This window comes from Nostoc sp. KVJ20 (genome assembly GCF_001712795.1).
GTDB lineage: Bacteria > Cyanobacteriota > Cyanobacteriia > Cyanobacteriales > Nostocaceae > Nostoc.
In genome coordinates, this window is sequence record NZ_KV757572.1 from 1 (window position 1) to 57,671 (window position 57,671).

A 57,671-nucleotide genomic window follows, 5' to 3' on the forward strand; every position below is an offset into this window, starting at 1 on the left:
CTCAAGGTAGTTTTTTTCCTGAGCCTTGGCCCACTTCCCCTCCACAACTTCATGTGTCTCAAATCACTCTCTCTACTGCCTGATTTTTAAACCCCTACCCTTGAAAGCTACTCCCTCTCCCCTACTCCCTCTGAAATCCTATTTGTTTACTTCTTATTCCAGAGACTTAAAAATGCTTGAGAGATGGCTGGGGTAATCTGACTTTGTAAGTGATTTAGTGCATCACGATGATTTTGATTGTTGTCATCATAATAAGTGAACAGATTCGTCAGCTTCACAATCTCAGGATTTTGATCATTTGTTCCTCTCCATTTGTTAGTAACTTTGTGTAAAACGTCCTTGGGTAGATTTTGTTGTAAGTTATTTAGGGCTGCAATGTAAGAAGTATTTTGAGGATTCTTTTTGAATTGAACCAACAAATCTATCAGCCTGAATTGGGGCTGTGGCTGCTGCGGCTTATTTGTTAGAGTAGGCTGCTGTAGAATTTGACGCTGTTCAATAGTAGCAATGCCATTTTCAGTTAAACCCTGAGATTTCTGAAATTTTCTGACTGCTGTATAAGTAGCTGGTCCATAAAAAGGCCTGTCTGGAGGAATTTCGGCATTGGTTGCAAAACCGTGAAACTTCAATCTATTCTGAAGCCCTTTGACTGTATCTTCCATGACAGTTCGAGTTTCCGAATCAGCGTTACCATTAACCACAAGTTTTTGTGAGTACTGTTTCTGAAACTTTTTAATCGCCTCTTCGGTAGGATCATCTGTCAAGGAGTTGTTATTCCGCTTCCAGGGAGCAAATTTAGTCAGATCCGGCTTAGGATCAATTTCAGGAGCTAAATATCCCAGTCCAATCAATATATGACGGATGACTTCAGGGCTACTAACGGCCATGCTTTTTGGTTCCTTTGCTACTAAACTACTATTTAATGTATCTTGTTTTACAAAAATTAAGTAAGTAGAAATAACTAAGTCTAACATTTCTTGTTTGCAAGGCGTTGTAAAAGTTAAGCAATGTGTGATGACAAACTGCAACTCTTTGAGACGTTCGGCGTAGGCTAGTACACACCGGGAATTAAAGAAAGTGCGATCGCGATCGCACTTTCTTTACCATTGATGATATAGGAATCCGCTTTGATTTCTGAACTGATTTGCGTAGGCAGGGAATAGGCAATAGGCAATAGGCAACAGGAAAGAAGGCTTCTTGGTTGTACTGAGTTTTTTCAGAAATCAAATATGAGTCCTATAGTCATTAGTCATTGGTCATTAGTAACAATCACCACTGACTTCGATTTTCTCACGGTAATTACAAAAAATTAGCGATCGCGGGAGCATTTTGTCAGACAAGTGATGTTTTCGTAGCTGCGAGATGAGTTAATTTTAATTAAGAAACTGATTAATTTATCACAATATATCCACATAGTTATTTTTACTTATTTATTTTAATAGCTCTATTACTAAAAAAATATAATAGATAACTAATTTTAATCAAAAAATCATCCTAAAAAAATTGCCCAGAGAAATAAATTATGATGTTACAAAAAACTGAGTATTGGGAATACTTAATTATTATAGCCATTGAGAATAGACTATTGGAATGAGGTCAGCATATATGACAATAGAACTAGATTGGACAGTTGTAATCGAAGGATATCAAGTTGTTGAGCAACTTTACTTCAGTTCTAAGACTATTGTCTATCGGGGTATTCGAGATATAGACTTGCAACCTGTGATCATCAAATACCTGAAACGTGATTACCCATCCTTTAGTGAACTATTGCAGTTCCGCAATCAGTATACAATCACCAAAAATCTTGACTTACCTGGTGTTGTTCAACCCTACAGTCTAGAAACCTATCGCAATAGCTATGTACTAGTGATGCCAGATTTTGGAGGCATTTCACTTGGGCAATATACTAAGATACAGCCACTAAAATTAAGTGAATTTCTAACGATCGCTATTCATCTAGCTGACATTCTCAACGGACTCTATCAGCACCGGGTAATCCACAAAGATATCAAGCCGGCCAATATCGTCATTCATCCAGAGACAAAACAAGTTAAGCTGATTGACTTCAGCATCGCTTCTCTGCTGCCCAAAGAAACCCAGGAAATTAAAAATCTTCAGGTCTTGGAGGGTACTCTTGCTTATCTTTCTCCTGAACAAACAGGACGAATGAATCGGGGTATCGACTATCGCAGTGATTTTTATTCCTTGGGGGTGACTTTTTTTGAATTACTCACGGGTCAATTGCCCTTCCAATCCAATGATCCGATGGAACTGATTCATTGTCACATTGCTAAACAACCAGAAAAATTAGGAGGCAGGAGGCAGGGGGCAGGAGGCAGGAGGGAAAAAGAAATTCCGCAGATGATTTCAGATATTGTGATGAAATTGATGGCGAAAAATGCTGAAGACCGCTATCAGAGTGCATTAGGGCTGAAATATGATTTAGAAATTTGTTTGGCTCAACTCAAGGAAACGGGTAGAATTGAAAGTTTCCCAATTGCCCAACGGGATGTGTGCGATCGCTTCCTCATTCCAGAAAAACTTTATGGTCGTGAAACCGAAGTAGCTACACTACTGCAAGCCTTTGACCGCATTAGTAGTGGTACTAGAGAAATCATGTTAGTAGTGGGTTTTTCTGGTATCGGCAAAACAGCGATCGTTAATGAAGTCCATAAGCCGATTGTCCGGCAGAGAGGTTACTTTATCAAAGGTAAATTCGACCAGTTTGGGCGGAATATTCCTTTTTCAGCCTTTGTCCTAGCATTACGGGACTTGATGGCGCAACTACTTACCGAAACAGATACCCAACTAGAACAATGGCAGACGAAAATTCTCTCTGCTTTGGGTGAAAACGGGCAGGTGATTATTGAAGTCATTCCCGAACTCGAACGGATTATTGGTAAGCAACCTCCTACACCTGAACTCTCAGGGAGTGCAGCTCAAAATCGCTTCAATCTGCTGTTCCAAAAGTTTATTCAGGTACTCACAACCCCAGAGCATCCCTTGGTGATTTTTCTGGATGATTTGCAATGGGCGGATTCGGCATCACTGGCTTTAATGCAACTACTGATGAGTGAGGCAGAAACGGGCTATCTGTTGCTCATTGGTGCTTACCGAGATAATGAAGTCTCCCCTGCTCATCCCCTAATGATGGTATTGAACGATATTGGCAAAACTGGAGCGGTAATTAATACTATCAACCTAACTCCCCTCAAGCCATCCGACCTCAATCATTTGATTGCCGATACCCTTAGTTGTCCCCCAACACTAGCAGCACCCTTGACGGAATTGGTATATCGGAAAACTACGGGCAATCCCTTTTTCGTCACCCAGTTACTCAAGGCATTGTATGAAGAAGGATGGATTACCTTTGATATTGAGAAGGGCTATTGGCAAGGGGATATTGCTCAAATTCAAGAATTGACGCTCACCAATGATGTTGTCGAGTTTATGGCGCATCAAATCCAGAAGTTGCCTACTTCTACCCAATGTGTTTTAAAACTAGCTGCTTGTATTGGTAACTCTTTTGACCTGGCAACTTTGGCCATTGTCTATGAAAAATCCCCAGATGAAACCGCCGTAGACTTGTGGAGAGGGCTGCAAGAGGGATTGATTTTACCAACCAGTGAAATTTATAAGTTTTTCCAGAAGTCGGGGACTGGGGATTGGGGATTAGGGACTGGGGACTGGGAGAATTTGATTGCGGGTCTAAATCCTGCACCAAATTTTGAGGAATTTATACCCAGTCCCGGAGCGTCTTGTCGCCAGACATCGCCTAGATCAGGTGAATCATGCCAATTACCCAATTACAAATTTTTGCACGATCGCGTCCAACAAGCCGCCTATTCTCTCATCCCAGAGGAGCAAAAACAAGCAACTCACCTAAAAATTGGGCAACTACTGCTGAAGAATACAACTTTGGCACAGCAAGACGAAAAGCTTTTTGAAATTGTCAACCAATTTAATATTGGCAAAAATCTGATTAGTGAGCGATCGCAGCAGACTGAACTTGCTCAACTAAATCTGCAAGCTGGAAAGAAAGCAAGAGCCGCAACTGCATATACAGCAGCATTTGAGTATGTCACCACCGGCATTGCTTTACTGACACAGGAACGGTGGCAAACACAATATCAGCTAACTCTGGCTCTTTATGAAACTGCTGCCGAAACTGCTTATTTGAGTGGCAATCTAGAACAGATGCCACAATTTGCGGCAGTTATTTTAGAAAATGCCAGCACTCTGTTAGATACAGTCAAAGTCTATGAAATCAGAATTCAAGCAGCTCAAGCCCAACATCAATTTCTAGCGGCAGTGCAAATTGCCCTGGAGATTTTGGAGTGTCTCGGAGTCAGTTTTCCTCAGCAACCGAGTGAATCGGATATTGCCCAAGCGTGTGCGGCGACTAACTCAATCTTGGCTGGTAGGCAGCCGTTAGATTTAATTACTTTACCCCAGATGACGGAGCCGGACAAGATAGCCGCCATCCGGATTCTTGCAAATGTCTCTTCTTCTGCTTATGTTGTCGCGCCATCTCTTTTACCATTTATTATTCTTGAGCAGGTGAATTTATCGGTTCAATATGGCAATATCTCATACTCAGCAAATGGCTATGCCTACTACGGACTAATGCTATGTGGGGTAATTGGAGATATTGAGTGTGGCTATCAGTTTGCACAACTGGCGTACTTGTTGCTCGAACGGTTGAATGCCAAAGAAATGAAAGCCAGAACCTATGTCGGAGTTCAGTGTAGTGTGTGGCATTGGAAGCAGCCACTCCAAAACACCTTAGCATTTCTCAGAGAAGGCTATCAAAGTGGACTGGAAACAGGAGATTTAGAATCGGCTACCATTTGTGCATTCGTTTACGTCATGCACTCTTGGTTTGTTGGCAAAGAACTGAATGATCTCAGCCGAGAGAGTGTTGCCTTCCGTGATCAACTCACTCATCTTAAACAGGAAGGTCTTCTCAGCCATTTAACTATTTTTCAGCAAGGGATTTTGAATTTAATTGGCGATGCTCCAAAAGCATGGGAACTGATTGGTAATGCTTTTGATCAAGAGAAAATGTTGCCAATTCTCCAGCGCTCAGGCGATCAAACAGCACTGTGCTATTTCTACGTCAGCAAACTAATCCTCTGCTATACATTTGGTAAGTTTGAGCTAGCAGTTGAAGCTGCGATCGCAATCAAAAATTACTTGGGTGGTGCTACAGGATTATTCCTAGTTCCAGTTTTCCACACATACCACTCTCTGGCACATTTGGCTATCTATGCTGAAGTTTCTCCAGCAGAACAACAATCCATTCAGCAACAGGTAATTGCCAACCAGGAAAAGATCAAAAAATGGGCTGACCATATTCCAGCAAATCACCTGCACAAGTATTATTTAGTGGAAGCGGAATGTCATCGCGTTTTGGGCAATAAAGTTGAAGCGGTTGAATATTATGATTTTGCCATTGCTTTAGCTCAGGAAAATCAATACCTCAATGAAGAAGCTCTAGCCAACGAACTTGCAGCCCGATTTTACTTGGGATGGGGCAAAGAGCGAATTGCTCAGGATTATTTACTCAATGCCTACTATGCATACTCTCGTTGGGGAGCAAAAGCCAAGGTTGAGGATTTAGAACGAGACTATCCGCATCTTTTAGCTCCCATTCTGCAACAAGAGAAAATACAGATGATGGCTGATGTCACAATTAGCCCAGATGATAATGGCACTTTCAACTTAAATTATGTCAACTCCACGACATCTGCTAGTAGTGGTGTGTCAGTTGCACTGGATTTAGCAACACTCCTCAAAGCTTCCCACACACTCTCTAGTGAAATTCAGCTAGAAAAACTGCTTTCGACATTGCTGAATGTAGTAATTGAAAATGCTGGAGCAGATAAATGTGTATTGCTATTACTCGAAAAGCAAAGGTTGCTGATTGAGGCAATTACTACAGTTGGCCAATCATCAACAGTAATGCAATCGCTGCCTCTAGAAGACTCACAGGATCTACCGATTTCACTAATTAATAATGTTAAACGCACCTGGCAACCCTCGACTATTATCAATGCAACTACCCATCCTTTATTAATGGGTGATGCTTACATCATTCGTGAACAACCCAAAAGTTTGTTGTGTACACCGATTATTCATCAAGGCAAACTGTTGGGAATTTTGTATTTGGAGAATAGACTAACCACTGGGGTATTTACAAGCGATCGCGTCGAAATCCTGAATCTGCTCTGTACTCAAGCTGCGATCGCTCTGGAAAATGCCCGCCTTTATCAGAAGGCGCAGACTTATGCTCAACAAGTGGAGCGATCGCTCGCCCAACAGAAGACTTTGTTTAATGTTGTCACCCAGATGCGAGAATCTTTAGACATGGATGCAATATTTTGTGCTGTAACCCAGAATATTCGTCCCATTCTGAACGCCGATCGGGTGGGAATCTATCAGTTTCATTTTGAATCGGGGTACGAATACGGCGAATTTATTGCCGAAGATGTACTACCTGCATTTCCTTCTGCCTTGGCGATCAAAATTCAAGATCATTGCTTCGGCGAAAACTACGCAACTTTATATAAACAGGGACGTTTCTGTGCAATGGCAGACATCGAAGCAGATGAAGTACTAGAGTGCCATCGGGTAATTTTAGAGCAATTCAGTATCAGAGCCTTGCTGGTTGTGCCAATTATGCAAGACAACGAACTTTGGGGACTGCTTTGTATTCACCAATGCGATCAACCTCGTCACTGGCAAACTTCCGAGATTCAATTTGCCCAACAAATTGCCGCCCAAATGGGGGTTGCACTCCAACAGACAGATTTACTAATCAAAACTCGCCAACAGGCAACCCAACTAGAACAGACACTCCAGCATCTCCAAGAAACCCAACTTCAGCTAGTTCAAAATGAAAAGATGTCAGCACTGGGGAACCTCGTTGCCGGAGTTGCCCATGAAATTAATAATCCCGTTGGCTTTATTGCTGGGAACCTGAAACCCGCCCAAGATTATGTGCAAGACTTATTTGGGCTAATTAACTTATATCAAGAAAAGTTACCCAATCCAGGACAGGATTTGGAAGACGAAATCGAGGCAATTGATTTGGAGTATATACGGGAAGACTTGCCGAAATTAATCGACTCGATGCAACTAGGAGTCAATCGCATCCATGAGATTAGTACTAGCCTCCGCACCTTCTCCAGGTCTGATAAGGATTACAAAGTTCCTTTCAACTTACATGATGGCATAGACAGCACCATCTTAATTCTCAAACATCGCCTAAAACCTCATGAACATTACCCCGGAATTGAGGTGGTGAGGGACTATGGCAATTTACCTCAAGTGGAATGCTTTGCAGGCCAGCTAAACCAGGTATTTATGAATCTGCTAGCCAATGCGATCGATGCATTAGAAGAGTCTCATCGGCAGCGCCATTTAGCAAATATTCAAGCAACCCCCCATCAGATTTTAATTCAAACTCGTCTCTCTGAAGATGGAGAACAAGTTGCGATTCGGATTGCCGACAATGGTATCGGCATGACTGAAGAAGTGAAGCAACGGGTATTTGATTACCTGTTCACCACTAAATCCGTGGGTAAAGGAACAGGGTTAGGATTAGCGATCGCTCAACAAATTGTCGTAGAGCGACATGGGGGAAGGCTCAAGGTGGATTCTGTTCTAGGACAAGGAACAGAGTTTACAATAATCCTTCCTGTTACGGATGAAACTCACTGAGAGTTAAACCCTAAATTATCATCAAGTCAAAAAAGCAAACTCCGATTTAATATTCCAGCGCTTACCGTCGTGAAGCAACAGTGTTAATTTGTCGGCAGTAAACTCAAAATGCAATTGACGCTTTTCAAATTCTGGCCAAGCAGCTTTAAAGTTCTGCTTTGTTAAATCCCGAAACGCAACCGTTATATGGGGCGTAAAAGGGCGCGTTTTAGAAACCTGGTCAACAATTCCCAAGTTGCTTTCTGTATAAGCCATTAAATTAGCTTGCAAAGTCAAAAGGTCTTGACTTCTGACTACATTAATGTATACGACACGAGGCACAAAGGCATCAAACCCCCTGAGTGTAATTGCTAGTGGCTGTTGTCCACGAGCAAACTCCTTCAAGGATGCTTCTAGTAGTGGTAAATTAGCATCTGCCCATTCAAAGGGCGGTTGCAGAGTAATATGAGGCGGAGATTTTAGCGCTCCACTACTAGAATAGCGATCGGCAAAGTCCTGCTTAATCTGGTTGACGTAGTCTTGAATGTCCTGGGATGGTAGGAGGGCAATGAAAAAACGGCTCATTCAATTTTAGATTTTTGATTATGAGAGGATGCAAGTATATGCTTCTCTTTGTAAAGAAGCAAGCCACGTAAAAACGACACTTCTATGAAATTCAGTGCGTTTGTTACTTATTTGCTACTCAAAAGTACCATCTTTAATCAGATTTTTAGCGATCGCACTACTCAAATGCGACTCATTTAGTATTATCCAAATTGTAGGGGCACAATATATTGTGCCCCTATAGGTGCAGTCTATTGAATTGAAAACTATCTTGAAAGTGGGTTCATATTTGGATTACACTTCCACTCAGTTGACCGGGCCCAACTATGCTTGAATGATGAAATCGGAAGCAGTCAGAGTAGGCGCACCACTAAGTTTTGCAAATTGACCACCACTGCCTAAACCAGCAGCGCTACCATTTTGATTGTATAGTAAATTTCCAGTCAGAGGATCGTAGACAATCACAGCATTACTAACCGCCCCTAGACTGGTGACTTGAAAATCACTAGTCTTACTAAAACCCGTTCCCACAACAGAGGTAATGGCATTAAAGGTGGTCTTATCCAGAACAATCTTGTCACCTTGAGAGCGGTTGAAGTCAGTGATAGTATCAATACCCACAGTAGCGCTAGTAAAGGCAGCATTGGTGTTGTAAACGAAAGAATCAGCACCTAGACCACCGACAAGAGTATCATTGCCTTGTCCACCAATGAGAAGATCATTCCCAGTACCGCCTCGCAGCAGGTCATCACCACTTTTCCCGTCGATGATGTCATTACCTCCTTGACCATTAATCACATCGTTAGAGTTGTCAAAACCGACGATGTTATTGTTCAAATCATTGAGGAAGGTGACGGTGTTTCTGTTGAAAACGCTAGTTTGAGTGGAGTCGGCATTAATCACATCATAGTTGTCGGTAAAGTTAGCCTGTCCATCAAATAGGATATTACCGATGGCGGGTCTTGTTGCTAATGCAACTAAGTTCTCCAGGTTTTCTAACTTAAAGTTTTGCAGAGTGACTTTGGTATTAGCCACATCTTCAAAGGTGACTTCTAAATTGTTTGCATTTTGAGTTAATTGCAGATTTCTCGCAGTCAAACCAGCCCCAATAAATTGCAAGGTGTCTATTTTCGCAATCACCGCAGCTGAAGGATTTGAGTTAGTACCTACACCACCAAAGTCCGTGATGATGTCATTGCCATTGTTTAATCGGGTGATAAAGGTGTCATTGCCAGCGGTACCATTAATAATTTTAGGTTTAACAGTGCCACTAATAACAAAGTCAAAGGGGCTTTCGTCACTATCGTTGTTATTTAAACTGAGGCTACCACTATAAGTGCCTAGTGTAGTGGTGTTGAGTGCCACCACCATATTGGTGGAAGCATTAGCAGCCACACTCGTCGGAAGAGTACCAACCACACTAAATCCGTCAGGAAGTTTAAGATTACTCAGGCTGAGTGCAGCTGTACCGGTGTTCTTGATAGTAAAGGTTTTGGTGAGAGTGTTACCAACAGTGGTGTCGCCAAAGTTAATGGCTGTAGTGGTGCCATCTGCAATGTCAACAGTGCCATTGAGAACTTGAATTTCTGGGGCAGGAGCGGGTTTAACAGTACCACTAATCGCAAAGTCAAAGGGGCTTTCGTCACTATCGTTGTTGTTTAAACTGAGGCTGCCACTATAAGTGCCTGGTGTAGCGGTGTTGAGTGCCACCGATATGGTGGTGGAAGCATTGGCAGCCACACTCGTCGGAAGAGTACCAACCAAACTAAATCCGTCGGGAAGTTTAAGGTTACTCAGGCTGAGTGCAGCTGTACCGATGTTCTTGATAGTAAAGGTTTTGGTCAGGGTGTTACCAACAGTGGTGTCGCCAAAGTTAATGGCTGTAGTGGTGCCATCTGCAATGTCAACAGTGCCATTGAGAACTTGAATTTCCGGGGCAGTAATAGTGATGCGGGGAGCTTCGTATGCACCAATATCAATCAATGCAGTGCCATTACCATCCCCATCCAGAGGAATATTCCCAGTTATGGCATTGAAGACATTGGAACCAGCATCGATCGCAGGACTTCCAGCTTTGAGCGCAAAATTCTTTTTGGCCGCATCAACAAATTGAGGATCTTTACCCAAAATGTTCTGCAATCCCGTAGCTTTTAGATTATCTGAAGCTTGAAATAAATTCGAGTTATAAACAAGGTTGCGATCAAAGGTTATATTTTTGGCGAACTTAATGCTGTTCGCTTTTTGATTGTTGGTTGCGTACAAGATGTTGTTGTAGACACCTACTTTTTCTGAATAAGAAACACCAATCTCTCCATGCTCTTTAAGAACACGACCATTCTGGTAAACTGTGTTGTTGAGGACATCGACATTTGTAGCTTTAAAAATCTCAATGCCTGCGCCTCCATTGTTGTAACTTGTGTTATTTGCAATTAGTGCTTTACCAGTATAGGGTAAGCCGTCTTTAGTCTCCATAGTGGTATCAAGCATAATACCGTGCCCTTCAGTGATTTTGCCTACCACTACCCAAGGAACCAGACTTTGATTATCGTAAGCAATGTTGTCTCGAAAAATTATCCTGTAGTCAGTAGTATTGTTATCAAAGTTAAAACTGTTAAGTGCGGTGATTCCCTGATTACCAAAAGGCGAATACCAAGCGTTTCCAGACACAACATTTTTCTCAACAGTAATGTAATCGGCATCACGAAATGCAATGCCTCCACCTGCAAAGTTACGGACTGTATTCCCAGCAATGACAATGTGATGGGGATTAGTACCGCCCGCTCCCTGACTATCTTTCCATGCTGATACATAAATTCCATTAGCATAAGTCAAGGGGTTGTTAACGTTATCCTTCTGACTTAAGGCATATTCTAGAGTGATGTTTTCCCGATTGCCCTCTAGCTCAAGTCCTTCAATCCGCACGTAAGATGAACTAAATACATTAATGCCAGTTATAGTTGTTTTTATCTTAGGCGTATGTCCTGGATAGGCTTTGACGGTTGTCCAGTTGTCTGGCGAACCATTCATGTTAAAAATATTTCCTCCTTTCTCATAAGTGCCATTCATGACGTAGACTGTATCGCCTGTTTTCATCTCATAGAAGGCTTTACCCAAACTGCGAAATGCAGTATCTTCTTTCAAGCCATTATTTTTATCATTGCCTGTTCCAGAAACGTAGTATGTTTTGCCAGCCATTATCTTTACTCCGAATATTTTGTAAGGTGAATTGGTAATAAATTCTCAGCCACTTTCATCAGTTGCTAAGTAGTTATTTGAATGGGTTATCTATCTGGAATTTTCAAGACAGTCACAGTTAGTCCAATCGCGACTTGAAATCGCGTTGGTTCTAGAAACGCTGTTGTAAAATTGAAAATTTTTCTCCTGTCAACCGTTGATGGTTAAAACAGGGATATCGATACCATCAATCCAATCGTCAGGGTTTTGTTGAGGGTGATCGGACGATTAGCGGGTAGATGCTTCGCCTGTTTTGCTGGTTGTCAGACATAGTCTGATTAGCAAGGCTAGATGGAGTCGAATTGAATCGTATCTTCATCTGGAGCACAGATGTAATCGCTGCTCTTTGTGAGCCAGCTTGACCATCTGCTATATTCAATACAGCGATCATAATTTTGCATGGTAATTCCTCTGGACTTTATCCGTTGTCTGAGGTCAGGAGATTGCTAAATAGGCATGGTAAAATACACCCCTGACTAATAACTTCGGACTTAAAGTTACAGTGGTCAAAGTTAAATTTTGCTTGAAACTTTAGTAGGTTTACCCCTTAACTTAAGGGGATTAATCTAACAACTGAGTCGAACCTGTTTTTAAGCGGTGTAACTGATGTCTTGTTTTGAACTTAGTTAAAAGTAACCTTTACAAACAGCACTTGATATCAGTAAATGCTCGTAACATGGTAAGTTTTTTTACAACAAAAGACAAAAAACTATGGAAGTGTCGTGGTGAGTCCTGTTAATTTCCTGAGTGATATGGGAATAGAGAGTGCTTTGTGCGAGGATTTGATGAAGTTTCTCTACAAATTTGAGGACTGGGGATTAGAGATTGGGATTGGGGACTAGTAGCGCAAGGCGGAATTAAAAATTAAAAATTAAAAGTTAAAAATGAAGACAGCATAAGGGTTTTGTTGATTGAGAATGGGTGGCTTATTTCCGCCGTGCGGTACTAGTATTTTTTACTCAGCACTCTCTAGTCAGCACTATCAAGTCAGGTTGCCGTAACTGTTTATCGTTGCGATTGGGTAGGAGGGAATAGGGTTTTAGCCTAGAGAGCCAATCTTTGAGATAGTTTGGTTTGATGGTGTCAACTTACTTAATCTTCATAATATGAATACTGCAATAAACTCCAGAATACCTGTTGCTTTAACCATTGCTGGTTCAGATAGCGGTGGCGGTGCAGGAATTCAAGCCGATTTACGCACCTTTGCTTTTCACTGTGTCCACGGTACTAGCGCTATAACCTGTGTCACGGCACAAAACACTCTAGGAGTGAGGAGGGTTGATGCTATGCCAATGGAGGCTGTTGTAGCGCAAATTCAGGCAGTAGTTGAGGATATTGGCGTACAAGCTGCCAAAACGGGAATGTTGCTCAATCAGGAAATTATCTTTGCTGTTGCCCAGCAGGTAGAAGCTTTACAAATCAATAATCTAGTAGTTGATCCAGTAATGGTGTCACGTACAGGAGCACAATTGATTGATGATGATGCTGTGAAGACTCTGTGCCATACGCTGATTCCCAAGGCGGTTATAATCACGCCCAATCGCTATGAAGCTCAGATTTTAAGCGGTTTACAAATTAACTCCTTGGAAGATATGCAAGCTGCTGCTGAAATTATTCACAAGACTTTAAGAACGAAGGCTGTTTTAGTCAAGGGCGGAGGTATGAAAGGAGATTTACGTGGCGTTGATATCTGGTTTGATGGCGATAAGTTGGAAGTTTTGACTTGCCAGCAAGTAGAGACAAAAAATACCCACGGTACTGGTTGTACACTATCGGCTGCGATCGCTGCTAATCTGGCTAAGGGAAAAGACTTGTGGCAGGCGGTGCAATTAGCAAAGGAGTACGTAACTACTGCGCTCACTTACGCTCTAGATATTGGCGAAGGGCAAGGCCCTGTAGGACACTTCTTCCCATTGTTGGGGACTGGGGACTAGGGACTAGGGACTAGGGAAAAGTTTTCTTAATACCCCAATACCCAATACCCAATACCCAATACCCAATACCCAATCCCCAGTCCCCAATCCCCCAATAAAAAATCTTTGCCCTTTCGATATTTTTCTATTATTCTTGGGCATAGTTTCAGGGGTGACTATCTCTGTTAGCATCTCTGTACGATCTAATTACCTTGATTTTTAATACCAAGCCCCCGATGCGAACAACCATAGGTTCTGTTCACAGAAATTCGCCAACACCGACTACTCAAGCCTACCCTCCCTCTGTACCACTATCTGTATACAGGGAATTGTCAACAGAGTTGCAAGCAGCACAGGCGAGGCTAAATGCACTCACCACCCAAAATCAGCAACTAACACAAGAAAATCAACTATTACGCCAAGAAATTACCAAAGTCGTTGAGTCTTTTTCTCGCTTGCAAAATTTTGTGGATTCCCATGCTAAACCTAATTATCATCAAGCTACCCAAGCTGTTAGCGAAGTTAAAAATGCCGCTAAACAGCCTGTAACACAAGGGCGTCCACGTCAGCAGGTTTCTCGTTCACATCCACCCGTTGTGCCCAAAGCCGCACCCGAAAAAAGCCGCCGCCAAGACTTTTCTACACCTGTAATGGAAATGAATTTCCCGATACCAGAACAAGTTTTTATAGAAGAACAACAAGTAAGTTATTATTCCACTACTGAGCCAGATGCCAAGGGACTCAATGGTTGGTGGTTAATTATTACCATCTTGTTAATCATGCTTACTGCCTTTAGTGCTGGATATTTCGTTGTGCGTCCCTTGTTTGAACATCAGAAACGTTAGTTGACACTCCCACAGTCAGCAGCAGCAGTCTTTCGGGCTACTATGCAATTTATCTACAATCACTCTCTAAATATCCAAACAAATCTGCTAAATAGTGGAGTTGATTTATTTTTAGGTTATAAAAGCTACATAAAATGCTAAATTGACAGAAACTTCTTTATGTTAGAAGCTCAAAGATTATCCAAGTTATTGGCACTCTCTGGTCTAAAAATTATGGTGGTTAAAACTACACGAGGCTTTGGCGAATGCTCAGTCGAGCCGTCGCTTATATCTCATCCCTAAAGGGACTGAGTTTTACGCTTACCTAGTGTTTCTCTAAATCTTTGCTGGTTCTCATGTCCCAAATGCTCAAGCAAAGCATCTACATTTTAAAAAAGTGGCAATTATTACATATCTTTTAGGAAAAGCACTGCTAGTTACAGCTTCAGACAGCGGATCTGGTTAGATATATAAACGAAGCTAGTAGAAGTCAGGAGTAAAGAAGATGAAAAAAGTAGAAGCTATTATCCGCCCATTTAAGCTAGATGAGGTAAAAATTGCCTTAGTTAACGCTGGTATTGTCGGTATGACTGTTTCTGAAGTCCGGGGGTTCGGACGGCAGAAAGGCCAAACTGAACGGTATCGCGGTTCTGAGTACACCGTTGAGTTTCTACAAAAACTCAAAGTGGAAATCGTAGTTGATGACAATCAGGTTGATATGGTGGTGGACAAAATTATTGCTGCTGCCCGCACTGGTGAAATTGGCGATGGTAAAATTTTCATCTCGCCTGTTGAACAAGTGATTCGGATTCGTACCGGCGAAAAGAACACTGAAGCAGTTTAAAAAGTTAGGAGTAGAGACGCGATTAATCGCGTCTGTACAAGAGTTATGAGTTATGAGTCAGGACTAATGAATGAAGATTTAGCATAATTCATAAATCCTAACTCCTAACTCCTAACTTCTAGCTCCTAACTCCTAATTCTCTCTAGTTGCGGAAGTAAAGCTGTAAAAGCCTTCCCTCTATGGCTAATTGACCTTTTTAACTCTTTTGTCATTTCAGCAAAGGTCAATTGCAACTCTTGTACATAAAAAATTGGGTCGTAGCCGAAACCACTATCACCACGAGGTGCGTGGAGAATTTCGCCACAACAAACACCTTCAGATTGTAATACGATCGCACCATCAGGACGAGCGATCGCTACTGCACAAACAAATTGAGCTTGCCGATTTACCTCGTTGCCTAATTCGCTCAATATCCTAGCAATGCGTTCTGAGTCGGTTTTGGCGTAACGTGCAGAATACACTCCTGGTGCGCCATTCAGGGCATCTACTTGCAAGCCTGAATCATCAGCAATTGCCCAGTTTCCCGTAGCTTTAGCAATTTGTGACGCTTTCAGACAAGCGTTAGCGGCAAAAGTTTCGCCCGTCTCTTCAATTTCCAATTCTTCAGGTTTGAGGGTTAATTCCCAACCAGAATTTTCCAGATAAGCTTGCATTTCCCGCAACTTACCTGGATTTCCTGTGGCTACTACAAGTAATTTAGTCATTGGTCATTAGTCATTGGTAATTGGTCATTAGTCATTGGTCATTTACCAAGGACAAAGGACAAAAGACTAATGACTAATAATGAATTTTACTCCGCCCACTGTTTCGCCCAAGCAAGAGTTTGATGCACTTGCTCAATTGTCGAGGCTTCGCAGTATAGGCGTAAAACTGGTTCAGTCCCGCTGAAGCGAATCATTAACCAGCTTTTATCAGCTAGACGATACTTGTAGCCGTCAATTGTTTGGCAATCAATCACTGCTTTACCTGCAATTTCCGTCAAGGGTTGGGTTTGCAGTTGTTGCAAAAGACGCGATCGCACTTCCATACTTGCTAAGGGTAAATCAATGCGATCGTAAGCTGAAGTAAATCCTGTTTGTTTCTGCAAGTGGCGATAATACTCACCTAAATCCAAACCAGATTCTACAATCGCCTCTAGGACGTACAATGCTGACAGCAGTGCATCCCGTTCGGGAATATGGCTACCATAGCCGATTCCTCCCGATTCTTCGCCGCCCAGCAAAACTTCTGCTGCTAACATTCTGTCAGCAATATATTTATAACCAACTGCTGTCTCAAATACTGACAGATTATGTAGTGCCGCTACAAGCGGCATCAAGTCGGAACCACTAACAGTTTTGACTATTTCTCCAGTAAAACCGCGCCGCAGGGTTAAATGGTCGATTAATATCGGGATTAATACTTGGGAACTTAGGAAGTTGGCTTCTCCATCCACTGCTGCAATGCGATCGCAGTCTCCATCAAATACCAACCCCACTGTTAAACCTGATTTATCGGTTTCTCTGTGAGTCTTGATGACTTCAAATAGCTTTGAAAGGTATTTTGGTAAGGGTTCCGGCGCACCGCCACCAAATAGGGGATCGCGATCGCTGTTGATTTCTTTGACTTGATTGCCTAGTAGTCTCGCCAATCCGCTAGCAGCAGCGCCATGCATGACATCGGCAAATAATGTCAATTTACCAGATGCGATCGCTTCTCTAAGTTTGGCGATATCAACTTTACGTTCTAGTGCTTGGGTATAACTGGGCCAAGGATCGAATTTCTCTTGCTTACCTGGGGTAGCTGCTAGAGGTACTCCCACCAACAACTGATCTTCGATCTCTTTTGTGACTTCTGGCGGTACTGATCCACCAAAATAACCCTTGACTTTTAAACCTAAATATTTACCAGGATTGTGGCTGGCCGTAATTACTAGCGCCCCTAAAGCATTGAGTTCTTTTGCTGCCCAACTATAAGCTGGGGTTGGGGCATAAGTTTCGCTCAGTAGCACATCAAATCCGACAGATGTGACAGTATCGGCGACAGCACGAGCAAAGTCTTCTGCCATGAATCGGCGATCGTAACCGACAATTATTGTCCGGCTACCCACCGTAGAAAAATACGTATCATATAATACTTTCGCGGCAACTGGTGCGACCAGGGCTAGGCGTTCAAAGGTGAACTCGTCACCAATAATGCCCCGCCAGCCGTCTGTACCAAACTTGATTGAGTTAGCTACAACTGGCATCTAAGTATCCTAACTGTCTACTTGAGGATTCTAGCATTTATACAGTGTGCAGAGTAAAAAAAGAATCTAGTAAAAATATGTACTAATATTGGGCTGTTTCAACACAAAATTGAGCAAATTTGTGCAATGGAGTGCGTAGACGCGCAGCAACTTGTCATCAGACAGCGCCTTTTGGCTCACAATTAAAATCCGCCTTCGTAGACGTTTCATATAATATCTACGTAGCTTGGTTTGTGTAGGGGTGAATTCTAATCGCTAAGTATTTTAGTATTATCTAGATTTGAATGCATTAACTGCTCCACCTCGGCAGCTTTTTCGCTTAAATCAAGCTCTCTGTAGATTTGCAGACTTTCTGTTAAAAACTGGGTAGCAGTTACCTTAGTACCTGATTTATAATGCTGGGCGCGGCTCAGGTATATTTCGCCCAAGAGTTTACAAGATGAAGCTTCTAGTTTTCGGCGATTGTACTCCTGAAAAACTTGGAGGGACTCTTGAGCTAATTCTTCGGCTCGGTCAAGATTTTTTAAGACGCTGACTTCCAGATAGGCACGGGCGATATCAAGAGCTTCATCTGCTCGATTTACTGTCTGCACCAGTTCGGCAAGATATGTCAAGCCAGTATTATAATATTCTTCAAATTGGGCAATTTGTTCTTGCGGTAACGAGTCTTCAATAGACAACAGGCGTAGGTGTTCTGACCAGATTAAGCTAAAGATAATGTGGTCGTAAGCAAGATTTTCTTTATAGTCTCCTGTAGTATTTATTTGGATGGCTTGACGGATATTTTGTTCAGCTTGCGCCAGTAATTCAAAAGCTATTGCTCTATCTGAGGTATTTTTTGCTAACAAGCGTTGACTGTTACCAATTGCTCTATGACATTTAGCTACAGCCTCACCTAAATCTAGTTGCTGGTACAAGTTGTAACTGTGCTGAAAATACTCTAACGCCTGCTTATAATTATCCCAGGCTATATAAATTCGTCCTAGCCAATAATATGCATTAGCTATTTCGGGTTTGTTTTCTAGTGCTTGATGTAGCAAAAGATATTGTTCTTGACATTTAACTGCTTGCTCATATTTACCCCAATTAAGGTAGCAATAAGCTAACCAGTCCCATTGACTAGCCACATCTTTTACTTTATCTAATTGCTCGTAAAGGTCACGGCTTTGTTGGAAGTAGGCGATCGCTTGTTCATATTTCCCCCAAGCTTGATGAATCCAGCCTAGTTGAAAGTAGGCACTAGCTATACTTGGTTCGTCTTCTAAGCATTGATATTGTGCCAAGGACTTTTGCTGACACTCAAGTGCTTGTTCATATTTGCCCCATTCCCGATAACAATCAGCTAGCCAGTACCACAAGTTAGCAACATCCTTCTCTTTGCCTAATTGGTCATAGAGTTCTCGGCTTTGTTGGAAATAGGAGATCGCTTGTTCATATTTGCCCCATGCTTGATATATACGTCCTAGCTGATAATGAGCAAGAGCTATTCTGGTTTGGTCATCTAACTGATGGCAAATTGCCAAATCCTTTTCCTGACACTCTACGGCTTCCTGATATTTACCCCAATCACGATAGCAATCAGCTAGCCGATACCACTGGTTAGCTATATCTTTCTCTTTACCTAATTGCTCAAAGAGGTCACAGCTTTGTTGATAGTAGGCGATCGCTTGTTCATATTTCCCCCAAGCTTGATGAATCCAGCCTAGTTGAAAGTAGGCACTAGCTATACCTGGTTTGTCTTCTAACTTTTGACGTTGTGCCAAGCACTTTTGCTGACATTCAAATGCTTGTTCATATTTAACCCATTCTCGGTAGCATCCAGCCAAGTTGTACCACTGACTAGCTACATTTTTGTCTTGACCCAATTGCTCATAGAGGGCACGGCTTTGTTGGAAATAAGCGATCGCTTGTTCATACTTGCCCCATGCTTGATAGATACGACCTATTTGTCTGTAGGCATCTGCTACATTTGTTTGGTCATCCATTTGTTGACGGATTGCTAAATCTTTGAGTTCATATTCTAGTGCCGACTCATATTTGTCCCATTCTCGATAGCAACTAGCCAGCCAGTACCACTGGTTTGCTACATTCTTCTCTAAACCCAATTGCTCATAGAGTTCACGGCTTTGTTGATAGTGGGCGATCGCTCGTTCATATTTGCCCCAAGCTTGATAGATGCGACCTAGTTTATGGTGTGTCGAAGCTACACCTGATTTTTCTTCTAACTTTTGGCGTTTTACCAGGCACTTTTGCAGATACTCAACAGCTTGTTCATATTTGCTCCATTCGCCGTAGCAATCACCCAACCAATACCACAAGTCAGCCACATCTTTTTCTTTGCTCAATTGCTCATAGAGGTCACAGCTTTGCTGGTAGTGGGTGATAACTTGTTCATATTTACCCCAAGTTTGATAAATTCGTCCTAAACGCCAATAGACCAGAGCAATTCCAGGTTGGTCATCCAACTGCTGGCGGATTACCAATTCTTTTTGCTGAGAGTCTACAGCCTGCTGATATTTACCCCATTCTTGGTAGCAATTACCCAGCCAGTACCATTGGTTTGCTACACCCTTCCCTTGACCCAATTGCTCATAAAGATCACGGCTTTGTTGGTGGTAGGCGATCGCTTGTTCATACTTACCCCAAGTTTGATAAATTCGTGCTAACCGCCAGTAGGCGAGAGCTATTCCAGGTTGGTCATCCAACTGCTGGCTGATTACCAATTCGTTTTGCTGACACTCTAATGCCTGTTGACATTTGCCCCATTCTCGGTAGCAATCACTCAACCAGCACCACTGGTTTGCTACATTCTTGTCTTGACCTAATTGCTCATAGAGTTCACGGCTTTGTTGGTGGTAGGTGATCGCTTGTTCATATTTACCCCATACTTGATAGATGTGACCTAACCGCCAGTAGACAAGAGCTATTCTAGGTTGCTCGTCCAACTCTTGGCCAATTGCCAATTCTTTTTGCTCGCACTCTAATGCCTGTTCATATTTTCCCCATTCTCGGTAGCAATCACCTAACCAAGACCATTGGTTTGCTACATTTTCCTCTAAACCCAATTGCTCATAGAGATTGCGGCTTTGTTGGTGGTAGGCGATCGCTTGTTCATATTTTCCCCATTCTTGATAAGTTTTAGCTATATTCCACAAATCACTTGCTTCATCTTCAGGCTTGCAAAACTCTCTGTCTATAGCTAACGCCTGCTGGAAGCATTCTAGTGACTGCTCGTATTTGGTGTGTAAGCGATGACAAATACCGCGATTTCTCCAAAACAGTAGAAAAGCTGATGGATGAATATATAAGGCTAGTTTTTCAAAGCATTCCTGATAGTAGTCAATTGCTTGCTCAAATTTATCTTGTTCCTGATAACAAGTTGCAATTGACCAAGCTATATAAGCACTGTACCTGACATTTGGCTGAACATTGATTTCTTCTAGAAGCTCAACAGCTTTTGTATATTTATCTGTACGAATATAAGATATTGCGGTAAGTAAATTTAATGCTTTTTGAGAGTCTTGATCGCCATTATAATTTTCCAGACTATTTTCTAAAGCAGGTGTGATTTCTTCACCTAGTTCTTTAACCAATTCTCTAAGACGACAAAATAGAGTAGGCTCTAGCTGATTAACAATATCAATGGCATAACTAACTAATCCTGCTCCTGATTCACCACAAGCAACATAAAGAATAGTGGTCTGTGCTTTTACCCGTATCTCTTCAGTAAGTATTGAGTCATTAACAAATTCTTTTAGTCGTGCCAGAACTTCACCTTTCTGGTTAAACAGTTCAATTTGGCGTAACAGCCTTAACAGTTGTTTAGTTGTATCATCCTGAAAGTCTGTATCTAAACCAAGATAAGTAATAACTAATTTTTGAATTAGCTTTTTGCGACGACTACTATTGACCTCAACTTGAGTTAAAACCTCACCAGCAAATAATAAATCTTTCAACCGTAATTCCGACTGCTTACAGTTAGTAGTTGATTCTTCTTGCAAATCTGACCAGATGATAATTGCATCCTGCGAAGATACATTTTTTATTTTTAACTTCGCACCTTTAATTACAGGTTCATAAGCCTCAAGATTACTGAAAAGCTGCTCAACTAGCTTATTAACCTGTTTAGGAGAATAAATTCCGTAATAACCTAAAGCCAGTAAAATTGGCTCATTCCAACGCGGTTCATGCAAATGTTTACGGATAATTGCTAAAATATCGCTTACTTCATTGTCAGCAATATAACGTGCAGCAAAATACTCCTCAAACGTCAGGTGCATAAAGCCGTAGACTCCAGGCGCACGTTCCACAAATAGACCTGTGGTTTCCCGCACTTTTCGTAAAAACTCCTGCACGGCTTGGCGTACTGAGTCTGATTCTAAGTCAGTATCATTTAGTTCTGCTAGCTTTGCTGCTAACTGTTGTTCAACTTCTGCCTCAGTGACTAAACCAGAAGGCTTTTCCTCATGCATCCAGTAAGCCAGTGGTGCTAAAAATGCAACTACTTCATTTTGGTTCAGCAGCACTTTCGGAGCATCTGGCAACTTCTTCCCTAGCTGCCAATCTTCGGTCAAGGTTTGCACTGCCAATTCATAAAGTTTCACCCGGCGGTTAGGTAGGCGCTCACCATTGCGGTGAATCAGTGCCAAAATTGTCAACAGTAGAGGGTTCGCTGTCAAGCGCTTTACACCCTCATTGTCTTTAATTGCCTCTAAAATCTTCCTTGCTTGGTCATCTCCTGCTCTTTGCCATTGCGCCTCACTAGCTTCTGGCTGCTGCGCTCGTTCTATGGCTAAACACCAGCGTTGCAGGAATTTTTCTACCTGTTCGTCACCCATATCTTCGATAGTGAACTCAGCAAAACGGCTGCTCAGTTTCACATCGCGGTAACCAGCTATCCGACTGGTAATGACAAACTTATTATTAGAGAAAGCATTGACAAACTGATCAATTCTTTCCACAATCAGCCTGCGGCTTTCTTGTTCAAATACCTCATCTAGCCCATCCAGCAGTATCAAGCACTGCCCTTGGTACATTTTTTCTAATAGTAGCGCCGCCATCTCTGTTCCCGCTTCCACTTCATCTTGAAAGTAAGCTTCCCACTGACGGTAGAATTGGCGCAGATAGTCGAGCAGGCTTAACTGTGGTTCTTGTTGAAGTCGTTCTGCATAATCGGCAATACGAAAGAAAATTGGCAACAGAGCTTTACCCAATTCTTCTTGGGGTTCGCCACCAATTACTGTTTCATTGCCGTCACGTTTCGCCGTGGCAAAATGTAGCGCTAGATAACGCAGTAACGTTGTCTTTCCCGCCCCTGGAGCGCCGAGAATTACGCAGTATTGATTCTCCCGCACTGCATGAGATAAATCAATTCTTTGTGTTACTGTTTTAGTGCTAGTAGTGGATATTGAACTTAGTAAAACTGGTTCGTAATAAGAAGGTTCGTCTAAATCGTAGAGGCCAGAGATGCCCAACCTATGTTCAGCTTTGCGAAATGTAGTCATCTCTTGGTCTAGTTTCGACGTTTCTGTTATCTGCTGTCGCCTTACTGCTTGTAGTGAAACATAAATTTGATCCAGAAAAATATCCACTTGGCGCTGGACTTGCATCACGCCACTGATTTTGAGATAGGAATTTTCAGCTATCAACCACTCCAGATAAGGATAAAACAGAGGATTTACGGGTGGACGTGCCTCAAATTTCACCAACTTACCCCGCCAATCCCAGAAATCAGGCGCACGGTTACGAAACTCTTCTAAAAATTCTTCTTTATTCAGCCAAAAAATTATGACTAATTCCCGACCAAATAGCGAATCTCTCCCTAAATTCAACTGCTTCATCTCTTGTTTTAGGCGTGATGTTGGCAGTTGATCAATTCCAAACGCCATTATCAATTTGCGTTTAGTTTGAGAATTATGCAGCCCAGTTTCATCTAAACTGTAGAGAAAGTTATAGAGTGAGTTATCACTGTAAAAAAAGTTTTGAGGTTCATGAAAAGTATGATCCCCATCTGACAAAAGTAACTTTATTCCCTCGACTACCGGATGTTGTGGCCCACTCTCCGGTGCAATAGCAAAAATTGTCGTTGTTCCACTAGATAATTCTAAGAAACTAACTAATTTATTTAGCTCTGTTGCGTCATTTGCACTTAGAGAATAAGTGTTATCTTCGTTAGAAGCCATTTTTATTAATTAATAATTGCTGATTGCGAGAGAAAACAACTATTAAATTTTTGGAGAGTTAGCAGCTTGCCAACGTTGTAAGTCTTCTAATAAAATAGGGTTCACATCAAACCAGGATCTTTTACTGTGATTGTAATAGCCTAATACAAATTTATTTTGCAAAAGCTCATCACAAATCACAAACTGACCTTTGTTAGGCAAACTATGTGTATTAGTAGTTAAGCAACCTGTGCGGTGAACTTTATCTAGTTCCGGGAAATGGTAATCACTCAAATTATATTCTCTGCGAACTTCTTGCACAGCCTCTTTAGCAACATCTAAGTCTACATATATCAAATCTAGCCTTAAAGAAACTTCACAAGCTGTACGAGCCAGTCGCACCAAGTCACGCATCACACCGCCACTCTTTTCAGAAATTAGTTCTAGCGCATCTGGATTAAATAAACCCTTATAAGCAACACCCAAACTTGCTAAACGCTTATGAATTACACTATTAAGAATGTCTCTACCAAGTTGATTAGGGATTGTAGTAGGACATAAATTTTCATCACACTCAAATACTGGTGGATTCGTTAAATCTAAGCATTTTTGAAAGCTTTCCATTGGTTGACGAAAGCTTGGAGAATATCTGAGCGAAATCGGAATCGCATATATAATATGGCAACTTAGCTGAGTCAGCAGTGGACTAGCGAACATTTCCAAGGCTGTAACTTGATCGTGTCGGTCAAGACCATCTACAATCACCAGTAACTTCTGCTTGTTTCTTTTCTCAGCAGCTTCTATGATGGCGTTAACTCGCTCAATTATTTTACTAAGCTGCGGACGAATATTAAGAGTTGTAGTAACTTTGCGAGTTAAACCTTGTTTAAGAATTAGACCTAGTTTTTTGAGAATTTCTGGAAGTTCAAGACCCGTATTTTCAGCATCTTCATCTTGATAAACTACAGTTTTGAGACTTTCGAGTAAATCATTTAATAAATCGTCTTTTAAACCCCACTCTCGTTGAATAACTTTTTCAAAAATTTTAATTCCAATTAAGACTACAACTTCAGCATAGCCAATGTTGTACTGGTCGAGAGCAGTTACAGTATCAATCCAAATTACTGTATACTTACTGTTCAAATGTTGTTCTAATCGCCGCAATTCTGTAGTTTTGCCACCACCCCTGTGACCTGCTAATAAAAATTTAGCTGGGTCGTCTTCCATATCCAAGAAAGTGATTAAATTCTCTACAGGACTGTTGGCTCGCTGGACATAAAAATTTTTCAGTTCTTCAGGTGTAGTAAGTGGTTCCTCTGGCTTAAAAAGCTGATAAGCAGGCTTCCAAAAACTGGTATTACTCATGGTGACAAATTTTAGCTGATCTCAAACGGTGTTTTGACTTACACTCGTTTATCTCAGTATAACTGGGTAATTTCCTGCTGTAGATTCCTAGAATCGAAAAACTTTATACTATAGTCCGAAATAATACTCTATGCCACTTTGATTGCACACTAAAAATTGATGTGCGATCGCTCGGTTTTACATAACTTGATTAGCCGCGTAGATGCATTGACGTAAAGCAGCTTCCCGTTCGCGTAGCGTCTCCAAAGAATAAGGGTAGCGATCGTTGCTAAATATTGTGTCTGTACAAAGATATAAACATTAATAATCCTTAATAGTATTAACTATTAAGGATTGTTAACATGAGCAAAAACTGCTCACAAACCTGATTGTTCCTTAAAAATCATCGAGAAACTGACTAAGGCGACTGATTACGGGGTCAACCTCTTGAGGAGGGGTAGCAACAGTATAAGAAGTATTATTTACTACTTCTAATTGAGTTGGAGACGGAACGAACGAGCGATCGTTGACTATGAGCGCCAGTTGTGCAACTTGTTGAGAAAGTTGCAATAGATGATGTTCCATCGCCTCCAAACGATTAGATCCCTTGGCAAAAAAACGTTCCTCAAGTCCAGCCACTTGACGTTGCAGTTCACCGATTTGTTGATCAATCGGTGTTGTTACTGCCGTTTGTGGAGCAGGTTGTACAGATTCCGGTACACATAAAGATTGCCACAAGGCTTCTTTACAGAGATCGCTGAAAGTCTTGTCTGGTTGTTTTTCCAAATAACTTTCTACTTGCGCTAACAAGCTTTCATCAGCAAGCTCTGGGTTGAACGTGACGGATTTAACTACCTTTTTTGACCATTGGAACATCAGTTTTATGCCCTAGCAGCGCGATTGGAGGATAATTGTGCCTCTCCATAAATATACTGCCCCAAAGCATTCGCCTGACGGGAAGGTGCTGCTAAATGAGCATTAATCTTTGCTTCCTTGAGCAGACGTTGAACGTCGTCCCAGAAGAACTCACCACCCCCGCCAGTGAGAATCACATCGGTGACGCGTTCTGGCAACCAGGCTAGCACACGGCTACAGATTTCGCGAGAAAACATCTCTGTGAGGTTGGGAAGAAAATCGTCTAGGTTGGTGGGCTTGCTAGCGCCTTTAGGACGGTAAAAGCGTTCACCTCTGGGTTTGTTGACAGCGGAAATCAGGGCTAGAGATTGACTATCTGCTCCCTCGATTTCGGCAGACACCAATTCATAAAACTTATTCATCCCGAAGTCTTCGCTCTTAGAAGCACCTCTGGCAAAACGGAAGTTATCTACCATCAAAAGATCGACGGTTTGGTGTCCAATATCAACGATCGCCACCGATATTTTTGTAAAATCGGGACTACCAGGGCTTTTCTTCGGTTGAGCTTCAGACCACAGCAAGCTGCCGTAACCTTCTGGCATTACCCATACCTTATTGACGTTCAGCGACACAGATTCGCCTCGGAAGTTCAACACATGAGGGCCACCTACTTGGCTAATCAACTGTGCTTTTTCCTTTTCAAATTGCTCTAAGGAAAGAAAAGGCAGACCTAGTACGACTGAGATATCATCTCTGAGTTTGAAGTAGCCAGCACTTGCTAATACTTTTACTAGTGCAGCTTCTACTTTAGATTGGCCAACTCCTAGATTCGCTCCAAAATCGGCTGCTAGTTGACCAACAGCATATCCATTTCCTTGATACTCCAGCCACAAATCCATTAAGGGATCAGTGGCTCTGGCTTCAAAAACACCACCGCGTACTTGCTCTATTGACATCTGCTTGACGTTGGCAGGTACGAACACCACATTACCAGGTTCACGACTCACACAAGTTTTTGTGGAAGTTCTGCCTAAGTCAACACTGAGAATGGTTTTTCCCGGAACACCGCCTGTCTTGGGAGGATTATTATTAACAGCATTGATGGGAGTCGATGCTAACGGCTGCCTATTCATCGGTATAGCAGCGGCATTGATTGGGGTAGCGGCGGAAGGTTGGTCTGTCATGAAAGCTCCTAGTTCAAATTTAACTGTAAAAAGTTGTCATGCTCATCTTACAAAAATGCGAGCAACCAGAAATTCTAGGTTGCGTCAAGTGTAGCTAGAAATACGTCAAAAATGAATTCCGGCGATATCTCCGATAAGCTCATGCATTCGCACATCTAGTATTATTTGGCATAGTGTAGGCGAATTTTGGTCAGATGTAACCCCTGCTTTCACTGCTTTCAAACCAAAAGCGTCCGTGTTTTATCTTCTAGTACGTCTTAACTGGCGCTTGAATATCCAGAAAACAAATGCTAGAACCAAACCCCCAAGTACGATTTTGGATACAGGAGCAAGGTACTTGTCCACAAGTTCATACTGACTACCCAATATGTATCCTGAGTATGTTAGCAAACCCACCCAAGCAGCGCTACCGAATGTTGTGTAAACCAAAAATGGTAGCAAGGGCATATTGCTCATCCCTGCGGGAACAGAAATCAAGGTGCGGATTCCCGGTACAAGACGACCAATTAATACTGCTGTTCTACCTTGTCGATTAAACCACTCTTTGGCCTTGGTGATATCTTTACTAGATATACCCAACCATTTGCCATACTTGTCAGCCCAACGCTTCAAACGGATTTCGCCCAAAAACTTACCTGGATAGTACCAAATAAGTGCGCCCAATACAGAACCCAAAAGTCCTGCGAAAAACACACCAATGATATTTAGCTTTGCCCCTCCTGGTTGATATGGACTTGCTGTAAATCCAGCTAGTGGCATGATCAATTCTGAAGGAATGGGGGGAAACAGGTTCTCTAGGAACATCAGTAGGGCGATTCCCCAATAGCCAAAATAGTTGATAGTATTAGTTATCCATTCAAGCATTTAGTCAATTCCTGAAATTGCTGCATTATTAAAGTTGGCATCGCAACGGAGAAACAAAGCAAGACCGAATGGAAGGTAGGGGTATGTTTCATTAATTTCGAGGGTTATTAAAAGTTCGGAAGTAGCTCTAACCCTTGAAATTGAGCGATAAATCGCTCACTACGAACCTTACAAAATTAATGAAACCAACCACTAGTAGTTTGCCAACCCAAAGATGCTAGGTGAGGTCTGGGGAAAGGGGAAAGGGAAAAGGTTAAGGGATTTAAAACCTTTCCCCCTTCCCCTTTACCCTTTACCCCGCCAAGTTCACTTGGCGAACTACTAGGTTTTGTTTTCTAATTTTTTAGATCCCCCTTAGTCGCTTTTGTAATCAGGACTTGGGAGGATCTAAAGATTTGATGGCAAATTTAAAAACATATTTTAGATTTTTTTTGAGGTTGTGGCTGTGGGAGAGCAGGGAGAAAATTTTACCTTGTCCCCCTCATCCCCTCATCCCCTCATCCCCTCTTGGTCTAGGCTGTCGGTGTCAATGATTGTACCCTTGGTTCCGATTGCCAGTCTAATGGATTCCAAACTCGATCTTCCAGCGCCATCTGTTCAATTAAACTTGCCAGTCTTAGGGCTTTGAGAGCTTGTTCACCACCTACTGATGGTTGATTGCCACCATGCACACAGTTGACAAAATGTTCTAATTCTGCACTTAAGGGTTGAATGTTGCTGGTGTAGACTTTTTCAATCACACCATCTTGCCTATAAAGTACTTGTCGGTGGTCGGTGAGAGAATTGGCAGCCGTTTGTCGGTGAATCAAAATTTCATTCTTGAGAAAATCTGCCTCAGTAAATGAATTTTTGCAATGGGCGACAATCCGGCGAATTTTTCGGTGGGTAACTTTACTAGCAGTCAGAGTAGCAACAATACCATTGGCAAACCCCAAGGTGGCGGTTACATAATCTAGATAACCAGAGTCTAGGGAGCGAGTACCGCTAGCAGTCAATTTTGTTACTGGGGAAGCAGCTAATTCTAGAAGGAGGTCGATGTCATGGATCATTAAATCCAGCACAACTGAAACATCGTTTGCCCGGTCTGAGTAGGGACTCATTCTGTGGGCTTCTAGCGCCAGCAATTCCTCTGTTTTTAGCACTTGGCTCAGTTCTTTAAAAGCTGGGTTGAAACGCTCAATATGACCTACTTGCAGGATACACCCAGATTCAGCTGCGGCATTTACTAAAGATTCTGCCTCAGAAATACTGGCTGCGATGGGTTTTTCAATTAAAACATGAATTCCCGCTAACAGACAGTTGATACCCACGGCATAGTGCAGACGGGTGGGAACAGCTACACAAACTGCTTCCACAAGGGGTAGCAGGTCACAGTAATCTTCAAAAAAACGCACCTTGTACTTGCTGGCAGTTTCTAATCCTCGCTCGACATTGATATCTGCCACTCCGACTAGTTCAACATCTTTCATTGAACTCAGCACGCGAGTGTGGTGTTGTCCCATGTTACCCACTCCAATCACGCCTATGCGGATCGGTCGTGGCTGGTTGCGCTGTGTATATGGATTCGGTTCTGCCACTGACATGCTATTTTGCACTATTATTCTCTCCTCAACCACCAAATTTAGAGACGCTACGGCCGTTGGCGTTTATACTCGAAAGCCGGTTACGATCCGTCTAAAACCATCCAGATGGTAACATAGAGCCTATGTTTATGAAGAATTTCAAAGTTTGTGATCGGTTCCCGTAATCCAAATATCTTTTGTATAGATATTTCGGGTTTGCTTGGGATTTTGCACTTTCTACAAAGAATATATGTCTTTTTATTAAATTTAAAAAATTCAGTAAGACCTAAGTGTAAATTCTCCTTCGCATTGTTTCCTGGCATCTTGTTAAGGTTTGTTTGATTTGGCGATTTGAAATCCAAAAGTTGCAATTGAGATGAAAGCTGTAATTCTGTTATCTGGGGGATTGGACTCTTCCACAATTCTGTATAAAGCTAAGGCAGATGGCTGTGAATGTCATGCTATTTCCTTTGATTACCAGCAGCGACACCGACGAGAGTTACAGTCAGCCCTCACCGTTGGTCAAAAGGCTGCGATCGCAAAACATCAGGTAGTTAATTTTGATTTACGACAATGGGGTGGTTCAGCACTTACCGATGACGCCATTGATTTACCCCAGGAGCGATCGCTAGATGAAATGTCTCAAAATATTCCTGTCACTTATGTTCCGGCTCGTAATACCATCTTTTTAAGCTTTGCTCTGGGTTACGCCGAAGCGATCGCAGCAGAGCGTGTCTATATTGGTGTCAACGCCTTAGATTACTCAGGATATCCTGACTGTCGCCCCGATTATATCCAGGCAATGCAGGAAGTTTTTCGCCTGGGAACCAAACAGGGGCGTGAGGGACAACCAATTAATATTGTTGCACCCCTAATAAATTTGAAAAAAACTGAAATCATCCAACTGGGGAACCAATTGGGAGTTCCTTGGGAGCTAACTTGGTCTTGCTATGCCGGTGGTGATGTCGCCTGCGGCGTGTGTGATTCTTGTCGCTTGCGGCTAGCAGCTTTTGCCGAATTGGGACTTGTTGATCCAGTGGCCTATGCTTAATGTGGGCATTGGGCATTGGGCATTGGGCATTGGTTATTTTCCCTCTGCTCCCCCTGCTCCCCCTGCTTCCTCATCTCTCTCCTCCCCCTCCTCCTCCAGGCGTCGCAGTTGAATTTGATGCAGCCGTGGGCCAACAATTGATACCACAGTGAATTCGAGATTTTCATAACAGAAGGTTTCGCCTTTAACAGGAATTTTCTGTAACTGATACAGCAAAAAGCCTCCCAGTGTTTGGTATTCTCTTGTCACGGGTAAATCGAGATGCAAAACCTCGTTGAGGTCTTCGAGGTTAATTTGTGCCTGCACCAAAAATTTCTGCTCATCTAACATCTGAATCAGTAAATCGTCGCTGCTTTCAGGTTCGCCGGCGTCGCCAATGATTTCGGCAATGACATCTTTGATTGTCACTAGTCCCACAGTACCGCCAAATTCATTCACTACCATGACCATAGCTGGTTTCTCTTGCTGCATCATGGGCAAAAGTTCACTCAAGGGCGTGTGTTCTGGAACAAATCGGGCGGGACGCATCCAAGGTTGGATCTGTGTCTCTAAACTTAGGTTTCCTACAGCCAAAGGTTGTGCCAAATCTTTAAAATAAACAATGCCGCGAACATCGTCCAAAGATTCACCAATCACGGGATAGCGAGAGTAACCAGTAGAAGCCATTTCCTTGAGTAATGTCTGGAAGGTAGCATCTTTTGGCAGTGTGATAATACTGGTGCGGGGGATCATCACATCTTGGGCCATGACATCCCCAAACTCAAAGACATTATTGAGCAGTTCTCGCTCCGCACGCTGTAAACCAGTAGATCCCCATTCTGTAGAAATAATCAGTTGCAATTCTTCAGGGGTTACAGGTGGTCGCCAGCCTTGACCTGTGTATTGGATGCCAAAAATTCGTAATAAAAAACGAGTTGATTGGTTGAGAATCCAAATGAAGGGGCCAAAAAAACGCACGATCGCTTTTACCGAAGGCCCCAAAAACCTCGCTAGCTGTTCTGAGTACAGCATGGCTAAGGATTTAGGACATAGTTCTCCGATCACAATTTGCAAATAGGCAATTAAGAAAAAGGCAATGGGAATTGATAGGGAATGGGCCAGGAAGGTAGTCATCCCACTGGGTAAAGGCCAGGATTTAAACCATGCATTCACCAGCACGACAATCGTACTTTCGCCAATCCATCCCAGTGCCAAACTAGAGAGGGTAATGCCTAACTGAGTGGTAGATAGCAGTCGGTCAATACTGCGTTGTAGCATTTCGACTGCGATCGCTGGAATATCCCCAGCCTTAACTAGCTGGTGAATACGCGATCGCCGCACGCTCACCATCGAAAATTCCGCTGTCACAAAAAAGGCATTTATGGCAATCAGTAGTAGCACTGACAATAACCGTAGCGCCACATCTGTCCAAATTAAATTAGGAAAACCAATCACCACCAAAGCTCGTGTAAAACTCACGCCCTCCATTCTTGGATTTTGGATTTTGGATTTTGGATTTTGGATTTAGTTCTAGGTATCTAGGTAAATTGCTTAGTACCAAGTCCCCAATTTAAAATCTAAAATCTAAAATCTAAAATCTCCAGTTGCCCAATCTACCTTTCTACAGGAATATCCAATGCCTCTAGCTTCAATTGTTGAGCGGGATAGTCAGTAAGAGCAAGTGATATTTTTTTGACATCATCAAGTAAAGCTGTGGGAATGCTCACTGTACCTGAAAATGCTGGCCCATTTACAGGCAATTCTGTTGGTAAACCCTCTGTACTGGCACTCAGGGTTCGTCCTTTATCATCGCTAACATCTAGAAAACTATAAAGGAAGCGCACAGAATCCTTACCTTTGTTCTGCATTTTTACTTTCAGAAGCAAATCACCACCAGAGTAGCGGAAAGATTCTACAGTCATGGTTACACCCTCACTTTGGGCAGTAATCGGAAAACCTGGCTGGGGTTTTTCTTCAACCACTGCTGGGGGTTTTTCCTCTGGTTTCTGCTTGCTGCTATTGGTTTCTTCATCGTCTTCCTCTAGCTTTTCTGATTTAGCAGCCTTGGTCTTACCCTCAACTCGCGCCTTAACAATTTTCAGAATCTCTTCCTCTTTTAATAGCACTAGCCCTCCCTGTTGAGAGCTATTTGCCTTATTGCTGGCAAATTTGGTTGTGGGTCGCCCATCTGGTGTGGTAACGCCTTTAAGTGCCGAACTCCCTAGTTCAAACCCCAGAAGTGCGCTCACAGAACCTGCTCCCATCATCAGGATTAACAAAATCAAAGTAAGAAGTACAGTAGAATTTATTTTCATCGCTGACAAGCTATCACAATAGAATGCTGGTCTATTTAAGAATAGTGAAGCTTTTGACCTCAATCCTTAAAGGAACTTAATCAATATTAGTTTGCACTATATCTATGATCAAATTATGTAGTATAAAAATCTAGTAAACTATTGTCCAGTGTTCACACGTGGTAAATTTGTGGTATATTCATTGAATTGGCTAAACTCGGTATATGAGGTATTCTCCTCGTTGTAAAAATCAGCCAATTAAGGTTGACCTAAGAGTGAAAGCAATTTACTCATAGCAACTCAACACTACAAGCGCCTTTGGCCGATTGGGGAGGCAACGAACTCATAATTCGTCTTCAGGCTGGTTCGATTCCAGCAGGGCGCACTGACATCATCAAAAACTAGTAATAGACGGAATTAGGGGAGAGGTGACAGGTGACAGGTGATAGGGAATAATCTGTACCCTGTAAGCTGTACCCTATTCCCTTCTTCACTCCCCAATCTTACCGAGATGGTAAGGTTTCAAACCTGAATTCAGTTCCTACTCTGAGTTTGTTGCTATTCAAACGAGGAGACATCATCAGTGATGTGTCATAAGGATTTGGTAAATCAGGGGTGCGAATATAAGGATCGTTGCCAACTTGCTGAGTCAGGACATCATGATATAAAGTGTTAACCAACTCAGCATCGCGGGCAATTTCATTTTCTGGGAAAGAACCACCGAAACCAGAACCAGATCCTAGAAATGAGTCTAGCTGGCGTTTGAGGCTGCTATTTTCGTAGAAATTGCGATCGTGACGAAAATAAGCTCGTTCAAATACATCACTCGTAGTTTCAGCTTTCGGTGTTTCCGTTTGGGCAGATGCAACAGAGGGAAAAGCAATACCAGCAGCAAGCAGCACTAATAAACCACCAAGGGTTTTGAATTTTATACGCACGTTTCCGACTCCTCAATTTTTGTTTTGGGCGAATCTTAATTTATGCTTAAGTTCAGAACTCTGATGAGTTCAACCTTTGGTGTAGCACAACTTTTAATGTTTTGTAATGACGTATCCTACTGAAACTCTTACCCACTCAGATATTTGGGCAACCACTCCTGATTTGACCACCTTGCGCCACAAGCTACTAGATTTATTTTGTCAACTTGCTTATCAAGAGGGTGATTTTCTCCTTTCTTCTGGGTTACGTAGTTCTTATTATGTCAATAAGACACAGGTAACACTGCATCCTCAAGGGGCTTTGGCAGTTGGGCGTTTAGTGTTTCCTTTATTACCTTTAGATACACAGGCTGTAGGTGGTTTAACAATGGGGGCTGACCCAATTGTGACAGCAGTGAGTATAGTTTCTGTTTATGAAAACCGACCGATACCAGCGCTGATTATTCGCAAGGAAGCCAAGGGTTATGGGACGAAAGCTTATATAGAAGGTCCCAGTTTACCAGAGGGTGCAAAAGTAGTAGTTTTGGAAGATGTAGTTACAACTGGACAATCGGCTTTGAAAGCAGTTGAGCGTCTTAAAGATGCAGGTTATACCGTCAATCAAGTAATTTCACTAGTAGATCGACAACAAGGAGGAGGGGAATTGTACGAGTCAGCGGGGTTGAAGTTTGAAACTTTGTTTTCAATTCAAGAAGTTCAAGAACGCTACCGACAACTTGCGAATTCATAAGTGTCACTTGCCAAGTTGTTTGACAATTTGACAAATTTATGTAATTTAAATTATTACTCTTATTAAAGCCTTAATAAGGGTTTTATTATTTTAGGCTCAAAATAGCCTTTACTGCACTGGCGATCGCAAATATGTAAGTTACCTGATAAACGGTTGTTTAAGTCTCCATTTATCAGTAAGTACTGAAATTTTTATATGTATTTTAAGCCAGCAGCGGGATTTGAACTCGCGACCTTCCGATTACAAGTCGGATGCACTACCACTGTGCTATGCTGGCAGGTTTAGCGATTGCTCTTAAATAGCAACCACAATTTATTATTGTACCATAATCAATTTATTTGTCTAGGTGCGATCGCTAAAATTATTTCCCTCTGACTAGATTGGGCTATGAAATCCGAAAGTTTGGCAAAAGCTAACTCAAATCCTGGGCTGAACCCAAAAATATCTAGTCGGCTCTAAAACTGTATTTTCTTGGCACGGCTGAATAAAGGAACGGAAATATATAATTATTTTTTACAGATTACAAGCATGGCAGCATTGCTCGGACGAGATTTATTAAGTCTGGCGGACATCAGTCCTACGGAACTTCAAGAACTCCTGGAATTGGCAACTCAACTTAAATCGCAACAGTTGAAGTTGCATTGTAATAAGGTTTTGGGGTTGTTGTTCTCCAAAGCTTCAACTCGCACGCGGGTAAGTTTTACTGTGGCGATGTACCAACTGGGTGGACAGGTAATCGATCTCAACCCTAATGTCACTCAAGTTAGTCGCGGGGAACCTTTACAGGATACGGCGCGGGTGTTGGATCGATATCTGGATATTTTGGCAATTCGCACTTTTGCACAGCAAGATTTGGAAACTTTTGCTCATTATGCCAAGATTCCCGTGATTAATGCGCTTACTGATGCAGAACACCCCTGTCAGGTATTAGCTGATTTATTGACGATTCAAGAAAGCTTTAACACCCTTGCTGGGTTAACTTTAACCTACGTGGGTGATGGGAATAATGTAGCTAATTCTCTGATGTTGGGCTGTGCTTTGGTGGGGATGAATGTCAGAATTGCTACTCCTAGCGGATATGAGCCAGATTCTAAGATTGTAGAGCAAGCAAGAGCGATCGCTAACAACAAAACTGAAGTCCTCCTCACTCACGATCCAGAATTAGCTGCAAAGGGTTCTGCTGTACTTTACACTGATGTTTGGGCAAGTATGGGACAAGAAGCAGAAGCCGATAACCGGATGCCAATTTTCCAGCCTTACCAAATTTCGGAGCAGTTATTGAGCCTTGCTGACCCAGAGGCAATTGTTTTACACTGCTTACCAGCCCATCGCGGTGAAGAAATTACCGAGGTAGTTATTGAAGGTTCCCAATCACGAGTTTGGGAACAGGCAGAAAATCGCCTCCATGCCCAAAAGGCTTTGCTTGCGAGTATTTTAGGAGCAGAGTAGGGAATAGGGCACAGGGTATAGGGTATAGTTTTCTTGCTTGTAACCTGTACCCTCTAATCCTGTAACCTGTAATATTCTTATTTGTCAAAAGGTAAAAGAAAAGAAAATAATTTTGCTTTTGCCTTTCATATTTTTACTTTTCTCTTGTTATGGGGAGTTTTTTGTAGTACTAATGTTCTAGAGACATTTATAATTACTTCCCACAAAATTTATGGAACGTCTAACGGAAGCTCAACAAGAACTTTACGAATGGTTAGCAGAATACATCCGATCGCACCAGCATTCGCCTTCAATTAGGCAAATGATGCAAGCGATGAACTTGAAGTCACCAGCACCAATTCAAAGCCGCTTGGAACATTTACGCACTAAAGGATATATAGAATGGACTGAAGGACAAGCGCGAACAATTCGGATTTTGCGTCCTGTGAAACAAGGTGTACCAATTTTGGGCACGATCGCTGCTGGTGGTTTAATAGAACCGTTTACTGATGCTGTAGATCATTTAGACTTTTCTAATTTCGATTTACCTCCCCAAACTTACGCTTTGCGGGTAGCTGGCGATAGCATGATTGAAGATTTAATTACTGATGGCGATGTGGTATTTCTGCGTCCAGTAGCAGAACCAAATCATTTAAAAAATGGTACTATCGTCGCCGCCAGAGTTGATGGATTTGGTACAACATTAAAACGTTTTTATCGCCAAGGCGATCGCGTCACCCTCAAACCGGCAAATTCTAAGTACAATCCCATTGAAGTCAGTGCTATGCAAGTACAGGTGCAAGGTTCACTCATTGGTGTTTGGCGTGGTTACAACTGAATTGGGGAATGGGGCATGGGGCATGGGGCATGGGGGAGAAGAACTCTGAACTCCTCACTCAGAACTCCAATGCCCAACACCCAATGCCCAATGCCCACCCAATGCCCAATGCCCAATGCCCAATGCCCATTTGCTTAAAATATGTACCTGACGCAAAATTCAGTGCAACAACTGCCCACTTTCCGGTTGAAATTACCATTTGCAAGGGAAAGTAAGGGCAGTTATCACACGCAACCATTACCAGGATGCCCAAGAATGCCTCCGTCTCTGCAATTGCGGCAATATCAGCGCCAAGCGATCGCTAGCTGGTTTACCAACAATGGCAGAGGCACGCTGAAAATGGCTACTGGTAGTGGTAAAACGATTACCGCATTAGCGATCGCTTGTGAATTATATCAGCAGATTAATTTACAAGTTCTGGTGGTGGTGTGTCCCTACCGCCATCTTGTCACCCAATGGGCGCGAGAATGCGAAAAATTTAATTTGCAACCCATTTTAGCCTTTGAGAATTTACGCACTTGGCAAAGTCAGCTTTCTACCCAAATTTATAATCTGCGTTCTGGTTCTCAACGGTTTGTTACTGTCATTACTACGAACTCTACTTTAATTGGAGATGGGTTTCAGTCTCAACTCAAATATTTTCCCGCCAAAACTCTAATTATTGGAGATGAAGCCCATAATTTAGGCGCACCCAAGCTAGAAGAAAGTTTACCGCGTAGTGTTGGGTTGAGGCTGGCTTTATCTGCCACACCGGAGAGGTATTTTGATGATTTTGGCACGCAATCTCTATTTGATTATTTTGGCCCAGTTCTGCAACCAGAGTTTACTTTGAGGGATGCGATCGCTCAAGGTGCGTTAGTACATTACCTCTATTATCCGGTACTGGTAGAGTTAACTGAAGCCGAAAGTATTGCCTATTTAAAGTTAACTAAAAGAATTGGGCGATCGCTACTTTATCGCGATCGAGAAAATGGCGGAAATTTTGAAGACAATGAAGATTTAAAACCGTTGTTAATGCAAAGAGCAAGATTAATTGGTGCGGCGGAAAATAAATTAAATGCTTTGCGGGATTTAATGATTACTCGCCGCGAAACTACTCACACTCTTTTTTATTGTAGTGATGGTTCCCAAGATGCGGGACAACGTTCATCTCTACGCCAACTCAAAGCTGTTGCTAAAATTCTCGGAGTAGATTTAGGTTACAAGGTAAGCACTTATACGGCTCAAACAACTTTACAAGAAAGGGAAATATTGCGCCATCAATTTGAAAGTGGAGAGTTGCAAGGTTTAGTCGCAATTCGTTGTTTAGATGAAGGTGTTGATATTCCAGCAATTCAAACTGCGGTGATTTTATCAAGTTCTGGAAATCCTCGCCAATTTATCCAGCGACGGGGGCGAGTTTTACGTCCTCATCCGGGTAAGGAACGCGCCACTATATTTGACATGATTGTTTTGCCACCAGATTTAGATCTAGAAACTATCGAAGTTGAGCGCAATTTATTGAAAAAGGAATTGCGTCGCTTTGTAGAATTTGCTGATTTAGCTGATAATGCAGGTGTTGCAAGAATGAAGTTACTTGATTTACAAAAGCGCTATGGTTTATTAGATATTTGATGATGAACTATGTAGTTGTATTTTTTTGTAAAAATTTTCAAGTTTTGAAAAAACAAGCATTAAGTATGAAATAATTAAATTATGAATTAGATGATAATGGAACGTAACTGTCTTTAAAAATTTCACTTACATCCCATTATGATCTAGATTTTAATATTAACAATATCAGAATATCATTCAATAATAAAGTCTTTTTTCAAAGAAAAGTATAAATTTAAAAAAATAGTTTTTACAAAATTAAAGATAACGCTAACAGTGACTTTACGGTGGTAAATACAGCACTAGACAAAGTTAAAATATGGAAAATCTATATTTCCAAACCGAAGATGTCACAAGATGCGAATATCGATGATGTGCAGGAGCCAATAAACAGCGCTCCGCCGGAGGTGCGGCGAATTATTGAGCGGGTATGGAAGCTGGAAAAAGGCAGACTAGATAAGAAGATAAACAGCCATATAAACGATCATATTTTGGACATTATTAAGGAAGAGGTGCGATGAAGCTGACTTCAATCAAGCTATGCAACTTTCGCTCCTTTTATGGTACGACACCAGAGATGCTCCTCACTGCTGGAGATGTTCAGAACACAACGATTATTCATGGTAATAACGGCTCTGGAAAAACCAGTTTACTAAATGCCTTTACTTGGGTATTATATGAAAAATTTAGTGCAGCATTTGCATCAATAGAACAGTTAGTAAATAAGCGTGCGATCGCAGAAGCTCAAAAAGGTCAAGCTGTAGAATGTTGGGTAGAAATTGGCTGGGAACATGAAGGTAAACGCTATCGAGTTAAACGCGCCTGTCGGGGTTATAAAAACGAAGGTGATTTTGACGCTGGGAAAACTCAATTAACCATGTGGGTTGGTGCAGATGATGGTAAATGGAATATACCAATTCAGCAACCAGACGATATAATTAATCAAATTTTACCCGCTACTTTACATCAATATTTTTTCTTTGACGGCGAACGAATTGAAGAAATAGTCCGTTCTGATAAAAAAGCTGAAATTGCCGAAGCTACAAAAATTTTCTTGGGTGTGGAAGTAATCAACCGTTCCATCAGACATTTGGGAGATGCTAAAAAAACTCTAGAAAATGAGTTAAAAGCTATTGGTGATTCTGAAACCAAACAGCTATTACGACAGCAAGAAAAGATAGAACGCGAACGTGAACGCATTATCAAACGGCAAACTGAAATTAAAGAAGAGTTAGAATATCAACAAACTTTTAAAAAAGAGACAAGCAACCGTTTGCGAGAACTGAGTGCAGCTAAGGAATTACAAGAAAGATGGCAGGATTTAGAATCACAGAAAGCGGCAAATCAAGAAGAATATAAAAAAACGAAGGAAGCGCTGAAAAAAGTTATTTCCGCGCGGGGTTATACAGTTTTACTCTCAGAAACTACAGCACAATTTCGAGGAATTATAAATGATTTGAAGGCGCGAGGCGAGTTAACATCAGGAATTTCGCGGGAATTTGTCAGTGATTTACTCAATTCTCAACGCTGCATTTGTGGCGCAGAATTACACGCGGGTAATCATTCTCATAGGCATGTAAGTAATTGGTTAAATAAAGCCGGTTCCTCGGCGGTAGAAGAAACTGCAATTCGGATGATAGCTCAAGTAGACGAAATTGATAAGCAAGCTATAGGATTTTGGGAAGAGGTTGATAGAGAACAAAGTAGAATTAATCAGTTAAGGCAAAGCATATCTCAGATTGAAGGCGATTTAGACAATATTCAAGAACGCTTGCGAAAAGATGCTAATGAAGAAATTAGCAGTTTACAAAAACGTTTAGATGAAATTGAAAATAAAATTGATGAATTAAATCGAGAACAGGGTGCAAATCAGCAGCAAATTGCTCAACTCACAACTGAAATTGAAGGTTTAAACAAACAAATCGCCAAGCAAAAGCTGAATGAAGATAAGCAAACTTTAGCACAGCGACGAATTAACGCCACTCAAGATGCAATCGAACGGTTAACGGAAGTTAGAAATCGTCAAGAACAACAATTTCGTCTGCAACTAGAAAAGCGAGTACAAGAGATATTCACGGAAATTTCTGTAACTCCATACATTCCTAAAATTAGCGATAAATATGAACTGACATTAGTAGAAAATACTACAGGTGTGGAAGCGCCAGTTGCAGCTTCTACCGGGGAGAATCAAATTCTCAGTTTATCTTTTATAGCCAGCATCATTGACAAAGTGCGGGAATGGAGTGAGAAACGAAAAATGATGATGATTCCCGATAGTAGTACTTTCCCAATTGTGATGGATTCGCCGTTTGGAAGTTTGGATGAAAATTCGCGGCGACACATTGCGAAGACAATTCCCCAATTAGCGAATCAGTTGATAGTTTTAGTTACTAAAACTCAATGGCGGGGTGAAGTAGAAGCAGAAATTACAAACAGAATTGGTAGAGAATATGTGCTTACGTATTATTCTTCTAAGCCAGATTGCGAACAAGATTATATTGAGTTGAGTGGGGAAAGATATCCTTTGGTGAAACAAAGTCCGAACGAGTTTGAGTATACTGAAATTATCGCGGTTGAACGTAATCTTTAAAGGATAAAGTTATGGTTGCGAGTCAAGAATGATAGAGGACTCTGGGAATTACACCCTTACGAAGAAGGGGATGAAGTTCATTTCACTAGTGTTGATTTTCACTTTCCTATTTCTTTGGTGGATGAGGACGTTCAATTTCCTATTTAAATTAGGATTATCCTAGATTCATAGTTAGGGGTTTTATGAGTATTAAAACTGAAGCAACTATTGAAGATTTGTACCATTTACCTGACAATTGTAAAGCAGAGATTGTCAATGGAAAATTGGTGTTGATGTCTCCAACTGGATTTTCACCAGGACGTGCAGGTGGTGAAATTTATGCAAGTTTACGGGATTATGAACGTCTGAAAAAAAGTGGTTATGCTTTGCCTGATAATGTCGGTTTTATTGTCAATCTTCCTAACCGCCGTTCTTTAAGTCCTGATGCTGCGTTTTATACTAGCAAACCTACAGGCGGAAAGTTTCTTAATGGTGCGCCTGTGTTTGCTGCTGAGGTGCGAAGTGAAAATGATTACGGTGATAAGGCTGAGGAAGAAATGGCTAATAAACGCCGTGATTATTTTGCGGCTGGTACATTGGTAGTTTGGGATGTAGACGTACTCAAAGAGGAAGTTATTAGAGTATATCGCGCTAGTAAACCTGATGAATTGCAAGTGTATCACCGTGGTGAGGTGGCTGAAGCTGAACCCGCAGTGCCAGGATGGACTATGTTAGTAGATAATTTGTTTGTTTAAGCGATCGCTCACATACTAGTATAAAATAATGCGTCAATAATTACTATTACTTTTGACTTTCGGTTAAAATAGCAACAATGTAGATATTAAAACAATGGCTGCAAATAGAATCAGGGTTGCTAAAGATAAGGCTGAGTTGGTGAAATCTCTAGTCGCATCAAAAGACACAACTGGGCCTTTTCAGACTTATGTAGAAGTTATGGTGTTTGCAGCAGCATTGGGCGTTAAAAATAAAAAGCGCGTTCCTTTGGGGGAAACTACAAAAAGAGAACCATCTCCAATTCCACAAGAAAATTTTGCTTCATTGGGTTATGACCTAATCATTAAATTATTAGGAATCACTGAAACTAAAGATATCAACATACTCTCATCTAGAGAAGAACAAGATGAAGATAAACGTACTCAAATATTTGAAGAGTATGCTAATGCAGGGCTGGAAATTTTACAAAGTGAGTTGCGCGGTTCTGTTGACTACTCAGAACGACTTCTATTAGTTCTTATTTCTGAAAAAGGAACAAAAGAACAGCTAGAAGAAGAATTTGACCTCAGTAAATTCTTAAATTGATTTTTTCGCTTGCTTAATTAAGTTATTAAATATGAAAAATCTAGCATATTATTGCAAACGCTTTGCTGAATTAAATGTGAGTAGTAGCCGGAAGCGTGGTAATGCTCAATATAAACCAATATTACTTTTATCTGTAATTGATTTAATTGCACGAGGTGTTATTACTACTAACGAGATTCGGGTTTCAGACGAATTAGTTCAAATATTTGAGAGGTATTGGAATGTAATCGGTTCTCCATCTTACAAAGGTGGTTTACACTATCCTTTCTTTCATATGCAAAATGAAGGCTTTTGGTACTTGAAATTTAAGCCTGAATTTAATGGGTTACAGCCAAAAACAATTAACAAGCTAAAGGAGGCTGTTGAATACGCATATCTAGACAGTGAATTATTTAACTTTTTGCAAGATGAGTTTTGCAGAAAAGAACTAATTGATGCACTTGTGGCAGCTTTCTTTTCTGATAATGAAAATGATTTAGAAGCTATTTTACAAATAAATTAAACCTTTCAAGATGACGCAGTAAATATAGAAAAAATAATTGAAACAGGCAATTTAGAGCCTAATCCAAGATGGAGTTTGAAACGAGCAGTTATTAGAAACGCTTTTTTTAGGAAAGCAATTGTACACGTTTATGACTACAGATGTGCTTTTTGTAGATTGAAAGTAACTAAAAAAGTAAATCAAAATATTGTGGATGGTGCACATATCAAGCCATTTTCACAATTTTATGATAATAAAATTCATAATGGAATTGCTCTTTGTAAAAATCATCATTGGGCATTTGATAGGGGTTGGTTTGCTGTAGATGAGCAATACAAAATTATAGTTAGTAATGATTTGGAAGAAGCATCTCCCCATGCTAAACCTATGAAAGATTTTCATGGTGAAATAATACTTCTACCAAATACAGAGAAATACTTTCCAGAACTGGAAGCGTTGCAATGGCATCGCCAAAATATATTTCAAGCATAATTACAAGACAGGTGGAAGTCCTACTGCTTTTGGTTCAACAAATTTGCCATCAAAACCTATAGTTTTATCTTCCAGAGTCCTAGCATCAGCCAAAGCCTTACGAAGTTCAGCACGTTCCATCTGTTCCTGAATTCCACCCAGGATGTAAACCAATAACTTCGCCGCCAAATCTCGTCCAGCAACCTGCACCCGCTTTTTATTTGGGTCATATAAAACCCCATACCAGAGAGATTGGGGATATTCCATACCACTAAAACCACCTTGCTGGTCAAACTTCCGCAGTTTCTTGAAAATATCTGCCAGAGAAAAACCTTTTTTAAAAACCAAAATTCCCAAAGCTTGCGCTAATGCAACTTGAGCAACTGGACGGAAAAGCATATTTCCTTCACCTCCATCTTTCTCAAAGCTGAAGCGCCGTAAAGCTGGTGTATCCTCGTGTTCTAAAATCTTATAACTAGAAAGACTAGCCAAAGAATCAAATAGCTTTCTAAATTCCTCAATTCCCTGCTCAAGTTCTTCATCCTCTGGACGCATGGGAATTAGACCTTTCTCCAAAGGTTTCCAGTGAGGGAACTTTTGAGCCAAATAGCGCTCAGACATATCTTGTAGAGCTTGCAATGTCGTCAAAACTGTAGAATTGGAAGCGACTGTTGCACTATTCCAATTAACACGAGGATTGCGATCTTGTCGTTGTTCTAATAGTGGATGTGTAACTGCAATTTTTCTAGCAACGATCGCAAAACCATCATCTTCATTCAACTGTGTTAGTTGCCCTTTAGTCAAGGGTGCAGCCATCAGGTTGACATGAACAAAAATTGACCTCACCCTACGCCTCGCCTCGGTGCGAGTTTCCCCAGCCGCTACCGCACAGATGAACTCAATACCAATTTTTTCCTTGGGTAAATTTTGTAAGTAAGCAAGGTCTACTTGGTACTTTTCTATCAAATCATTGACTGTAATAAAACTGTCATCAGCACCTTTATCTTTTTTATAGCGCTGGAGTTTACGAGTTTTAATTAACTCCATCAACCCCTGTACACCCATTAATCGGTGTTGACCATCTAGTGCATAAATGGTTACATCATCCTCAGAAATATTTAGCAGACCTACTTTAGCGTCTTTATCTAAGGGTATAAAATCAGTAGTAGACTTTGTGGCGCGTCCTTCGCTATCCCACTCAGCAGCTTTGGGATTATCCACCCACGGTTGATTAATTACTACTAGCACTGGCGGAAACTTGTGATTTTGTCTAGCCGCTAAATACTGCACTAGCGGTGCTTGACGTGACCAATCAAGGGGACGCTGCTGAATTTCGTCAATACTATCCGCATCAATTTCGACATTATCAGTCTCAGGATTATACTTTTTTTGAAACAGAGGTAAGCCAGAGGCGAAGTGAACCCGGCCTGCAAACCATTCCAGGGTAACAGAGCTAACATAAGCCTCAGTACCACCCATTTCGGTTTTTTGAACAAGAATCTGATCTTTTCTCCCTAAAAACTTCTCTAGGAGTAAAGCTAGTACCTGTTTTTCCTTATTTTCTCGTTCCAGGTACTCTCTAGCGATGTCAGCCGTTGGGTCAGATGCACTATCTTTCATGTTAAATTTTAAAAACAGAATAAGATTATGTCGTTTAATTATCCAAAAAATTGGATATTAGTAGTAAAGTTTTTAAAAACTTTTTTCAACGTATTTCGTAGATTTTGTCTGTGTAGCCCGAATATTAAGCCAGTGTTTCCAGAGAGAAGGAGAAATGACTACAGCACAACAACCAGAAAAGACAGTTCAGCAAACACGTACTGTAGCAGAGTTAGTGGACTACATCCAAGCTCTCACCATTGAAATTCAAGAATTGTATTGTTTAGATGAGATACCTTGGGTAGTAGGCTATTCGGGCGGCAAAGATAGTACTGCTACTTTACAGCTTATCTGGAATGCGATCGCAGCCCTACCAGTTGAAAAGCGAAAAAAGACTATTCATGTTATTACAACTGACACATTAGTAGAAAACCCTGTAGTCTCTGTTTGGGTACGCAAATCCTTAGAAAGGATGAAGGTTGCTGCTCAAGAACAGAAAATGCCCATTGAGCCACATTTATTACACCCAGAAATCAAAGAGACATTTTGGGTCAGCTTGATTGGTAAAGGTTATCCAACGCCGCGAGGAAAATTTCGTTGGTGTACAGACCGTCTGAAAATTCATCCTTCTAACCACTTTATCCGTGATGTAGTTAGAGTAAATGGGGAAGTTATTCTTGTTTTAGGTACGCGCAAAGCTGAAAGCATTAAACGTGCTATCTCAATGGAAAAACATCAAGCAGGTAGCCTAAAAGATCGTCTAATTTCTGATTCAAGCTCACCAACATCTCTGCTTTACCATAGTGCAAGCTTACCTAATTCTTTAATTTATAGCCCTATTGAAGATTGGCGTACTGATGAAGTTTGGATTTACTTAAATCAGTGGCAAAATCCTTGGGGATATAGCAACAAAGACTTGTTCACCATGTATCGAGGTGCTACAGCAGATAATGAATGTCCTCTAGTTGTAGATACTTCGACTGCTAGCTGTGGTGATTCTCGATTTGGGTGCTGGGTTTGCACAATTGTTAGTAAAGATAAATCGATGGAGGCAATGATTCAAAATGATGAAGAAAAAGAATGGATGCAGCCTCTATTAGATATCCGTAATGAATTAGATAATAGAGATGACCGCGATAAAAGAGACTTCCGTCGCATCTGGGGAGAAGTCCAACTTTTTGAACGTCATGTAGATGGCGAAACCTCTATTGAACCAATTCACGGCCCCTATACCAAATATTGGCGGGAACATTGGCTCAGACGATTATTAGAAGCGCAAACAAAAACCCGTCGGACAGCGCCAGAAAATATGCGCGACATCACCCTAATTACTCTAGAAGAAATGAGCGAAATTCGCCGCATTTGGCTAGAAGAAAAACACGAATTTGATGATAGCTTACCCCGGATTTATCAAGAAGTGACAGGCGAAGAATTTCAAGACCCCCGCCCTGGTGCTGACTATAGCCTACTAGGTCGTGATGAATGGATAGTATTAGAAGAAATCTGTGAAGGTGACGCGATGCACTTGGAACTCATGGCGAAATTGTTAGACACAGAACGCCAGTATCGCAAAAAAACTCGTCGCGTGGGAATATACGATACTTTAGAAAAATGCTTTAATACGAGTTCCCGTTCTCCAGAAGATGCGATTAAAAATGCTCGTTTGAAACGCGAATTAAGCGAAGCAGTTAGTCAAGGTGATGTTGCAAAAGTCAAGCAGATGACTTTGGGCGATGTTGCAGCAATCAATGAAGTAGATGAAGGTAAAAGTGAAAGTGATGAAGAGGTAACTTGGGCAAGTATGAAATTTAAAAAGTAAAACTCAGAATAATAGAAGATGGGAGTCAACAAACTGCTTAAAGAACGCTTGACAAAGTTTGATCATCTTAAAACAAGCGAGGTTCTATGATTCAAGCCATACACAAATTAGTAACTTTTGAAGATTTTGCAGCTTGGCGGCCTGAAGGTGGGAGATACGAATTACATGATGGCGTGATTGTTGAAATGGCTCAACCAGTAGGGGATCATGAGGATGTTGTTGGTTTTTTGGCGCTAAATATATCTATCGAAATTGGGCGACAAAAACTTCCTTACTTCATTCCAAAAACTGTATTAGTCAAGCCATTTGAAGGTGAATCAGCTTATTCACCAGACATCTTAATAATCAATCGACCAAATTTAGTGAATGAGCCTTTATGGAAAAAAGAATCAACTGTATCTCAAGCTGCATCTATTCCATTAGTTATTGAAGTTGTTAGTACTAACTGGCGAGATGATTATTACAAAAAATTAGCTGATTATGAAGCTATAGGTATTCCTGAATATTGGATTATAGATTATGCGGCTATAGGTGCTAGGAAGTTTATTGGCAATCCTAAGCTGCCTACTATATCCATTTATCAATTAATTGATGGTGAGTACCAAGTTACTCAATTTAAAGGCGATACCCATATTGTCTCGCCTACTTTCCCAGAATTGAATTTAACCGCCGAACAGATTTTTCAAGCTGGAAGTGTGCAAATCTAGCCACGCTTACCAACACCCAGACAGATGCGATCGCATTTCTTAACAGTTAGTGATGGTATTATCTATATTTCATAGACAATATTTTTTATCAATGCGTCAGACAAAATCATCTAATTAATTTTATCTGATTCCTTTGATCACAAAGTTTCTACTTCTGCGATCGCTGTCGAACTCATGTTAATCTTAGGATGTTTTAAAAGTCGTGATTGATTTATAAAATATTTTACCCCACCCTAACCCTCCCCTTTATAAGGGGAGGGAACTTGATTTTCTTGTTTCCCCCCTTATAAAGGGGGGATTAAGGGGGGTAAAAAATCACACCGTATAACTTTTCAAACACACTCTTAAAAATTAATGATATTTCTTGAACTAGTTCTACAAAACTTTGGCCCCTACAGTGGTAAACAGGTAATCAATCTTAACCCAAAAATTGATGAGGAAAGCTCACACCCAATTATTCTTTTAGGTGGGATGAATGGCGGCGGAAAAACCACCCTTATGGATGCGATTCGTCTCGCCCTTTATGGCCCCCGTGCCCAATGTTCTACCCGTGGTAATTTAAGTTATAGTGATTTTCTCAATCAATGCGTTAACAATAAAATTGATCCAGTTGCAGACACGCGAATTGAATTACTTTTTGAACATATTGAAAACGATAAACCAATAAAATACCGTGTTGTGCGGAGTTGGACAAAAAATCCTAAAGACGGTAAAGATACATTAGGTATTTTAGGTGACAGTGATACATGGCCTGATGCTTTAGTTAATATCTGGGATGAATATATTGAAAATCTCCTGCCATTAGGGATTTCCAACTTATTTCTTTTTGATGGTGAACAAGTTAAAGAACTCGCAGAACAGGAAACACCACCACCAGTTGTAGTAGACGCAATTCGTGGACTTTTAGGTTTAGAGTTAGCAGATCGTTTAGCAGTTGATTTAGATATTTTAGTTAACCGTAAACTTAAAGAAGTTGGTAATAGTAAGGATTTAGCAAACCTAGAGGAGATTGAAACTAGGTTAACCCAACAGCAAGAAGATTATCAAATAACAGAAGATAAATTAGAAACTCTCAAAAATCAGGTAGAAGAATTAGAACAAAAGCAGCAAGAAGCCTTTGATAAATTTATTTCTGAAGGTGGAAAGATTGCAGCAGAACGCAATCAACTAGAACTACAGCAAAATACAAAAACTGCGGAAATTGAACAAGTACGTCAGTCGATGTGTGAATTGGCGGCTGATGTTTTACCTCTGGCATTAATTCCTAATTTACTTAATCAGGCGCAGACACAGGGAGAAAAGGAATTTCGCCATCAACAGATACAAATTTCTAAAGATTTGTTACTTGAACGAGATCAGCGTTTACTCGCTTGGCTAAATCAAGTAGAAATTTCTCCGATACAAGTTGAAAAAATTCAATCATTTTTAATCCAAGATGTAGATAGTTTATATGCAAAGACTCTCCAGACGGAAGCACCTTGGTTATTAGCTGATGATGAAACTTTAAGTCAACTAGATAATCTTATATATCACTTACACAATTCTAAACTTTCTGCAAAAGAAAAATTAGCTATTCTCAAAAATAAAGAAGAAGAAATTCATACTCTGGAAAGACAAGTGCAAACAGCAGCAGCACCCGAAGATTATACAAAGCTGCGTCAAGCATTAGAATCGGCACAAAATCAAGTTGTTGAAGCTAAAGCAAATTACGAAACAATCCGCCATCGTTTAGCTGAATTAGAAACTATTATTGCCAAGTCAAAGAGAGAATTAAGTGATTATACTGTAGAAAATATTAAACATAAAAATAGCGAACATATTATTACCTCAGCAGCGAAAGTTCAAAACACACTCAAGATTTTTCGTGAAAAATTAACTCTGCGAAAACTCAATAAATTAGAGGAAGAAGTTAAAAACTGCTTCCTTTATCTCCTGCATAAATCAGATTTAGTGCATCGTATCACTATTGATACTAAGACTTTTAGCCTTTTGCTTTACGATTTAAATGGTAAACCTGTGCCTAAACATCGTTTATCAGCAGGTGAAAAACAACTACTTGCGATCGCATTCCTCTGGGGTTTAGCCAAAGTCTCTGGACACCGCTTACCAGTAGTAATCGATACGCCATTAGGTAGACTAGACTCCTCTCATCGCAGCAACCTAGTTGAACGTTACTTCCCAGCCGCCAGCCATCAAGTAATTTTGTTATCTACGGATACTGAGATTGGCAAGAAAGAAGTGGAAACACTGCGAGAAAATGAAGCGATCGCACGCGAATACCTCCTAAAATACGACTCCACTACTCGCCAAACAACCATAAAACCAGGATATTTTTGGTAGTAGATATTGTTAAAAATTGGCGGAGTGCGATTTTTCCAACTCTAGATATTTACAATATATATAACGACCTTTGGAAAGTAGATAAGCAAAGATGAACTCACCACATTTACTAAAAATAGAGCGTGATCTACGTGCTTTGTCATTAGAAGAACTAGAATGGGTTTTAGAACTTATCACAAGTCAAGTGCAAGAAAAGAAGCAAATATCAGATAGCTTTACTGATGTTAAATATATGAATGAGCAACTAGCAGCAATGGCTAGTGATTTAGATATACAGTCAGAAATCGCCTCTATAAATAATGAATTTAGTGTTACAGAAATGGATGGGCTAAAAAAGGGTTTAACAAAGTGGTGAGCATTGAGAGAGGACAAATTTATTTTATAAATCTTAATCCAGTGCGTGGACGAGAACAAGCAGGAACACGACCAGTTTTAGTGTTATCTATAGACGCTATCAACCAATTACCTTTGGTTGTAACTGTAGTTGTAGGTACGAAAGGAACAAATATTAGGCACGATTATCCAAGCAATATACGAGTATTTCCAAGCGACAGTGGATTGCGACTATAAACAGTGTTTTTATGTTTTCAAATTCGTTCTTTAGATCCAAATCGCTTTCCTGCTGATCCATCTGGCAAACTTTCTGACTCCAAGATGCTTGAAGTCGAAACTGCGGTTCGCTACTGTTTGGGTTTATGAGCGAAAACTATCTCAATTTTTAGGAAGATTATGGAATCCCCAATCGAAAGAATAAAACTCTCCCAAACAGCTAAAGAGCAACTTACCAAACTTAAGCGCAGCACCAAAATCGACCAATGGAATATCTTATGTCGTTGGGCATTTTGTCGTTCCCTCGCAGAAGCAACCACACCCTCCCCCGTTCCAATCCCCCAAGATAGCAACGTCGAAATGAGTTGGCGTGTCTTTGGCGGCGAAATGTCTGATATACTCCTCCTTGCGCTTAAACAACGCTGTCACAATGACGGTTATCCCACCGACAAAGAAACCCTCGCCATCCAATTCCGGTTACATTTGCATCGCGGTATTGGTTACTTAGCAGGCGATCCAAATATCAAGAAAATTGAAGATTTAATTGAACTGGCGGTTAAAAATTGAAAGGATATTAGTTGACTGTTAACTGTTCACTGTTAACTGACAATTAATATTATGCCTGAAGCGCTAGAAATTGAGCGTCATCGAGCTGCGATCGCTCGCCCCGACATCTCTCGCCCTGTACGATTGGCTATAGAAGGGTCAATCCTCAATCAAGACACCACTTTTTTTGATTACGGTTGCGGCTACGGTGGTGATGTTCAGCGAGTAAAAAACTTAGGTTACACCAGCACAGGCTGGGATCCTTACTATTATCCCGATGTACCACGCACCGCCGCCGATGTGGTTAACCTGGGTTATGTCCTCAATGTTATTGAAGACTCAGAGGAACGCCGTCAAAGCTTGATCCAAGCTTGGGAACTCACCGGGAAAGTTTTAATTGTCGCGGCTCAAATACTAATTAACGCTCCCAGCAAAACCCAACTTGCTTACAATGATGGCATTGTGACGCGCCGCAATACTTTTCAGAAATATTACGAACAGCAAGAACTCAAAACTTATATTGATGAAGTCCTAAATGTCGATGCAGTACCGATCGCACTAGGCGTTTACTTTGTTTTTCGAGATGAAGCTGAAAAAGAAAGTTACAAAGCTATCCGCTTCTTTTCTGCGACTTCTACACCGCGAGTCCGTATCCCCACCAAGCGGTTTGAAGACTATCAAGAACAACTGCAACCATTAATGGCTTTCTTTACCAAGCGCGGTAGACTACCTGTGAAAGGGGAATTGGAAAATGAACAGGAATTACTGAGCGAATTTGGTAACTTTCGCCGTGCCTTTGGTGTAGTTTTGCAAGCTACTGATGAGGCTGAATGGGATGCGATCGCTTACCGTCGTTCTCTAGATATCCAAGTTTATCTCGCCCTGACTCACTTTGATAAACGCCCTGCATGGCAGAAGCTAGCGCCAGAAATGCGTCACGATATCAAAGCCTTTTTTAGTAGCTATGAGGAAGCGTGTCTTGTAGCCGACCAAAAACTTTTCAGTTTAGGTAAACCTGGGGTGATTCAAACTGCTTGCGAAAAAAGCAAAATTGGAAAACATACACGCGGTGCGCTTTACGTCCATGTTTCGGTATTAGCAGCACTTGACCCCGTACTACGAATTTGTGAAGGTTGCGCTAGCCGTACTATTGGGCGTATTGATGAAGCCACATTAATTAAATATCACACTGATAAACCGCAAATATCCTATCTGTCTTACCCTGAATTCGATACCGATCCCCATCCGGCGTTAAAAGCCAGCATCGGTATTGATTTAAAAACCCTCTTTGTGACTCATCGAGACTACGAAACTAGAGCAAATCCGCCGATTTTGCACCGGAAGGAAACATTTGTCACCAGCGACTACCCAGGCTACGAAGAATTTGCTAAACTCACCCAACAAGAACAGGAATTAGGATTGCTCAATAGCAAAAGCGACATTGGTACGCGTGAAGGTTGGGAAAAATGCCTCGCCGCATACAGAGTAGAAATCAGGGGACATCAGGTTTATCCAATTCAGGAAAGTTAAGAAAACGCTGACGCTATAAGGTTATCCTGAATTTGTATTTAACCCAAGTAAATCTTGGTAGTTTGTCATGTTTGGGTAAAATCACACAGCGATGGCGAGTTTCAATCCCTGATAGGGATTAATAGGAACTGCTGCCACTCCGATAATCCAAACCCTTATAGGTACTAGTTACATGATATACTTCTGGATTTCCTCGTTGTATTTTATTGATATTTCCTCAAAAGAGGCAAAAATTTGAAAATATGAGGAAAATTAAATCGCTGCTGGGAGTTTTCGGTAGTCGCAAGATGGCGGCTTTATTATTTTTAGGTTTTTCATCGGGTTTACCGTTATTGTTAATCGGTAATACCTTAAAGGCTTGGATGACTGTAGAGAAGGTAGATTTGGCCGCTATTGGTTGGTTTAGCCTTGCGAGTTTGCCTTATTCCTTAAAGTTTTTATGGTCGCCGTTGGTGGACAGGTTCACCTTGCCAGTTTTGGGACGAAGACGGGGTTGGTTAATTTTGACGCAGATTGCTTTGATTGTAGCGATCGCATTCATGGCTTTCCAACAACCCAAACAAGCATTACAGCTACTAGCCATCAACGCCATAGTCATCGCTTTTATCAGTGCAACTCAAGATATTGCCGTTGATGCCTACCGTACCGACGTTTTAGAAAAACTAGAAATGGGGGCTGGTGCAGCCGTTTTTATCTTAGGTTATCGAATTGCCCTATTAGTCGCAGGTGCTTTAGCGTTGATACTTGCTGACCAACTACCTTGGTCATCGGTTTACTTGTTTATGGCAGGGACGATGATAATTGGTATTCTTGCCACCTTATTCGCACCAGAACCCAAAGAAATTAGCCCTCCAGGATCTCTGGCTGATGCTGTCATATTGCCCTTTCAGGAATTTTTTCAACGTCAAGGGATTATTAAAGCTATTTTAATGCTGGCATTCATTACCCTATACAAGCTAGGTGATGCTTTGTTGAGCAATATGACCACGCCTTTTTTGCTGCAAACTGGTTTTACCAAAACCGACATTGGGGCAATTCAAGTGGGGATGGGTTTAATTGCGACGATTGTCGGTGCTTTAGCCGGTGGATCAATTTTGAGTGCTATTGGCATCAATAGATCGCTTTGGGTTTTTGGTATTCTACAAGCAGTAAGTAATTTAGCTTACTTTTTTCTAGCATACATCGGTCAAAACTACCAAGCTATGGTACTTGCCATCAACGTAGAACAATTTTGTGGTGGATTGGGGACAGCAGCCTTTGTTGCCTTTTTGATGAGTCTTTGTAACCAGCGGTTTTCTGCAACTCAATATGCTTTGTTATCCAGCTTAATGGCTGTCAGCCGTGATATTCTGGCGGCCCCTGGAGGCGCGATCGCTCAAAGCACGGGTTGGCCTATATTTTTCTTAATTACCATCGCCGCCGCTGTACCAGGACTACTTCTATTACCAGTATTTGCCCCCTGGAACCCTCAGCCAGTGGCAATATCCAGACCAGGACTTGAGGACGAAGAAGAGGATATATGGGGAATCAAGTAGTTATTGCTGTCGGCACATTCATCCTCTTACTTACCGGTTTATTACTGGGGTATGTTCTCTCGCAGTTAGTTCTGGGATTTCTAGCATTTAACCTCCTAACTTTTTTCGGAACACTCAGCCTAATTTTAATTTTTGGTACACTTTATTACGTTTTATTTTGGCAATTGCGAAGAGAACAATCCCGACCATCAACTCCATCAACCATAAATCAAGGGATACCAACCCAGGTAGACGATGGTGGATCTGATAGCTATCTCAAAAACAGGCTAATCGCTAAATTATCTGGTGACACTGCCGCAGCCGAACGGTTAATTGAACAGGCAAAAGAGACTTATCCTGGGATGCCGGAGAATTGGTATTGCGAAAGAGTACTCGATGACTTGGAGAGCGATCGCCAGAGGGAGTAGGGGAAGCAACAAGAGAGGGGAAAAGGTTAAAGGTTAAAGGGAAAAGGAATAAATTTAATCTTTCCCTTTTTCCCCTTACCCCTTACCCATTCCTCTTTACCCTTCTTACCCATGCCCAATTTCCAATGCCCCATTCCCATGCACAGAAAATTGCTAAAATAAATCAAGAATACTTCACAAATCTTTAGCTAGGTTCTCATCAAAGTTCCTAGCTTCTTGCAATTAAAATATGGCTATTTTTCGTCAATACATCGCTCCACTGCTTGTAGTACTGGTATTTGTCTTTGCCTTAGTGGCAGTCAGCGCCCGGATCTTTTTACCGTCCGATATGGCAGCACCCGCACCAATTGAAGAGGTACAAGTAACTTCTCAACGTACTCCCACTGATTTACCTCCAGCAGCACATAACTTAGCTAGCTAAGTCAATAAACATCAGCGTGTCTGAGCAACTATTACCTGGATATATTATTCGCCGTGGCTCCCTTTTGGAGCGATCGCTGCTGCTTAAATTTATGCAGCGAACTTACCAGGATCTTTTTCCCAATGAGGATTTTTCCCACCTAGAGCAAACAGTTAAGCAATACTTCTCCAGCGATACGCCCTTGTGGTGGGTAGAAGAGGAGGGGGAGCAGGGGAGCAGGGGAGCAGGGGAGCAGGGGAGCAATAAAGAATCTCTCTCCTCTGCCCCTCTGCCCCTCTGCCCCTCTGCCCCGATAGCTTGCCTCTGGGTGGGCAATGCCATAGATCAAGTACATGGGAACCGTCATGCTCACATTTTTATCCTCTACGTTGTACCAGAACATCGGCGGCGGGGTATTGGTACAGCTTTGATGCGATATGTGGAAAATTGGGCTATTCAAAGAGGCGATCGCCAGATTGGACTGCAAGTGTTTCAATCCAATAAACCCGCATTGAATCTTTACAATCAGTTAGGTTATCAAACCCAATCCATCTGGATGGTAAAATTCCTGAGTGCAGAAAAATAAACTCAAGAATAGCGATAACATACTGTAGCGTATGAGTTATAGAGGTTCTCGTTTGGATAAAACTCAACGAGGAAGAAGGGAAAATGTATAAGAACCCAACTAATATATATAAAGCTTTAACTTATTGGCGCGGGGGATTATGTGTTAATCCCTTTTCGGGATTGAAATCAAATTATGTATGACGAAGACGATCTAAGCCTACTCGATATTGAGGAGGAGCTAGAAAGCCCCTTAGATAAAATAGAGCCGCTAACTGCCGAATCAGTTGTGGCCAAGCCCGATCCAGAAGTGATGCTAGCCTTGCTGGAAAATCCCCAGCCCCAGCAAAGAATGTTAGCGGCACGTGCTTTTTGTGATATAGAAGATGCCCGTGCTACCCCCCATCTGATTCGCCTGTTAACTGATACCTGTCCCTTGGTGCGGGTAAGTGCAGCTTATGGCATCGGACGCAATCCCAGTTTAGAAGCAGTGAGTCCGTTAATTGCTCAACTAAACAGTGATTGGAATGGCTATGTGCGTAAAGGTGTAGTTTGGGCTTTAGGAAACTGTCGCGATCGCCGTTCTTTAGCACCTTTAGCAAACGCCCTCAGAACCGACATTTCCGCAGTGCGTTTGTGGGCTGCTAGCGCCTTAGCACAGATGGCAGAAGTGGGTTATGAAGCAGTGATAGGGGCAACACCACCTTTAATTGAAGCCTTAGTTCAAGATCCTGTGGCAGCAGTACGGAGTAACAGTGCTTGGGCAATTGGTCAACTGTGCCGCGAACTACCTTCTAATGTAGTTTATGCCACTGCGATCGATGCCCTAATTCAAGCCTTTGCCGAAGATCAAGATTTAGGAGTCCGAGAAGACGCCAAAGCCTCACTATTAGGAGTAGGCGATCCCCGTGGCTTACAGCTAATTGAAACCTTGGAACAAGAAGGGTGGTTTTGATTGAGTATGGGGAATTGGGCATTGGGCATTGGGCATTGGGCATTGGGCATTGATTATTTGCCTTTTCTCCCTCATCCTCCCCTGCCTCCCCTGCCTCCTCTGCTCCCCCTGCTCCATCCCCCCTACTGTCCTTCAGCTACAGGTTTGACCAAATTTAAGTCATAAGGGCGCTCAGTATCATCTTCACCTAAATATTCACCATTTTGAATTTCCAGAATAACTAGCGGAATATGCCCAGGATTATCTACTTTATGTAGAGTTGCTGCGGGTACATAAGTTGATTCGTTTCGATTCAGTAATATTTCTGCATCGCCACAAGTCACTTTCGCGACACCAGAAACTACAACCCAATGTTCATTGCGATGATAATGAATTTGTGGTTTAATTCCGTGCCTGGGCTTAATTTCCACACGACTAATTCTATAGGTTTCTCCCTCCTCGATTACCTCTACCTCACCCCAATATCGTGTACCTGAATGTGGAGACAATTCGTTGATATTTGACTGAGTATTATTTTCATTGGGAGTCATAATTAGTTTCTCAACCAGATAAGTATTAGTATTTATCGAACAGAATTCAGGAGTCAGGAGTCAGAATTCAGTTAGGTATTCTGTATGAATGACGGATAGCGACGCGGAAAGCGAGTCTTCTCCCTTTGGGAGAAGCTAGCCCCAAGGGCGATAGCGCAGCGTTAGCGAGTATTCGAGCGTCACGAGCGTCTTGATTTTGAATTCTGGATTCTGGATTCTGCATTCTTCTTCATCAGTAATTTACCGTAAACGAGATAAACCTGGGTAGGGAGATGCAGTCACAACGTCTCTATTGATGACAACTGCTCTAACTTTACTTTAGGCAACAGATCCTATCCGTGAATTTCTAAATGTTTGAAGGCGTGAATTCCTTAACCACCCGTATACTGAATCCGATAAATCCGATTATTGGCTTCTTCTGTTAGTAGTAGACTACCATCTGGCAACACGAGTAAACCTACAGGTCGTCCCCAAGTTGTTGGTACAGAAGGGTTTAGCAAAAATCCTGTGAGAAAATCTTCGTAGTAACCAAGCGATCGCCCCTTAGCATCGAAGGGAACAAATACAATTTTATAACCAGTGCCGCGATCGCGATTCCAAGAACCACGAAAAGCCGCAAAAGCACCGTTACGGTATTTTTCTGGAAAGGTTTTACCATCATAAAACTGCAAACCCAATGCTGCGGAGTGCGCCTGAAACAGTACATCTGGTGTTTGAGTACGGGCTACTAAATCAGGACGTTTACTTTTGTCATCAGTCTTTTGCCGCGGATCGAGGTTGTTTGGCGTTAGATAAGCATAGGGCCAGCCGTAAAATGCCCCCTGTTTAACGCGTGTTAGATAGTCTGGAACCAATTCATCACCAATTCCATCCCGTTCGTTGACAGTGGTATAAAGTTCCTTAGTTATAGGATGAAAGTCTAAACCAACAGGGTTACGCAAGCCGGAAGCAAAAGTTTGCTGTTGGGAACCATCCAAATTCATTACCTGTATCGAAGCCCGTGGTAAGGGTTCCTCATCCACATTTGTTCCTGAACCGACTGAAACATATAATTTATTGCGATCGGGTGAGACAACGACATTGCGCGTCCAATGGTTGTTATAACCTTGAGCGGGCAAATCGGCAATTTTTTCCCCTTTACCTGTAATCTGGTTTTGGCCTTGGCTATAGGGAAAACGCACCACAGCATCTGTGTTCCCCAGAAAAAACGAATTA

Annotated in this window: 43 protein-coding genes, 2 tRNA genes and 3 pseudogenes (1 of these 48 running past the window's edge); 28 read left to right on the top strand and 20 right to left on the bottom strand. The window is 41.5% G+C overall.

Annotated elements, in window-relative coordinates; genetic code table 11:
* Window positions 1-146: 146 nt before the first annotated feature.
* Entirely contained in the window at window positions 147-974 is an 828-nt protein-coding gene (locus tag A4S05_RS06210) for a peptidoglycan-binding domain-containing protein (protein WP_069068960.1), read from the bottom strand.
* Between the two features lie 77 nt (window positions 975-1,051).
* Window positions 1,052-1,174 (bottom strand): hypothetical protein, encoded by a 123-nt coding sequence (locus tag A4S05_RS43010; RefSeq protein ID WP_256090842.1) that lies wholly within the window; start codon window positions 1,172-1,174, stop codon window positions 1,052-1,054.
* Between the two features lie 431 nt (window positions 1,175-1,605).
* Between A4S05_RS43010 and A4S05_RS06215 the strand changes: the two genes are divergently transcribed.
* Complete coding sequence (locus tag A4S05_RS06215; RefSeq protein ID WP_069068961.1) at window positions 1,606-7,728, top strand: AAA family ATPase; 6,123 nt, start codon at window positions 1,606-1,608, stop codon at window positions 7,726-7,728.
* 21 nt (window positions 7,729-7,749) lie between these two features.
* On the opposite strand, the gene A4S05_RS06220 is transcribed toward A4S05_RS06215, so the two are convergent.
* Window positions 7,750-8,292: a 2'-5' RNA ligase family protein gene (locus tag A4S05_RS06220; RefSeq protein ID WP_069068962.1), complete on the bottom strand. Its 543-nt coding sequence runs from the start codon at window positions 8,290-8,292 to the stop codon at window positions 7,750-7,752.
* 303 nt (window positions 8,293-8,595) lie between these two features.
* The gene (locus A4S05_RS06225; RefSeq protein WP_069068963.1) at window positions 8,596-11,466 is read right to left on the bottom strand and encodes a choice-of-anchor D domain-containing protein; all 2,871 of its coding nucleotides are present in this window, start codon (window positions 11,464-11,466) and stop codon (window positions 8,596-8,598) included.
* 1,145 nt (window positions 11,467-12,611) lie between these two features.
* Between A4S05_RS06225 and thiD the strand changes: the two genes are divergently transcribed.
* From thiD to A4S05_RS06240, 3 genes are all read left to right on the top strand, one after another.
* Window positions 12,612-13,439 (top strand): bifunctional hydroxymethylpyrimidine kinase/phosphomethylpyrimidine kinase, encoded by an 828-nt coding sequence (thiD, locus tag A4S05_RS06230; protein WP_069068964.1) that lies wholly within the window; start codon window positions 12,612-12,614, stop codon window positions 13,437-13,439.
* Window positions 13,440-13,654: 215 nt separating this feature from the next.
* On the top strand, window positions 13,655-14,263 hold the full coding sequence (locus A4S05_RS06235) for a hypothetical protein (RefSeq protein ID WP_069068965.1): 609 nt from the start codon (window positions 13,655-13,657) through the stop codon (window positions 14,261-14,263).
* Between the two features lie 484 nt (window positions 14,264-14,747).
* Entirely contained in the window at window positions 14,748-15,086 is a 339-nt protein-coding gene (locus A4S05_RS06240; RefSeq protein WP_012410794.1) for a P-II family nitrogen regulator, read from the top strand.
* Between the two features lie 125 nt (window positions 15,087-15,211).
* Here the strand turns inward: A4S05_RS06240 and rdgB are convergent, their stop codons facing one another.
* The 8 genes from rdgB to A4S05_RS06280 all read right to left on the bottom strand — a co-directional run bounded on the left by rdgB (window position 15,212) and on the right by A4S05_RS06280 (window position 29,316).
* Window positions 15,212-15,790 (bottom strand): RdgB/HAM1 family non-canonical purine NTP pyrophosphatase, encoded by a 579-nt coding sequence (gene rdgB / locus A4S05_RS06245; protein WP_069068966.1) that lies wholly within the window; start codon window positions 15,788-15,790, stop codon window positions 15,212-15,214.
* 86 nt (window positions 15,791-15,876) lie between these two features.
* Window positions 15,877-17,313, bottom strand: coding sequence for a phosphoglucomutase/phosphomannomutase family protein (locus A4S05_RS06250; protein WP_069068967.1), 1,437 nt, complete (start codon window positions 17,311-17,313; stop codon window positions 15,877-15,879).
* A gap of 248 nt (window positions 17,314-17,561) precedes the next feature.
* Window positions 17,562-23,495 (bottom strand): tetratricopeptide repeat protein, encoded by a 5,934-nt coding sequence (locus A4S05_RS06255; protein ID WP_084227010.1) that lies wholly within the window; start codon window positions 23,493-23,495, stop codon window positions 17,562-17,564.
* A 42-nt stretch (window positions 23,496-23,537) separates the two neighbouring features.
* A complete protein-coding gene (locus A4S05_RS06260) occupies window positions 23,538-24,839 on the bottom strand; it encodes a P-loop NTPase fold protein (RefSeq protein WP_069068968.1) in 1,302 nt (433 codons plus the stop codon).
* 375 nt (window positions 24,840-25,214) lie between these two features.
* The gene (locus A4S05_RS06265) at window positions 25,215-25,694 is read right to left on the bottom strand and encodes a filament morphology membrane protein FcmC (protein WP_069068969.1); all 480 of its coding nucleotides are present in this window, start codon (window positions 25,692-25,694) and stop codon (window positions 25,215-25,217) included.
* 5 nt (window positions 25,695-25,699) lie between these two features.
* Window positions 25,700-26,857 (bottom strand): filament morphology actin-like protein FcmB, encoded by a 1,158-nt coding sequence (locus A4S05_RS06270; protein ID WP_069068970.1) that lies wholly within the window; start codon window positions 26,855-26,857, stop codon window positions 25,700-25,702.
* Window positions 26,858-27,097: 240 nt separating this feature from the next.
* Window positions 27,098-27,721 carry a DedA family protein gene (locus tag A4S05_RS06275; RefSeq protein ID WP_069068971.1) on the bottom strand — a complete coding sequence of 208 codons (624 nt, stop codon included), beginning with the start codon at window positions 27,719-27,721 and terminating at the stop codon, window positions 27,098-27,100.
* 512 nt (window positions 27,722-28,233) lie between these two features.
* Window positions 28,234-29,316, bottom strand: coding sequence for a Gfo/Idh/MocA family protein (locus tag A4S05_RS06280; RefSeq protein WP_069068972.1), 1,083 nt, complete (start codon window positions 29,314-29,316; stop codon window positions 28,234-28,236).
* Between the two features lie 343 nt (window positions 29,317-29,659).
* On the opposite strand from A4S05_RS06280, the gene queC reads away from it, so the two are divergent.
* On the top strand, window positions 29,660-30,334 hold the full coding sequence (gene queC, locus A4S05_RS06290; RefSeq protein WP_069068974.1) for a 7-cyano-7-deazaguanine synthase QueC: 675 nt from the start codon (window positions 29,660-29,662) through the stop codon (window positions 30,332-30,334).
* A 33-nt stretch (window positions 30,335-30,367) separates the two neighbouring features.
* Here the strand turns inward: queC and A4S05_RS06295 are convergent, their stop codons facing one another.
* Window positions 30,368-31,801, bottom strand: a complete 1,434-nt coding sequence (locus tag A4S05_RS06295; RefSeq protein ID WP_176726930.1) for a hemolysin family protein — start codon at window positions 31,799-31,801, stop codon at window positions 30,368-30,370.
* A gap of 125 nt (window positions 31,802-31,926) precedes the next feature.
* Window positions 31,927-32,628 carry a hypothetical protein gene (locus A4S05_RS06300; protein ID WP_069068975.1) on the bottom strand — a complete coding sequence of 234 codons (702 nt, stop codon included), beginning with the start codon at window positions 32,626-32,628 and terminating at the stop codon, window positions 31,927-31,929.
* Between the two features lie 291 nt (window positions 32,629-32,919).
* Between A4S05_RS06300 and A4S05_RS06305 the strand changes: the two genes are divergently transcribed.
* A tRNA-Ile gene (locus tag A4S05_RS06305) sits at window positions 32,920-32,992 on the top strand.
* Window positions 32,993-33,110: 118 nt separating this feature from the next.
* On the opposite strand, the gene A4S05_RS06310 is transcribed toward A4S05_RS06305, so the two are convergent.
* Entirely contained in the window at window positions 33,111-33,545 is a 435-nt protein-coding gene (locus tag A4S05_RS06310) for a hypothetical protein (protein ID WP_069068976.1), read from the bottom strand.
* Window positions 33,546-33,651: 106 nt separating this feature from the next.
* Between A4S05_RS06310 and pyrE the strand changes: the two genes are divergently transcribed.
* Window positions 33,652-34,275, top strand: a complete 624-nt coding sequence (pyrE, locus tag A4S05_RS06315; protein ID WP_069068977.1) for an orotate phosphoribosyltransferase — start codon at window positions 33,652-33,654, stop codon at window positions 34,273-34,275.
* Window positions 34,276-34,480: 205 nt separating this feature from the next.
* Here the strand turns inward: pyrE and A4S05_RS06320 are convergent.
* Window positions 34,481-34,552 (bottom strand) — tRNA-Thr (locus tag A4S05_RS06320).
* Window positions 34,553-34,803: 251 nt separating this feature from the next.
* On the opposite strand from A4S05_RS06320, the gene argF reads away from it, so the two are divergent.
* The 9 genes and pseudogenes from argF (at window position 34,804) to A4S05_RS06355 (ending at window position 42,996) form a co-directional block, all read left to right on the top strand.
* Window positions 34,804-35,724 (top strand): ornithine carbamoyltransferase, encoded by a 921-nt coding sequence (argF, locus tag A4S05_RS06325; protein ID WP_069068978.1) that lies wholly within the window; start codon window positions 34,804-34,806, stop codon window positions 35,722-35,724.
* A gap of 211 nt (window positions 35,725-35,935) precedes the next feature.
* Window positions 35,936-36,541 (top strand): transcriptional repressor LexA, encoded by a 606-nt coding sequence (lexA, locus tag A4S05_RS06330; RefSeq protein WP_069068979.1) that lies wholly within the window; start codon window positions 35,936-35,938, stop codon window positions 36,539-36,541.
* A gap of 141 nt (window positions 36,542-36,682) precedes the next feature.
* Complete coding sequence (locus A4S05_RS06335) at window positions 36,683-38,155, top strand: DNA phosphorothioation system restriction enzyme (RefSeq protein ID WP_069068980.1); 1,473 nt, start codon at window positions 36,683-36,685, stop codon at window positions 38,153-38,155.
* Window positions 38,156-38,481: 326 nt separating this feature from the next.
* Window positions 38,482-38,655, top strand: coding sequence for a hypothetical protein (locus tag A4S05_RS41375; RefSeq protein WP_176726931.1), 174 nt, complete (start codon window positions 38,482-38,484; stop codon window positions 38,653-38,655).
* Window positions 38,652-40,724, top strand: coding sequence for an AAA family ATPase (locus A4S05_RS06340; RefSeq protein WP_069068981.1), 2,073 nt, complete (start codon window positions 38,652-38,654; stop codon window positions 40,722-40,724). Before A4S05_RS41375 ends, A4S05_RS06340 begins: the two co-directional genes overlap by 4 nt.
* A gap of 27 nt (window positions 40,725-40,751) precedes the next feature.
* A pseudogene (locus A4S05_RS43015) lies at window positions 40,752-40,871 on the top strand (Uma2 family endonuclease); the annotation flags it as partial.
* Window positions 40,872-40,906: 35 nt separating this feature from the next.
* A complete protein-coding gene (locus tag A4S05_RS06345) occupies window positions 40,907-41,458 on the top strand; it encodes a Uma2 family endonuclease (RefSeq protein WP_069068982.1) in 552 nt (183 codons plus the stop codon).
* Window positions 41,459-41,552: 94 nt separating this feature from the next.
* Window positions 41,553-42,023, top strand: a complete 471-nt coding sequence (locus tag A4S05_RS06350; RefSeq protein ID WP_069068983.1) for a DNA phosphorothioation-associated protein 4 — start codon at window positions 41,553-41,555, stop codon at window positions 42,021-42,023.
* Between the two features lie 31 nt (window positions 42,024-42,054).
* Window positions 42,055-42,996 (top strand): annotated as a pseudogene (locus A4S05_RS06355) (HNH endonuclease).
* Here the strand turns inward: A4S05_RS06355 and A4S05_RS06360 are convergent.
* Window positions 42,997-44,595, bottom strand: coding sequence for a DGQHR domain-containing protein (locus A4S05_RS06360; protein WP_069068984.1), 1,599 nt, complete (start codon window positions 44,593-44,595; stop codon window positions 42,997-42,999).
* A 154-nt stretch (window positions 44,596-44,749) separates the two neighbouring features.
* On the opposite strand from A4S05_RS06360, the gene dndC reads away from it, so the two are divergent.
* The 12 genes and pseudogenes from dndC (at window position 44,750) to A4S05_RS06420 (ending at window position 55,926) form a co-directional block, all read left to right on the top strand.
* Window positions 44,750-46,393 carry a DNA phosphorothioation system sulfurtransferase DndC gene (dndC, locus tag A4S05_RS06365; protein ID WP_069068985.1) on the top strand — a complete coding sequence of 548 codons (1,644 nt, stop codon included), beginning with the start codon at window positions 44,750-44,752 and terminating at the stop codon, window positions 46,391-46,393.
* 86 nt (window positions 46,394-46,479) lie between these two features.
* Window positions 46,480-47,100 (top strand): Uma2 family endonuclease, encoded by a 621-nt coding sequence (locus A4S05_RS06370; protein ID WP_069068986.1) that lies wholly within the window; start codon window positions 46,480-46,482, stop codon window positions 47,098-47,100.
* Window positions 47,101-47,454: 354 nt separating this feature from the next.
* Window positions 47,455-49,440 (top strand): DNA sulfur modification protein DndD, encoded by a 1,986-nt coding sequence (gene dndD / locus A4S05_RS06375; RefSeq protein ID WP_069068987.1) that lies wholly within the window; start codon window positions 47,455-47,457, stop codon window positions 49,438-49,440.
* A 91-nt stretch (window positions 49,441-49,531) separates the two neighbouring features.
* Window positions 49,532-49,795 carry a hypothetical protein gene (locus A4S05_RS06380; RefSeq protein ID WP_069068988.1) on the top strand — a complete coding sequence of 88 codons (264 nt, stop codon included), beginning with the start codon at window positions 49,532-49,534 and terminating at the stop codon, window positions 49,793-49,795.
* Window positions 49,792-50,139: pseudogene (locus A4S05_RS44155) on the top strand (type II toxin-antitoxin system PemK/MazF family toxin). The gene A4S05_RS06380 and the pseudogene A4S05_RS44155 overlap by 4 nt, the downstream one beginning before the upstream one ends.
* A 30-nt stretch (window positions 50,140-50,169) precedes the next feature.
* Entirely contained in the window at window positions 50,170-50,556 is a 387-nt protein-coding gene (dndE, locus tag A4S05_RS06390; protein WP_069068989.1) for a DNA sulfur modification protein DndE, read from the top strand.
* 51 nt (window positions 50,557-50,607) lie between these two features.
* Window positions 50,608-52,065 (top strand): DNA phosphorothioation-associated putative methyltransferase, encoded by a 1,458-nt coding sequence (locus tag A4S05_RS06395; RefSeq protein WP_069068990.1) that lies wholly within the window; start codon window positions 50,608-50,610, stop codon window positions 52,063-52,065.
* Window positions 52,066-52,307: 242 nt separating this feature from the next.
* Window positions 52,308-53,600: an AmpG family muropeptide MFS transporter gene (locus A4S05_RS06400; RefSeq protein ID WP_176726932.1), complete on the top strand. Its 1,293-nt coding sequence runs from the start codon at window positions 52,308-52,310 to the stop codon at window positions 53,598-53,600.
* Complete coding sequence (locus A4S05_RS06405) at window positions 53,585-54,007, top strand: hypothetical protein (RefSeq protein ID WP_069068991.1); 423 nt, start codon at window positions 53,585-53,587, stop codon at window positions 54,005-54,007. The genes A4S05_RS06400 and A4S05_RS06405 overlap by 16 nt, the downstream gene beginning before the upstream one ends.
* A gap of 229 nt (window positions 54,008-54,236) precedes the next feature.
* A complete protein-coding gene (locus A4S05_RS06410; protein ID WP_069068992.1) occupies window positions 54,237-54,428 on the top strand; it encodes a hypothetical protein in 192 nt (63 codons plus the stop codon).
* A gap of 16 nt (window positions 54,429-54,444) precedes the next feature.
* The gene (locus A4S05_RS06415) at window positions 54,445-54,993 is read left to right on the top strand and encodes a GNAT family N-acetyltransferase (protein WP_069068993.1); all 549 of its coding nucleotides are present in this window, start codon (window positions 54,445-54,447) and stop codon (window positions 54,991-54,993) included.
* Window positions 54,994-55,167: 174 nt separating this feature from the next.
* Window positions 55,168-55,926 (top strand): HEAT repeat domain-containing protein, encoded by a 759-nt coding sequence (locus tag A4S05_RS06420; protein ID WP_069068994.1) that lies wholly within the window; start codon window positions 55,168-55,170, stop codon window positions 55,924-55,926.
* 122 nt (window positions 55,927-56,048) lie between these two features.
* On the opposite strand, the gene A4S05_RS06425 is transcribed toward A4S05_RS06420, so the two are convergent.
* From A4S05_RS06425 to A4S05_RS06430, 3 genes are all read right to left on the bottom strand, one after another.
* On the bottom strand, window positions 56,049-56,456 hold the full coding sequence (locus tag A4S05_RS06425; protein WP_069068995.1) for a phosphomannose isomerase type II C-terminal cupin domain: 408 nt from the start codon (window positions 56,454-56,456) through the stop codon (window positions 56,049-56,051).
* A gap of 67 nt (window positions 56,457-56,523) precedes the next feature.
* A complete protein-coding gene (locus A4S05_RS41380; RefSeq protein WP_176726933.1) occupies window positions 56,524-56,679 on the bottom strand; it encodes a hypothetical protein in 156 nt (51 codons plus the stop codon).
* 148 nt (window positions 56,680-56,827) lie between these two features.
* Window positions 56,828-57,671 carry the 3' portion of a PQQ-dependent sugar dehydrogenase gene (locus A4S05_RS06430; protein ID WP_069068996.1) on the bottom strand. Its footprint extends 500 nt past the window's final position, so 844 of the gene's 1,344 nt are visible here — the last part of the coding sequence; its start codon lies off the right edge, out of view; its stop codon occupies window positions 56,828-56,830.

What these genes read in the sequence shown, in the direction of transcription:
- A4S05_RS06235 (WP_069068965.1), top strand. Translation starts at nt 13,655, where the DNA reads ATGCGAACAACCATAGGTTCTGTTCACAGAAATTCGCCAACACCGACT.
- dndC (WP_069068985.1), top strand. Translation starts at nt 44,750, where the DNA reads ATGACTACAGCACAACAACCAGAAAAGACAGTTCAGCAAACACGTACT.
- A4S05_RS06335 (WP_069068980.1), top strand. Translation starts at nt 36,683, where the DNA reads ATGTACCTGACGCAAAATTCAGTGCAACAACTGCCCACTTTCCGGTTG.
- pyrE (WP_069068977.1), top strand. Translation starts at nt 33,652, where the DNA reads ATGACGTATCCTACTGAAACTCTTACCCACTCAGATATTTGGGCAACC.
- A4S05_RS06360 (WP_069068984.1), bottom strand. Translation starts at nt 44,595, where the DNA reads ATGAAAGATAGTGCATCTGACCCAACGGCTGACATCGCTAGAGAGTAC.
- A4S05_RS06405 (WP_069068991.1), top strand. Translation starts at nt 53,585, where the DNA reads ATGGGGAATCAAGTAGTTATTGCTGTCGGCACATTCATCCTCTTACTT.
- A4S05_RS06210 (WP_069068960.1), bottom strand. Translation starts at nt 974, where the DNA reads ATGTTAGACTTAGTTATTTCTACTTACTTAATTTTTGTAAAACAAGAT.
- A4S05_RS06425 (WP_069068995.1), bottom strand. Translation starts at nt 56,456, where the DNA reads ATGACTCCCAATGAAAATAATACTCAGTCAAATATCAACGAATTGTCT.
- A4S05_RS06220 (WP_069068962.1), bottom strand. Translation starts at nt 8,292, where the DNA reads ATGAGCCGTTTTTTCATTGCCCTCCTACCATCCCAGGACATTCAAGAC.
- A4S05_RS06260 (WP_069068968.1), bottom strand. Translation starts at nt 24,839, where the DNA reads ATGAGTAATACCAGTTTTTGGAAGCCTGCTTATCAGCTTTTTAAGCCA.
- A4S05_RS06420 (WP_069068994.1), top strand. Translation starts at nt 55,168, where the DNA reads ATGTATGACGAAGACGATCTAAGCCTACTCGATATTGAGGAGGAGCTA.
- A4S05_RS06400 (WP_176726932.1), top strand. Translation starts at nt 52,308, where the DNA reads ATGAGGAAAATTAAATCGCTGCTGGGAGTTTTCGGTAGTCGCAAGATG.
- thiD (WP_069068964.1), top strand. Translation starts at nt 12,612, where the DNA reads ATGAATACTGCAATAAACTCCAGAATACCTGTTGCTTTAACCATTGCT.
- A4S05_RS06340 (WP_069068981.1), top strand. Translation starts at nt 38,652, where the DNA reads ATGAAGCTGACTTCAATCAAGCTATGCAACTTTCGCTCCTTTTATGGT.
- A4S05_RS06215 (WP_069068961.1), top strand. Translation starts at nt 1,606, where the DNA reads ATGACAATAGAACTAGATTGGACAGTTGTAATCGAAGGATATCAAGTT.
- A4S05_RS06410 (WP_069068992.1), top strand. Translation starts at nt 54,237, where the DNA reads ATGGCTATTTTTCGTCAATACATCGCTCCACTGCTTGTAGTACTGGTA.
- dndE (WP_069068989.1), top strand. Translation starts at nt 50,170, where the DNA reads ATGGAATCCCCAATCGAAAGAATAAAACTCTCCCAAACAGCTAAAGAG.
- A4S05_RS06350 (WP_069068983.1), top strand. Translation starts at nt 41,553, where the DNA reads ATGGCTGCAAATAGAATCAGGGTTGCTAAAGATAAGGCTGAGTTGGTG.
- A4S05_RS06240 (WP_012410794.1), top strand. Translation starts at nt 14,748, where the DNA reads ATGAAAAAAGTAGAAGCTATTATCCGCCCATTTAAGCTAGATGAGGTA.
- rdgB (WP_069068966.1), bottom strand. Translation starts at nt 15,790, where the DNA reads ATGACTAAATTACTTGTAGTAGCCACAGGAAATCCAGGTAAGTTGCGG.
- queC (WP_069068974.1), top strand. Translation starts at nt 29,660, where the DNA reads ATGAAAGCTGTAATTCTGTTATCTGGGGGATTGGACTCTTCCACAATT.
- A4S05_RS06270 (WP_069068970.1), bottom strand. Translation starts at nt 26,857, where the DNA reads ATGACAGACCAACCTTCCGCCGCTACCCCAATCAATGCCGCTGCTATA.
- A4S05_RS41375 (WP_176726931.1), top strand. Translation starts at nt 38,482, where the DNA reads ATGTCACAAGATGCGAATATCGATGATGTGCAGGAGCCAATAAACAGC.
- A4S05_RS06345 (WP_069068982.1), top strand. Translation starts at nt 40,907, where the DNA reads ATGAGTATTAAAACTGAAGCAACTATTGAAGATTTGTACCATTTACCT.
- A4S05_RS06370 (WP_069068986.1), top strand. Translation starts at nt 46,480, where the DNA reads ATGATTCAAGCCATACACAAATTAGTAACTTTTGAAGATTTTGCAGCT.
- A4S05_RS06300 (WP_069068975.1), bottom strand. Translation starts at nt 32,628, where the DNA reads ATGAAAATAAATTCTACTGTACTTCTTACTTTGATTTTGTTAATCCTG.
- A4S05_RS06380 (WP_069068988.1), top strand. Translation starts at nt 49,532, where the DNA reads ATGAACTCACCACATTTACTAAAAATAGAGCGTGATCTACGTGCTTTG.
- A4S05_RS06295 (WP_176726930.1), bottom strand. Translation starts at nt 31,801, where the DNA reads ATGGAGGGCGTGAGTTTTACACGAGCTTTGGTGGTGATTGGTTTTCCT.
- lexA (WP_069068979.1), top strand. Translation starts at nt 35,936, where the DNA reads ATGGAACGTCTAACGGAAGCTCAACAAGAACTTTACGAATGGTTAGCA.
- A4S05_RS06250 (WP_069068967.1), bottom strand. Translation starts at nt 17,313, where the DNA reads ATGCCAGTTGTAGCTAACTCAATCAAGTTTGGTACAGACGGCTGGCGG.
- A4S05_RS06255 (WP_084227010.1), bottom strand. Translation starts at nt 23,495, where the DNA reads ATGGCTTCTAACGAAGATAACACTTATTCTCTAAGTGCAAATGACGCA.
- argF (WP_069068978.1), top strand. Translation starts at nt 34,804, where the DNA reads ATGGCAGCATTGCTCGGACGAGATTTATTAAGTCTGGCGGACATCAGT.
- A4S05_RS06275 (WP_069068971.1), bottom strand. Translation starts at nt 27,721, where the DNA reads ATGCTTGAATGGATAACTAATACTATCAACTATTTTGGCTATTGGGGA.
- dndD (WP_069068987.1), top strand. Translation starts at nt 47,455, where the DNA reads ATGATATTTCTTGAACTAGTTCTACAAAACTTTGGCCCCTACAGTGGT.
- A4S05_RS06265 (WP_069068969.1), bottom strand. Translation starts at nt 25,694, where the DNA reads ATGTTCCAATGGTCAAAAAAGGTAGTTAAATCCGTCACGTTCAACCCA.
- A4S05_RS06395 (WP_069068990.1), top strand. Translation starts at nt 50,608, where the DNA reads ATGCCTGAAGCGCTAGAAATTGAGCGTCATCGAGCTGCGATCGCTCGC.
- A4S05_RS06225 (WP_069068963.1), bottom strand. Translation starts at nt 11,466, where the DNA reads ATGGCTGGCAAAACATACTACGTTTCTGGAACAGGCAATGATAAAAAT.
- A4S05_RS41380 (WP_176726933.1), bottom strand. Translation starts at nt 56,679, where the DNA reads ATGCAGAATCCAGAATCCAGAATTCAAAATCAAGACGCTCGTGACGCT.